The following is a 57,671-nucleotide window of genomic DNA, read 5'->3' on the forward strand; positions in this document are numbered from 1 at the left end:
TTAAATTATGGCCAAAATGCCCTAATTTAGTGATCTATTCAGTTTAGGAAATTAATTTTCTATTTAGAATAGATTTAAATAATACGGCTATTCATCCATATGGAATCATTTAAAAATATCGCTACAGGTTTATATAGTGAAACAACTATCGAAACAGGTTTCTTTATCTTGAAGTTTAATAATGATACTTCTGAAAATCAGCTAATAAGCAGGGAAGTAGATAGTAGCTACATTCAATTTCATTTTTGTGCAAAAGGAGCTTCCGTCTTTCAATTTAATGAGGGTAGTTATAAACTTCCTTTAGGTGAGGAACATTCCTTATTACTTTACAATCCACAGCGTGACTTGCCCATTAATTTAGAAATCACACCTGATAGCTGGGTGATATCGGTATTTATTTCAATTAAGAAATTTCATTCTCTTTTTTCTCGTGAAGCAGATTTTATTACGTTTTTAAGTGATGAGAACAGAGGGCGTAAATATTATAAGGATGGAAACGTCTCACCCTCGATGGCAATTGTATTAAACCAGCTGATGAATTACAACTTGCATCCTTCGGTAAAAGCGCTTTATTTTAAAGGGAAGGCTTATGAATTATTAAGCCTTTATTTTAATCGTCCTTCTGAAGCAGATACAGAGCAATGTCCCTTTCTTGTTGATGAAGATAATGTGGCAAAAATTAAAAAAGCTAAAGATATTATTATTGCGCGTATGGCAGAACCACCATCCTTGTCTGAGTTAGCCGATGAAATTAATTTAAGTTTAAACAAATTAAAAGAAGGGTTTAAGCAGATTTATGGGGATTCTGTATACAGTTTTCTGTTTGATTATAAAATGGAAGTAGCCAGGCAATTACTAGCTTCTGGATCGCACAATGTAAACGAAGTAGGCCTAAAAATAGGGTATAGTACTGCAAGTCACTTTATCGCAGCTTTTAAAAAACAATACGGCACGACGCCTAAAAAATACATCCAATCTTTAAGTTCGAATTCATGAAAAAAATAATAGCTGTAGTTTGTGTACTATTCTTAATGCTGAGTTGCGGTACCACCAAGAAGAGCACTTATCTTCCAAAAAAAAATATTCTCGTCTTTACCAAGACAAATGGGTATAGACATGCTTCAATAGAAACCGGGGTTACTGCCTTAAAAGAAATAGCTTCAGAATATCACTGGGCGGTAAAACACTCTGAAGATTCATTAATCTTTAATTCAGTGAATTTGAAAAAATATGATCTCATCGTATTTTTAAATACTACGGGCGATATTTTAGGAGATGAGGAGCAGGTAGCTTTTCAGAATTATATGGAAACCGGTGGAAAATTCTTTGGTATTCACGCTGCTTCTGATACCGAATATGACTGGCCCTGGTATGGGGAATTTATAGGGGGCTATTTTGTAAGCCATCCTAAAACTCAAAAAGCGCGTATTGATAAAATAGATAATCACAAGACGGTGAAAGCATTTCCTAAATCTTTTGAGCGTATAGATGAGTGGTACAGTTTTAAAAACCTAAATCCAAATGTGCATGTTACACTCACGCTTGACGAGTCTTCCTATGAAGGTGGTAAAAATGGAGTGTATCACCCTCACGCCTGGTTTCATAAAGTAGGTGATGGTGAAATGTATTATACGGGTGGTGGCCATACTGATGAATCGTATACAGAGCCTCTATTTAGGCAACATCTTGAAGATGTAATGAAATGGCTAATTAGTTATTCTAACCAATAGAAAACATCAATACACCACCTAACAACCCTTATAGCTTTTCGGTTTTAAAAAGTGGATAAGTTGTAATTTTGTGAATCAAAAAAAAGAAAATGAAAAAAGGAGTACTTATGGTTAATCTGGGCTCCCCAGATAGTACAGACCCTGAAGATGTAAAAAAATACCTTGGAGAGTTCTTGATGGACGAGCGCGTTATCGACTTTCCATTATGGGCACGTACCCTTCTAGTGAAAGGGATAATATTAAACACCCGCCCTAAAAAATCTGCAGAAGCCTATTCAAAAATCTGGTGGGAAAAAGGATCTCCTCTCATCGTTTTAAGCGAAATGTTACAGGAAAAAGTGTCTGAAAAAGTAGATGTTCCTATAGTTTTAGCTATGCGTTATGGTTCGCCATCTATGATTCAAGGCCTTCAAAAACTCAATGATATGGGAGTTGATGAGGTACTTATTTTTCCTTTGTATCCCCAATTTGCAATGGCTACTACCGAAACTATTTTAGTTCTGGCCGAAGAGATACGTGCTGCACACTTTCCGCATATGCGTTTTTCAGATATTCCGGCATTTTATAACAAGCCAGAATATATAGAAGTGCTGTCGCGTAGTATAGAAGAGAAAATTAAAGATCTCGATTTTGAGAAATTAGTCTTTAGTTACCACGGTGTACCAGAACGTCACATACGCAAGAGCGATGTCACAAAGAGTCATTGTAAAATAGACGGCACATGTTGTAAAACAGCTTCGGCGGCGCATCAATTTTGTTACCGTCATCAATGTTATGAAACAACTCGGCAGGTGGCAGAAAAATTGAATCTTAAAGAAGGAACGTATTTCACATCCTTTCAGTCTCGTTTAGGTTTTGACCCGTGGTTACAGCCTTACACAGACCGAACTATAGAGCGTTTTGGAAAAGAAGGCATTAAGAAAATGGCCATCGTAACTCCGGCCTTTGTAAGTGATTGTCTTGAAACTCTCGAAGAAATCGCGATGGAAGGTGAAGAGATTTTTCACGAGATGGGCGGAAAAGAGTTTACAACTATTCCTTGTTTAAATGATCGGGATGATTGGGCTCACGTAGTAGCTACATGGATAAATGATTGGGCAATTGTCGAATCTTCAAAAGCAATAGCATAATCTTATTCCCTCCATCTGGAGGGAATTTTTATTTAAATACCTGTATTATTGAAAGTTAACAGATCTGAAGCGCTGGGCACAGAGCCTATAAGTAAATTACTTATAAAACAAGCGTTACCCGCATCGATAGGCATACTTGTTATGTCATTAAATATTCTGGTAGATACCATTTTTGTAGGTAACTGGATAGGTAGTATCGCTATTGCGGCAATTAATGTTGTACTGCCTGTGTCTTTTTTTATTGCTGCTTTGGGAATGGCAATAGGAATAGGAGGAGCTTCTATAATCTCAAGAGCATTAGGAGCAAACGATTCTGGTAAAGCGCTCAAAACCTTTGGTAATCAAATTACAATCACCTTGGTACTTACGATAAGTATGGTGGTGTTGGGATTAGCGTTTATTAACGAGTTGATTCCGGCGTTTGGAGGTAAGGGGGCTATTTTTGAACCGGCAAAAGTATATTATCGTATTGTTTTATACGGTGTACCGGTACTTGCCCTATCAATGATGGGTAATAATGTTATCAGAGCAGAGGGGAAACCTAAGTTTGCGATGATAGCAATGATAATACCTTCAGTAGGAAATTTAATTCTTGATTACCTGCTTATCAATATTCTTGATATGGGAATGGAAGGTGCCGCCTGGGCGACAACAGTTTCATACATATGCTGTTTTTTCTATATCATCTGGTATTTTAAGAGTAATAATTCAGAATTAAAAATAGATATAAGCCACCTTGGTATTGACTGGCCTATCTTAAAAGAAATGTCTGCATTGGGTTTTGTTACTTTAGCGAGACAAGCTGTTGTAAGTGTCACTTATCTTCTGATGAATAATATTTTGTTTGATCTAGGAGGAGAATCGTCTGTTACGGTTTATGGAATAATAGGCAGAATGCTCATGTTTGCGTTATTTCCGGTATTGGGAGTTACTCAGGGATTTCTTCCTATTGCAGGTTATAATTTTGGAGCAGGCAATTATTCCCGAGTGCGGGAAAGTATCAAATTAGCTATACTATATGCTTGTGGTGTTGCACTCCTCATTTTTACAGTGATAATGATTTTCCCGGAGGCTATTGTGTCGGTTTTTACTCAAGACGAACTCGTATTAAAAGATACACCTAATGCCATGCGTTGGGTTTTTGCAGCCGTTCCTATTATAGGAATTCAGCTTATAGGATCTGCTTATTATCAAGCAATAGGTAAAGCAACTCCCGCTTTTTTATTAACACTTACGAGACAAGGTTTCTTTTTCATTCCGCTTGTATTAATTATACCAAGTTACTTAGGAGAAATAGGCGTTTGGCTGTCCTTCCCAATAGCAGATGTTCTATCTACCCTTGTTACTGCATTTTTTTTATGGCGTGAAACCCGAACAAAATTATAGCGCAGGTATTAAGTAACGTTACGATTGTGTATTTTAGTTAATTACTAACTCAGTTTATACAATTATGCGAATACAACTACTCAGATTATTCTTCTTAACCCTCATTATTTTCTCATTTTCGACTCAAGCACAGGATGTTGATGAATCTCTTTATGACGCTTTAGAATATCGTCTTATAGGTCCTTTTAGAGGAGGAAGAAGTGCAGCGGTAACGGGTGTTCCAGGTAAACCTAATCTGTTTTATTTTGGTGCGACAGGCGGCGGAGTTTGGCGTACAAAAAATGGAGGGCGTAGTTGGGACAATATTTCTGATGGTTTTTTTGGGGGAAGTATCGGGGCTGTAGAAGTTGCACCTAGCGATCCTAATATTATTTATGTAGGTGGTGGTGAAAATACCCTTCGCGGAAACGTTTCTTCCGGCTATGGTATGTGGAAAACGACAGATGCGGGTAAAACCTGGGAAAAGGCTGGTTTGCCTTTGAGTAGGCATATTTCAAAATTACGTATTCATCCTACTAATCCAGATATTGTTTATGCAGCAGTTTTAGGTGATATTTACAAGCCCACTCAAGAGCGTGGAGTTTATAAAACTACAGACGGCGGAAAATCCTGGGAGCGCATATTGTTTTCAAATGAAGATTCTGGAGCCATAGATTTATCGTTCGATCCGGGCAATCCACGTATTCTCTATGCTTCTACTTGGCATTCACGGCGCACACCTTATGATTTTACCAGTGGAGGTGCGGGATCTGCCCTTTGGAAAAGTACTGATAGCGGTTCTACCTGGAAAGAAATTTCTAAGAACGAAGGCTTTCCCACAGATACTTTAGGAATTATAGGAGTTGCTGTATCACCTGTAAATTCTGAACGGGTTTTTGCAATGGTAGAAAATAAAGAAAAAGGGGGCTTGTACCGCAGTGAAGATGGTGGTGAAAACTGGACTATGATAAATGATGATCGTAATTTGAGACAGCGTGCCTGGTACTATACAAAGGTATATGCAGATACAGAAGACGCCGATGTGGTTTATGTGCTTAACGTAAGCTATCACAAAAGTACAGATGGAGGAAAATCATTTGAAAGTAGCAATGCTCCTCATGGGGATCATCACGACTTATGGATTGCTCCCGAAGATCCTTCACGTATGATTATGGGTGATGATGGTGGTGCGCAAGTAACTTATGACGGTGGAGAGACCTGGAGTACTTATCATAATCAGCCTACTGCACAGTTTTATAGGGTTACTACAGATAATCAATTCCCTTATCATATTTACGCTGCTCAACAAGATAATTCTACCATACGTATTCCGCATAGAACAGATGGAAACATTATAGGAGAAGATGACTGGGATGAAACAGCTGGTGGTGAATCTGCACACATTGCAGTAGATCCTAGAAACCCTGATATTGTATATGGCGGTAGCTACGACGGATTTTTAACACGAGTAAATCATAAAAACAATACTACACGCTCGGTATCTGTATGGCCAGACAACCCGATGGGGCATGGAGCAGAGGATATGAAATACCGCTTTCAGTGGAATTTCCCTATTATGTTCTCTCGTCATAATCCCGAAGTTCTATACACATTTAGCAATCATGTACACAAAACGACAAATGAAGGGCAAAGCTGGGAAGTAATAAGTCCTGATTTAACTACAGATGATAAGTCAAAACAAAAATCTTCAGGAGGTCCTATCACACAGGATAATACTTCGGTAGAATATTACTGTACCATTTTTGCGGCTAATGAGAGTCCGTTAAAAGAAGGATTATTATGGACCGGGAGTGACGATGGTCTGGTACATGTGAGTCGTGATGGCGGTGAGAACTGGCAAAATGTTACACCTAAGGGAATGCCAGAATGGATGATGATTAATAGCATTGAACCCAGTTATTTTAATGAGGGAACCTGCTACATTGCAGGAACAAAATACAAGACTGGAGATTTTGCTCCGTATTTATACAAAACTACAGACTACGGAAAAACCTGGAAAAAGATCACAAATGGTATTCAGTCAGAGCATTTTACACGAGTAGTACGAGAAGATCCTAAAAAAGAAGGTCTTCTCTATGCAGGAACCGAAACCGGAATGTATATATCCTTTGATGCAGGAAATAATTGGAAGCCGTTTCAATTAAATCTGCCGGTTGTTCCTATTACAGATCTTGCATTAAAAGACAATAATCTAATCGTAGCAACTCAAGGTAGAAGCCTTTATATTATTGATGATTTGAGTGTTTTACATCAGTTAAATAGTTCTTCAAAAACAAGTGCTGTAAAATTATTTAAACCTAAAGATACCTATAGAATGGACGGCGGAAGTCGTAAAAATTCTAACGATTCTGGAACAAATCACCCAAGTGGAGTAATGACCTATTTTTATTTGCCAGAGTATGATGCAAAAAAAGATAGTATTTCATTAACCTATTTTGATGCTAAAAACGACACGATCAAATCATATAATAGCAAGGTTAAAAAGGATAAACTGGAGATAAAAGAAGGAGCCAATCAATTTAATTGGGATATGACTTATGAAGGAGCAGAGCGTCTTGATGGAATGATTTTATGGTGGGCAAGTACCGAAGGTCCAAAACAAATTCCGGGAACTTACACGGTAAAATTAAATGTGAATGGTACAGACTACACGCAGTCCTATAGCGTGCTTGCAGATCCACGCAGCGAATCTTCAAAAGAAGATATGGAGGCGCAATTTAATTTTATTACCCGTGTAAATAAAACAGTTGATCACGCACATCAAAGTATTAAGAAAATACGCAATATTAATAGTCAATTAAGCGCTTTTGAAAAACAATATAAAGACAACACAGCGACAAAAGATCTTCGGGAAAAGTCCAGGAAGCTGCGTGAAGATCTTGAAGAGATAGAAAAAGCACTTTATCAAACAAAAAACCGAAGTGGTCAGGATCCGTTAAATTTTCCCATTAAATTAACAAACAAACTGGCGCATTTAAATTCACTAGTAAGTATGGGTGATTTTGCACCTACAGATCAGGATGTGGCTGTTAAAAACATGCTCACGCAACAAATTGAGGCAGAACTTAACAAATTTGATAAGCTCGTGAATGATGAGGTGTCTGCTTTCAATGAATCCTTTAATGCAATGCAATTAAATTATTTATTTGTTCAAGAAGATTAACTCGAAGACCACTTAATTATTTGTGTTAGTCTGATCTGTACAGTTTAACACAAATAATAGTGCTTTACTTATGATTAGATAGTAACACTAATTGAAAACGAATTTAAGAAGTGAAACATAGTTTCTATACTAAAAGCAAAAAAGAGCAGAATCAAATTTTAATTAAAATAGGCATAGGCACGTTTGTAATTGTACTTACTTTGATCCTAGTCTTAGTGTTTTTAGAACTTTACTCATTAAGTTTTTTAATACTGGTTATATCGCTGTCGATGGTAGCGCCATTTTTTGATGTACCATTTCTTAAAAGAAGTGGTAAATTAATTTATTACTCCCCGTTGTTTATTACAGAAAAACCAAAAGGCGGGATTCTTAAAATTCATGGTGGAACCTTATTTGATTACTATTTTGTGATAGAAAAATCAATGAATGGCAAGCAGCGAACAAATTTTATAATACAGCAGTATTTGGAAGGTTTGTTAGCATTAATGGAAACCTATAAAGTTGATAGCACTATTAAATTGGTAGGTACAAGCTATATATTAAACACCAGAACAGCAGAAAAGATGGGGTTCAAAATTGTGAAAACAGACCTTTTTCAAAAATTCATTTTAGCGTACAACTACTTCAATATTCTTATTTCTAATTCCATAGCAAAAGATAAGTTATCGTTTCCAAATATTAATGAAACAAAAACCTTTGAAGCCGAATTTTCAGATTTACTCGCTCACAAAGAATACATTGAAAAACTGAATCACAAATTAGCATATAAGATGAGTAACAAGGGTAAATCACATGCTTAACTCTTCTGGAAGCTATGTAGTCTACTTTACATCCTGGTATTGGAATAACGGTAACTTTAATTCAGATACAAACCTTTTATGCAACGAGTAATTAGATTTATTTTTACCTTATGGAATACTACAATTACTTAAAATCGTTGCATCTAATTTTTATAGTAACTTGGTTTGCCGGACTTTTCTATGTGCCTAGATTATTTATGTATCAGATTGAAGCATCAGAAAAACAAGAACCAGATCGTAGGATTTTAGGTGATCAACTCGCCTTAATGACAAAGCGTCTTTGGAAGATTATTACCTGGCCATCTATGATATTAGCGAGCTTATTTGCTTTTGCAATGCTACACTTAAATCCGGGGATACTCAACGCACCCTGGATGCAAATAAAACTAGGTTTTGTATTCTTACTTTATATATATCATTTTAAAAATCATCAGATTTTTAAGCAACTTCAAAAAGGGGATTTTAAGTATACTACAAAGTTTATGAGGATCTGGAACGAGGGGCCAACACTTATTTTATTTGCCGTAATATTTTTAGTGATTACAAAAAGTGCCACAAATTGGATTTGGGGATTAGCTGGCTTACTTACTCTTGCAATTTTACTTATGCTAGGTATTAAACTGTATAAAAGTATTCGCGCAAAAAACCCGAATGCCTGACGGCTCGATTTTTGATAATTTAAAGCCCATGAAATTCAACAAGCTTTCTTTACGCCTACGTATCTTTTTTGGGATGGTATTACTCATCTTAGGGGCTTCAATTTTAATTGGGATTATTAGTGTTGTACAATACAAAGAGGAAGCAAAAGAGTACCATAGAGATCGATTATTGCGCAAAGAAGATCAAATCAGGGCAGAAATCGACTACGTTCTGGATCAAACTTCTTATGAGATAACGGCAAACAATTTACCTAATATTTTAAGGTGGCAACAAAATATCTACCGTATAGCAGATGTTCATGAATTGCCTATTAATATTTACGACGTACAAGGTCATTTACTTTTAAAATCTAAAGATGGCTTTGTAACAGATACTTTAGAAACTACTCTGGTTCCTAAAATCCTAGACGGTCTGGCAAATTCCCCTACAAAACGCTGGGTAGAACAATTAGAGATTGATGGTGTGAAGTATACGTCGTCTTATACTTACATCAATGACAATAAGTTTAAGCCATTAGCTATTATGAATCTTCCTTATATTCAGGATGATGATTTTATAACTCGTGAATTAGATGAGTTTTTACGACGACTTGCAGAGGGTTACCTGTTTATGTTACTTATTGCAACGGCATTATCCTATTTTCTATCACGTTACATTACACGTAGCTTAAAAACAATAGGTGATAAAATGATCGAGACGCGTCTAGATAAACGCAACCAGCGAATCGAGATTGACGATGCCAGTGAAGAGATTAACAACCTGGTGCAGTCTTATAATGGGATGATAGACGAACTCGAAAACTCTGCTGCACAACTTGCACAAAGCGAACGGGAGGCAGCCTGGCGGGAGATGGCTAAACAAGTGGCTCACGAGATAAAAAACCCGTTGACGCCTATGCGCTTAACCGTACAAAGTTTTCAACGCAGATTTGATCCTGAAGACCCGGATATTAACAAAAAGTTAGATGAGTACAGCAAAACCTTGATTCAGCAGATAGACACGATGAGTTCTATAGCAGAGGCTTTTTCTAACTTCGCTAAAATGCCTGCTCAACAAAATGAAACGTTGAATGTGGTTTTTGTCACTAAACTTGCCCTCGATATTTTTACGGAACCTTATTTGACATTTGGAGCCGAAGAAGAAGAAATTACCGCAAAGTTAGATCGCACTCAATTAATACGAGTGATTACAAACTTGGTTAAAAATGCGATTCAAGCTACTGAAGATACTCCAGACCCTAAAATTCGAGTCGAAGTCAAAAGAGAGAATGGATTGGTCTGTATTTTAGTGTGTGATAACGGGCACGGTATTTCAGAAGATCTTGCGGAAAAAGTATTTGAACCTAAATTCACCACAAAATCAAGTGGAATGGGACTAGGACTGGCGATGGTTAAAAATATCGTGGAAACCTATAACGGAACCATTACCTTTACTTCTAAAGCAGAGCGAGGCACCGTTTTTAGAGTGTCCTTTCCGCAGGCAATTGTCTAAAAAATAAAAAATCAGAATTATGAATTTTGAAAATCTCATTTACGAAGTTGATGATCAATTGGCTATCATAACTATCAATAGACCAAAAAAACTCAACGCACTTAATAAAGAGACCATTCAGGAACTACACGATGCTTTTGCAGAAGCAGACAGCGATCCTAATATTGGAGTAATTATCTTAACCGGAAGCGGAGAAAAAGCATTTGTTGCCGGCGCAGATATTAGCGAGTTTTCAGATTTTGAAGAAGAAGAAGGCGCATTATTAGCTCGTAAAGGACAAAAGATATTATTTGATTTTATAGAAAACCTAAGTACACCGGTGATAGCTGCAATTAATGGCTTTGCACTGGGTGGTGGTCTAGAATTAGCAATGGCTGCTCATATACGTATTGCCAGCGATAATGCAAGAATGGGATTACCAGAAACTTCGTTGGGTCTTATTCCCGGTTATGGAGGTACACAACGTTTGCCACAATTAGTAGGTAAAGGGCGCGCTTTTGAAATGATTATGACTGCCAGTATGATTAATGCAGATCAAGCATTACAATACGGACTTGTGAATCACGTAACGATGCAAGAAGAGTTAATGTCTCACGCAGAAAAATTAGCTGCAAAAATTCTTGACAATTCTGGAGTTGCGATAGCAACGGCAATTAAAGCCGTTAACGCAGGTTTTAAAGCAGGTGTTAACGGTTACGATGTAGAGATTGAAGGTTTTGGTGCTTCATTTGATACCGAAGATTTTAAAGAAGGAACTTCAGCATTTTTAGAAAAAAGAAAGGCAGAATTTCCCGGGAAATAAAAGAAGCAATCTTAAATAGAGAATTAAAAAAGACCGCTTTTTAGCGGTTTTTTCTTTTTATATAAAATCCCTGAAAATCAGCATAAAAATGATTTAATATCTCGTAATTCACTTCTGTAAACAAGTATATTTGTTTGGATATAAGGAGTTGTAGACAATTGAGGAAAACTCAAAATGACGAAAAAAGAAATCAATAATATTCTGAAAACTGAATCTGGAATTATACTCTTGGAAAAGAAATCTGAGCAGTCTTTTTTTGAATCTATTTTTAGTAATATGGTTTCTGTTATTTCTGCGTTATATTTCCTGACAAGAAAAAAAAATGATTCTCTAATTCTGACCGAAAATAGAATAATTCTAATCGTTCGGAACAAAATCTATATTGAACGGATTTTATCGGAATTGAATCTCTGAATTATAACGGAAATAAAACCACGCTCGAAGTGACTGACCAAAATCAAAAATTTTCATTTCCTTTAGATAAATTAAGAGTTACCTATGAAGAATCAAAGCTGATTAAACAAAAACTGACTGAATTTATGAATCGGAAAAACCAAACTGAATAAAAAACTGTTTACAAAAACGTGTATAAAAAATTGCTAAATTAGTGCTTAAACAAAACCGTAACTTTCCATACACAAAACCGTTACTTAATATAAATCACAGTGAACATTAATGATAACAGATAAAATTCCAGACACTTGGCAAGATTTACAAATTGAAGTAGGTAATATACTTGAGAAATGTGGTTTTGAAATCGAAATTGAAAAAACTCTTGATACAGTAAGAGGACAAGCTGAAATTGATGTGTATGCTGAAGAAACAATTAAAGGAAGGAAATACTCTATAATATGCGAATGTAAACACTGGAAATCTAATATTCCACAAAATGTAATTCACGGATTTAGAACGGTTGTAGCTGACTTAGGTTGTAATATTGGATATATTATCACAACAAGTGATTATCAATCTGGTGCAAAAAAAGCATCTAAGCTTACTAATATACAATTGTTGACTTGGAGTGATTTTCAGGCTACATTTTTTGAAAGTTGGTATTTTGAATATTTTTCACCTAAAATAGCTAATGATTTAGATGATTTATTAACATATACTGAAATATTTCTTCCAGAATGGTTTGAGAAAATGAATGACAAGGATAAAGAAGCTTACTTAAAATTAAAAGAGAAATATGATGCTTTTGGATGGGTTGTAATGATATTTACACCTTACACAAGAATTAAAAGTAAAGAAGAAATACCGACCTTACCTTTAACCCGAAAAAAATATGATGATGTAACCCCTTTGAAAATTTTTGAAACAAGAACTTATAAAGAATTTTTAGAAAATTGTATTGAATATGGAAATAAGGCAATATCTGAATTTAGTATTTTTAGAGATAAATATAATCCGATCAAATAAAAACTATGCACAATGTTGGTGCGCTTTACAAAAGCTACCAAACCAATCTTCTTAGCAATATTGATTTAAAATAGGAAATATCCCATATATTTGTAATAAATCCTATTCATGTTAATTCCGGGAGAATACTTAAAAGGCAGAGGGGCGCAGCAGAATGTTGCTAATCGATTTTCGGCACACAGCCACGAGATGCGGGATGATTTTTTAAATCATTGTAATCAGGAAGGTGACGAACCTCAAAACCTCAAAACGCTTTTTATAGATACATTCCCAAAGACGATTGTAAATAAAGTAGAAAGCCCAGACGTGGGAATGGGTTATTCTTTAAATCCGTATCAAGGCTGTGAGCACGGTTGTGTATATTGTTATGCACGTAATTCGCACGAATATTGGGGGTATAGCGCAGGTCTGGATTTTGAAAGTCGCATTCTCGTTAAACGTAATGCGGTACGTTTGCTAGAACAACATTTTGCCAAAAAATCGTGGAAGGCGACTCCTATCGTTTTATCTGGTAACACAGATTGTTATCAACCCGCAGAACGACAACATGAAATTACACGTGATTTATTAAAGACGTTCTTAAAATTTAGACATCCCGTAGGGATAATTACAAAGAATGCTTTGATTCAGCGGGATTTAGATATTATTAAAGAACTAGCTTCTTACAATTTAATTCACGTAAATATGTCTATTACTTCACTCGAGGAAAAAACAAGGCGACTTTTAGAACCACGTACTGCAAGTGTTAAAAAACGTTTAGAAACCGTACAAAAATTAACAGATCTGGGCGTGCCGGTACGTGTGATGACAGCCCCAATTATTCCCGGAATAAACAGTCATGAGATTCTACCTCTTATTAAAGCAGCAGCTGATCACGGCGCAAGTTCAGTAGGGTATACAGTGGTGCGTTTGAATGGGGCTATAGGCGGTATTTTTGAAAAGTGGATACGCTCTGCAATGCCAGATCGGGCAGACAAAGTGCTTAATCAAATAGCGGCATGTCACGGCGGAAACCTCAACGATTCGCAATATGGCAGGAGAATGAAAGGTAGCGGGGAATTTGCTAATCAAATACAATCGCAAATGGAACTTGGCCGAAAAAAATACCTAAACGGAAGAGAAAAACCAGCTCTCAATTGCGAATTATTTGAACAATACAGACCGGGTCAATTAGCTCTCTTTTAATATAGAACTGGCACAATTTCTGCATTTTATATTTTGCTATATAAAAGAAAATGAAAAATAAACTAGTACTATATTTCAGTATTATCGCTGTATTTTTTGTGGTGTCTTGTGACAAAATAACAAAAGCTACAGATTTTATCACGCAACCTACTGCACGTGAAATTTACGCTCGTAATTTTAAGAATGACTCCGTGCCGTATATCAAGTGGAATGCTGCCTTTAAATCTGCTTTGGCAGACAGTTTAAATATCAATTCGCCCTATTTAGAAACGGGTAAATTTAATCCGGAGATTTATCCGGTATATAGTTATGAAGTAAGTTTAGAACAAGGCCGAGTCTATAACTTTATGGTTGAAACAGATTCTTTGAATCCGCTTGTCTTCCTAAATCTTTATGAGAAAACACAAGATAGTTTACACCCTTATCGACTTATTGAAGAGGCTGCACATCAAGAAAAAAAAATCCGTTTTTCTACTAAAAATGAGGGTGTTTTCAAGATTATCGTACAACCCGAATTGGGAGCAAAATCAACATTTGCATTTCGTTTAACCAGCACACCTGCATACCATTTTCCGGTTGCTGGAGCTTCCGCGAATGCGATACAAAGTTTTTGGGGAGCTACCAGAGATGGTGGAAAGCGAAGTCATGAAGGTGTAGATATTTTTGCAGCTCGGGGAACTCCAGTTGTTGCAAGTGTACCCGGTTTTGTGGGCAGAACTGGCAATAGAGGACTGGGCGGTAAACAGGTTTGGTTGCGGGAGCGTATGTTTGGCAACTCGCTTTATTATGCGCATTTAGACAGTATAATTGCACGTAATGGGCAGCGTGTTGAGGTAGGTGATACGTTAGGATTAGTAGGCAATACCGGTAATGCCCGTACCACAGCGCCTCATTTACATTTTGGTATTTATAGTAGTGGTTCAGGAGCCATAAATCCCTATCCATTTATAAAGGAAGAATCACCTATTGATCAAAATAGCAAAGTAGGAGATACTACGCTTACCCATCGTATAAGAAATAATGTTGCTAATCTTCGTAACGCAGCATCGGCAAAGGCAAATAAAATAGGCGAAGTCACCAGAAATGATACTATTCGGGTATTAGGGAAATCAAATGGCTGGTTGCATATTGAGACCTTTAATTCGCAACGAGCTTACTTGCATGAAAGTCTTGTAAAATAATTTTCATACTCGACAAAACAGCTTCTTATTAACAGTTTTTTGGCTATAAAAGCGGATTTCGTAGTTACTTTTAGACTGAAAACTAAAAAGCTCAAACGATGTCGTTATTCGGAAAAGTAAAAAATACAATAGGTCTTCTAAAGTCTGTAGATCTTGACGCACTTGCAAAATTATCTGAGAAAGTAGATTTATCGCAGGTAATGAGTGCGGTAGGAAATTTAGATGATCGCCAGCTTAAAGGCTTGATGAAGATGCTTAGTTCTCAAGCAAAAAAGGGAGAACGTAAGCTACCGCCTGTAGATGGGGATTTTTATAATATGGCACTTAAATTAACTCCCGAAGAACGAGAGTTGCAAATGAAAATGCGCAATTTTATGGAAGAGGAGGTTAAGCCTATAGCAAATGATTTTTGGAACAGAGCAGAATTTCCGCATCACATTATCCCCAAATTTGCAAAGTTAGGTCTCGCTGGTATTGCTTATAAGGGCTATGGCTGCCCGGGACAATCTTTTCTTATGGAAGGAATTCTCGCAATGGAGTTGGCTCGAGTAGATGTGTCGATCTCAACTTTTTTTGGTGTACATAGTGGTCTTGCTATGGGTTCTATCTATTTATGTGGTAGCGAAGAACAGAAACAGGAATGGCTTCCTAAAATGCAGAAATTTGAAAAAATAGGTGCATTTGGTTTAACTGAGCCCGATGTAGGCTCTGGAGTTGCAGGTGGTATGGGAACAACCTGTCGCCGGGAAGGTGATGAGTGGATTATAAACGGCCAAAAAAAGTGGATAGGAAATGCAACTTTTTCAGACATTACCGTTATTTGGGCACGGGATGAAGAAACAGATCGGGTTAAGGGATTTATAGTACGTAAAGAAAATCCTGGATTCCTAGCTGAGAAGATGGAAGATAAAATGGCATTACGCACGGTACAAAATGCATTGATAACTCTTACAAATTGTCGCGTTCCCGAGAGCGACCGTTTACAAAAAGCAGATTCTTTTAAAGACACAGCAAAGGTTCTTCAAATGACGCGTGCTGGTGTAGCGTGGCAGGCGGTGGGTTGCGCGCGTGGAGCTTATGAAGCAGCCTTAACCTATACAAAGAAACGAGAGCAATTCGGCAGACCTATTGCCAGCTTTCAGCTTATTCAAAATCACCTTGTAGAAATGGTGTCTAATCTTACGGCTATGCAAACGATGTGTTTTCGGTTAAGTGAGATGCAAGATGCAGGTCAACTTAAAGATGAACATGCATCTCTGGCAAAAGTATTTTGCTCGATGCGTACGCGGGACGTTGTGAGTAGAGCTCGTGAGGTTATGGGGGGTAATGGAATTTTATTAGAACACGATGTCGCCCGATTTGTTGCAGATGCAGAGGCCATTTATAGTTATGAAGGTACAAAAGAGATCAATTCACTAATTGTAGGAAGGGCTATTACAGGTTTTAGTGCTTTTGTAAGTTAGTAAACCTTTGATATAAAGAATGACGGGTAAAGATTTTTATAGGTGTGAGAATATCACGTTATTTGCATCTGTATTTTTAAAAAACTAAAAATGAAATTAAATAGATTATTTCTTGCTTTGCCGGTAGCATTAACACTGGTTAACTGTGATGACTCAAAAAAGAGTTCGGGAGACTTAGAGCTTAAAACATTTAAGGACTCGATATCGTATATGATAGGTGGTAACACAGGAGCTCAATTTAAACAAGCCCTTGGAGATGATGCAAGCGAGCTTTTTGATCTAGATGTTTATGAGCAGGGAGTACGTAAAGGTTTTACAGACAGTATTGAGTTTTCTCAAGCTGAAATGCAAAGTCTTATGACGCGTTTTCAAGCTGAATTGCAGAAGAAGCAAGATGCTGAGATGGCTACTAAAGCTGCGGAAAATAAAAAGAAAGAAGATGAGTTTTTAGCTGCAAATGCTAAAAAAGAAGGAGTAGTTACTACAGAGAGTGGTTTGCAGTACAAAGTTTTGACTGAAGGTACAGGAGCTGTTCCTACTGCAGAAGATCAAGTAAGTGTTAACTATGAAGGTAAATTAATCGACGGTACTGTATTTGACAGTTCTTATGAGCGTGGGCAGCCTGCAACATTTGGCGTTACTCAGGTGATCGCAGGATGGACTGAAGCTTTACAATTGATGAAAGTAGGTGCCAAGTACCAACTTTACATTCCTGCTTCATTAGCATACGGAGAGCGTGGATCACAACCAAACATTGGTCCTGGTGAACCACTTATCTTTGATGTTGAGTTACTTGAAATAGTAAAAGAATAAAAAAGAAAAGCATAATTTTGAAAGGCACTGTAAATACAGTGCCTTTTTTATTTTTATAATAAACCAATCCTTTTAAAATGCATATTAAAAACCTTCTACTTATAATTCCTTTCACTGCTCTTTTTATTAATTGCTCAAGTTCACGTGATGCAATCCAGCAATCAGAACCTGAAGCAAAATTCACCACATTTAAGGACTCTGTGTCTTATGCGATGGGAGCATCGACTGCAAAACAATTTAAAGGGATGTTTGGAAATGCTCAAGATTCAATTTTTGATATTAATCAATATGAAAACGGACTTAGAGAAGGTTTAAAAGATACTTTAGCTCTGTCTGAAGAGGAGATTAGAGGGATTATGGGACGCTTTCAAGTAGAACTACGAGAACTAAAAGACAGAGAGCGCGAGGCTGCAGAGGTTAAAAATAAAGAAGAAGAGACTAGTTTTCTTGCAGCAAATAAGACTAAAGAGGGTATTACTGAAACCGAAAGTGGATTACAGTATAAAATTTTAAAGAAAGGGAGTGGAGCTGTGCCTGAATCTTCAGATAAGGTAGAAGTACATTACGAAGGCCGCCTACTTGACGGTAAAATTTTTGATAGTTCGTACAAGCGCGGAGAACCTATCGTTTTAGGGGTAAGTCAGGTTATTTCTGGCTGGACCGAAGCTTTAAAATTAATGAATGTGGGTTCTAAGTATCAATTATACATACCTGCAGAATTAGCCTATGGTGAAAACGGAGCTGGAGCAGATATTCCACCTTATGCGATGTTGATATTTGATGTAGAGTTATTAAGTATAAAATAACCCATTCATTCAAAAATTAGCACAGCTGTTTTAAGATAAACCGAAGCTTATGATGATGACCTTAATTGTAATCGCTGTAGTTTCCGGAGCGCTTCTGCTTGGAGCTGTTTGGGGTATTTATGGTTCGTTATCAGAGAAAACAGAAGGCTTTTTGGTCGCATTGGCAGGTGGCGCCTTAATTGTTTCTGCAGTGCTGGAGTTGATTAACCCGGCTATGGAAAAATCTTCTATAGGTATAGCATTGAGCATCGTTTTTGCCGGTGCACTGGTTTTTACAGGTCTTGATTATCTCGTCAAACAAAAATGGGGTTCAAATAGTGGAGGAGGGCTTCTTGCAGCAATTACACTAGATGGTATTCCTGAAAACCTGGCGCTGGGTGTTGCCTTAATTGGTGCAGATCCATTAAGTATTGCAGCACTTTCGGGCTCAATATTTCTCTCAAATTTGCCCGAAGCAGCTGGCGGTGCTAAAGAAATGACTGAAAACGGGGCTTCAAAAAAGAAAGTACTTACCCTTTGGGGAGCTACAGCCTTAATTCTATCTCTGGCTGCTTTTTTAGGAAATTTACTACTCGCTGATGTTTCTGACTCCTTACTGGCATACATACGTTGTTTTGCCGGTGGAGCTGTAGTAGCTTCTCTGTCTATTGAAGTCTTTCCTAAGGCTTATAAAGAAGACAGTTATTGGGCAGGTATTGCAACTGCAATAGGTCTCATTCTGGCTTTTTATCTAAATAGCTTAGGATAGTTTTTGCTTCTGCGAAAGCGTAACTTACACAGTTATTAAAGACATGCTACTTAACTAAAATTTAGAATTATCTTATCGTGTCTTTACTATAAATCTCCTTAATTTTAATGTGATGTGTATTTTTTAAATCTTTGCTATTGTATAAAAGACTTAAAAAAACACAACTTAAGTAACTTCTCGATGGCATATATAGATTATTATAAAGTTTTAGGTATAGATAAAACGGCAACGGAAGCAGAAATCAAGAAAGCTTATCGTAAGCTTGCCCGCAAATACCATCCTGATGTTAACCCCGGGGATACTGAAGCTGAAGAAAAGTTTAAGCAATTAAATGAAGCAAATGAAGTTTTAGGGAACCCTGAAAATAGAAAGAAATACGATAAATATGGTAAAGACTGGCAGCATGCAGATGCCTATGAGAATGCAGAACGTCAACAGAGAGCGTATAGCAATCAGGGAGGTAGATCTCAATATAGCGGAGGATATAGTCAAAATGACTTTTCAGATTTTTTCGGATCGATGTTCGGCGGATCTGGAGGAGCAGGCAATCGCAGTCAATTTAGAGGGCAAGATTTTAATGCGACTTTACAATTAAATCTTGATGAGGTCTATAAAACTGAAAAGCGTACAATTACCATAAACGGGAAAAATATACGGCTTACTATTCCTGCGGGAGTCGAAAATGGCCAGATTATAAAAATCAAGGGTTACGGCGGGGAAGGTATAAATGGAGGCCCTAAAGGTGATTTACTACTTCAATTTTCAATTGCAAATAACTCTGATTTTAAACGAGATAAAGCGAACTTATATAAAACAGTAGATCTTGATCTATATACAGCGATTTTAGGAGGCGAACTTATTGTTGAAACTTTTGATGGTAAGGTAAAATTAAAAGTTGCTGCAGGGACTCAAAGTGGAGCGCAAGTGAAACTTAAAGGAAAAGGATTTCCAGTTTATAAAAAGGAAAATCAATACGGAGATTTGTTTATTACGTACGCCGTGAAAGTACCTACAGATCTATCTGAAAGGGAAAAAGAATTATTTGAAGAACTCTCAAAAATACATTCCTCATGAACTATGCAGAATACATACCGGTACCCAAACTCTGTGAACATTATAAAATACAAGAAACTTTTTTTAAAGAGTTACATGAGCAGGGAGTCTTGCAAATCGTAGTTGTAGAAGAAACCTATTGTTTGCATTATGAAAGCATACCTATTTTTGAGAAAATTGTACGCATATCTGAAGATTTGCATATTAATGTAGAAGGAATTGATGTTATACTCAACTTATTAAATACTGTTGAGAATCTTAAACAAGAATTAATCACCACTCAGAATAGGTTAAGATTGTATGAATAAAAAAACCAGATCTAGATCTGGTTTTTTTTATTTCTATGGAGCTGGGTTAGGCATTTCCCGGTGCACAACATCAATTTCATCAAGTATTTCTTTTGATAATGTTATGCTTGCACTTCCTATATTTTCTTTAAGTTGATCTAAAGATGTAGCACCTATAATATTAGCAGTCATAAATGGTCTGTCTGTAACAAATGCTAAAGCTAGCTCAGTAATAGATAAGCCATATTTTTTTGCTATTTGCATATACTTTTTTGTAGCTGCTACAGCAATCTCATTTGAATATCTATTGTATTTCGGGAATTGATTAACACGAGAATCCTCTGTATCACTACCGTCAATATATTTGCCTGAAAGCGTCCCAAAACCTAAAGGAGAATAAGCTAATAAACCTACTTCTTCACGGTGTAAGAGTTCTGTAAGTCCTACTTCATCTTTTCGGTTGAGTAAATTATAAGGATTTTGAACGGTAATCATTTTAGGTAATCCTTTTCGAGATTCTTCAAGATATCTCGATAAACCATAAGGAGTTTCATTACTTAACCCGATATGTCTTATTAAACCTTCTTTTATAAAACTGTTTAAGCCCTCAAGAATTTCAGCAAAATTATCTTGCCATTTTTCAGTATCATCGTGAGTATATCCCAGTTTTCCGAAATAATTTGTGTTGCGCTCCGGCCAGTGAAGCTGATACAAATCTATATAATCTGTTTGCAGCCTTTTTAAACTTTTTTGAATGGCATCTCTAAATTCTGATTTAGTAAAACCACCAGTGCGAATATGCTGAGACATATCTGCCGGCCCTACAATTTTTGAAGCTATAACCAGATCATCGCGTTTTCCTCTTTTTGCAAGCCAAGACCCTATAATTCGTTCTGTACTTCCATAGGTTTCTGCTTTTGCAGGAACACTGTACAATTCTGCCGTATCAATAAAATTTATTCCTTGATCTATGGCATAATCAAGTTGAGCATGACCCTCTGCCTCGGTATTTTGTTGACCATAAGTCATTGTACCCAAACATATTTTACTGACTTTGATTTCTGTATTGGGAAGGTTTGTGTAGCGCATAAATGGAGTTTCGTGTTTTTTGTAAAAGTAAAAACCGAAAGTTTAAGAGCCGCCTATTGGTACAAAAATTAATTAGTAAATTATGTAATCGGCGTAGCCACTATACTTAAAAAAAAATCGCCCGTCAGAAACGGGCGATTTTTAAAATTTATTAATTAGAACAGTTAAATGTCATTCAGCAATTTAGTTACTTCATCTAGTTGCGGCGTTAATATAACTTCTATTCTTCGGTTTTTTGCTTTTCCTTCGGCACTAGAATTAGATGCCACCGGAGCAAATTCTCCGCGACCTGCAGCAGTGAGATTTTGTGGATTTATTGCAGAATTCTGACTAAGTATCTCAACAATCGCTGTTGCTCTTTTTGTAGATAAATCCCAATTGTTTGATATTACACCATTGCCACCATAAGGTACATTATCTGTATGGCCTTCAATTAGAACTGCGATTTCAGAATTTTCTGCCAGCACAGATCCAAGTTGCTGTACTGCTTTACGACCATTAGATCCTACCGTCCAGCTACCGCTGTCAAAAAGTAATTTATTTTCAAGAGAGATATATACTTTTCCGTTGCGCTGTTCTACAGTTAATCCCTTGCCTTCAAAATCCACTAGTGCTTTTGAAATTGCGTCTTTAAGTGCGCGCATTTTTGCATCTTTAGCGGCAATCATAGATTCTAATTCATCTACACGCTGTGAACGCTCTGCCAGATCACGCTGAAGCTTTTCTAATCGAGCTTGCTCTGTAGCAAGTGCAAGTTGCTTTTCATCAAGTTCGCTCAAAAGCTCTCTGTTTTTCTTAGAATTTTCAGCAAGACTTTTAGAGCTATTTGCTTCCAGAGCATCATATGATTTCTGAAGATTTTCGAGATTGCTTTTTGCAGCAGCATAAGCACTTGAAAGTTGATCGCGTTCTGCTTTAGTGGTTTCAAGTTCTTCACTCAATCGCGCGGATTCTGTTTCAAACTGCTTTTTAAGGCGGTTTGAAGTGGCAAGTTCTCTATCAAGATCTTGATTTTCAGATTTAAGACCGGCATAACGTGCCTCTAGATCTTTGTAAACTTTAGCAGAAACACAGGAGGTAAGTGTAGCAGCGCTAAATAGAATGAAGCAAAACTTTTTAAGCATAATTATTTATTGAATTAGTTGTTTTTTGATTAACGCCGATGCCTTGAAAATATTGGTGTTATTTTATTAAAATTTACAGGCCATTATAATCCAGTTCTAGCAATGCAGGACAGTGGTCGCTGTGTTTTGCTTCTGGTAAAATAACCGCTCGGGAAATTGCATTTTTCAAGGGTTCACTAACCATATTGTAATCAAGTCGCCAGCCTTTATTATTAGCTCTGGCATTAGCGCGATAGCTCCACCAGCTGTACTGTTCTACTTCTGGATTTAAGTGTCTAAAACTGTCTGTAAAACCACTGGTTATAAGTTCGGTCATCCATTCGCGCTCAACAGGTAAAAAGCCGCTCACATTTTTAAGTCGTACAGGATCATGAATATCTATAGCTTCGTGACAAATATTATAATCGCCACCTACCACAAGATTGGGTCTTGTTTTACGCAATTCATCTGCATAAACCTGAAAGTCTGACATATACTTAAATTTATGCTCCAGGCGATCTACATTTGTTCCGCTGGGTAAATACATGCTCATTATGCTGAGATCACCAAAATCGACACGTATGTTACGACCTTCAAAATCCATATAATCAATACCAGTACCGTGTACTACATTATCGGGTTCTTTTTTTGTAAGAATAGCCACCCCGCTATATCCTTTTTTTTGAGCACTAAACCAGTAATCATGATATCCTATTTCCTGAAGAAAATCGACATCTACCTGTTCTTTATGTGCCTTTGTTTCTTGTAGTAAAAGCACGTCTGGGTCGGCCTGCTTTATCCAATCTAAAAGTCCTTTTTTTAATGCTGCGCGAATTCCGTTGACGTTATATGTGATAATTTTCATGCGTTTGTTGTGAGTTTAGGGCGAAGTTAAATATTTCGGTTTGATCTGATTCAATTATAAGATTTGGATCTCTTTTTAATACATATCGGCTAGCAAATAGAATCTGCCAACTTTATTCTTTTTCATGTAGTTTTATACCCGATGCGCAACCTTGCTTGTATATTTCTATTCTCATTGTGCTTAAGCGGTTTTGCTCAGGAACGCGAAACTGGTTTATCAAGAATTAAAAAGCTTGCTGTTAGAGATACTATTCTCATAGATTCGGTAAGTATAAATCCTTATTTATTTAAAGTTTCTACTCCAGACGGTATTGTAATAGATAGCTCTATGTATTCGGTAGACTATGGTGTCTCTAAACTTGTGCTCAAGCAAATTGATAAGCTGCCAGATTCTCTTGTATTTAATTACCGTGTTTACCCACATTTTCTTACTCAACGTTATTTTGAATTTGATCCAGACAAGACTGTAAATAGTTCGGGTAATCTTGAACGTGTTTATGCCTTAAAAGAGGAAAAGTATTTCAAAACGTTTGTGCCTTTTGAAGGCTTGGATGTTTCTGGAAGTTTAGTGCGGGGAATTACGAGTGGTAACAATCAAAATAGTACTCTTAATAGTGAATTAGACCTGCAGATTTCTGGAAAATTAAGTGAGCGTGTGTCTCTAAGGGCGTCGCTTCAGGATGCTAATATTCCGCAGCAAGACGGTGGTTATTCTCAGCGCTTAGATGAGTTTGATCAAATTTTCATTGAGCTTTACAGTGATTACTGGAATATACGGGCGGGTGATATAAATCTTGAAAACACCACTTCCTACTTCGGTAGATTTAATAAAAAAGTGCAAGGTTTATCGCTACGTGGTACCTTAGATCATGACAATTCTGAAACTGATTTATTTGGTGCAGCTGCACTTGTAAGAGGTGTGTTTACGCAGAGTCGCTTTAATGGACAAGAAGGAAACCAAGGGCCTTATAAACTCACAGGTCCTAATGGAGAATTGTATGTACTTATCGTAAGTGGTAGTGAACGCGTTTATGTAAATGGAGTTCTTTTGCAACGTGGCGAAACTGCTGATTATGTGATTGATTACAATGCAGGCGAACTGCGTTTTAATCCCACATTCCCCATTACCAGCGAAATGCGTATTTCGGTAGAGTATCAGTACAGCGAACAAAATTTCACAAGATTGGTTGCTTATGCAGGTGGAGGTCACCAGACCGAAAATAATAAGCTGCACTTAAAAGCACATGTATATTTTGAAAGTGATGCTAAAAATCAGCCCTTATTGCAAAACTTGAATACAGATCAAGTAGATGTTTTACAGCAGGCAGGAGATAATCCCTCATTGATGTTTGCACCTAGCGTTAATCCCGAAACCTACAACGAGAATAAAATATTATACCGCAAAGAGCTACGTGATGGAAAAGAGGTGTATGTTTTTTCAAATAATCCTGAAGACGAATTATATAATGTTCGTTTTAGTCAGGTAGGTCTTAATTTAGGTGACTATCGATTAAGTTCAAATACAGCGATAAGTCGTATTTATGAATATGTAAGTCCTGTGAACGGAGTTGCGCAAGGAGATTACGCTCCAGTAATACGCTTATTTGCTCCTACTCAATTGCAAATGGCTGTTGTAGAAGGTCTTTTTGCTCCCACAGATAAAACTGCAATTGCTTTTGAAGGAGCAGGTAGTAAGAGAGATCTCAATTTATTCTCTGAGCTCGATGATAGTAATAATACTGGATTTGCCGGTAAATTTGATATACGACAGCGCATACTCAAAACAAAATCAAAGTATTTAGATGCCTATGCTACTATAGATTATATACAAGATGATTTTGAAAACATAGAACGTACTTATGCAATTGAATTTAACCGGGATTGGAATTTGCCATTTACTACGCTCGGAGATCAATCCTTAATTACTGGGCGATTACACTATCAAGATTCTACACGTGCGTTTGTAGATTACCGGTTTGAAAATCTCAACTTCGGAAAAAACTATAACGGTGTAAGAAATAGCATTATTTCAAACTTTAAAATTAATAAGCTTCAAACCTTTGTAAATTCAAGTTTTTTAAAAACTAGATCAGATACTTCAGAAACCTCATTTTTAAGACTAAACGCTACCAGTATTTATGGCTTTAAAAAATCTTGGATAGGCGCTAAGATAAGTACAGAAAGCAATATTTTAAAGCAAAAAACATCGGGAATATTAGATTCTTTGAGTCAGCGTTATCAATCGTATGAAGGATTTATAGGACGTGGTGACAGTACGGAGGTTTTTGTAGAAGTAGGTTACAGATTTAGAATTAACGATAGTTTACGTAATACTTATCTAGAGCGTGTAAATAATAGTAATACTTATTATTTAAAATCTCAGTTGGTTAAAAATGAGCATACATCTTTAGGGCTTTTTATAAACTATAGGAAGTTGATTTATGAAGAAAATAATAGGCAAAATGAACAATCGCTAAACTCCAGATTGTTGTTTGATCAACGTATTTTTAATTCTATTTTGCGGTTGAACACCTTATTTGAAACCAGTAGCGGCACCTTACCTCAACAAGAATTTACCTATGTAAAAGTTGATGAAGGACAAGGGGTTTATACATGGATAGATTATAATGGAGATGGCGTTCAACAGCTGCAAGAATTTGAGGTTGCACAATTTAATGATGAGGCAGATTTTATAAAAGTACTCTTACCTAATCAAATTTTTATTAAGACCCATCAAAACAGATTTAGTCAGTTGGTGACATTAGACTTTCAACAGTGGAGCGGAAAATTGGGTTTTAAAAAATTTGCTTCTCATTTTTATAATCAAACTAGTTATTTAATTGATCAAAAAATCTTGAGAGCGGGTGATTCATTTGATTTAAATCTGTTTGATGAGCGTGAAGATGCATTGGGTTTAAATGTAAATTTTAGAAACACGCTATACCTTAATCGCGGAAAGCAAAAATTTACGACCAGTTACACGTATTTAGCAAATACGACACGTAATCTAGTTTCTCTAGGATTACAAACCTCTACTTTACGCAGCCACCAATTTAATTTTTTACACAAAGTGAAGCAGAGTTACCTCATTAATTTAAAGACAGATATTGGTACAAATGCCAGCACTTCTGAAAATTTTGAACAGCGTAATTATGATTTAACCCGTGCAGAAGTAAGTCCGAAAATCTCCTATTTGATCAATGATAATTCTCGAGTAGAGGCATTTTACAGCCTTGCAAGTAAAGAAAATCTGCTTGGTGATTTTGAGTTTTTAAAAAAACAGGATTTCGGGATTTCTTTTTCATACAGCAATTCTGCTAAAATTTCTCTGAGCGCTGAAGCGAAATATATCAAAAACGAATTTGAGGGTAGTGCGTTTTCACCGGTTGCATATCAAATGCTTGAAGGACTACAACCTGGTTCTAACTTTACGTGGACGACTCTGGCACAGAAGCGATTAACAAAATTTCTGGATCTCAACGTAGCCTACTTCGGTAGAAAAAGTGAAACTTCCCGTACAATACATACGGGGACTGTTCAATTAAGAGCTTTTTTTTAGCGCACTACAATCTTTTTCGATTGGCCTCCTTTGCTGTTTCCAATACGTACAATATAGACTCCGCTCGAAGCGTAAGACATATCCAGATTATATTTAAAACTTCCGTATTCATTTTCAATCCAGTTTTCAGCAAGCTTTTGACCTGAAACTGAAAAAACAGTAAGCGCCATTTTATCCTGTATTTCTGTAGTACTAAGTGAAATTTGAAACTGATTTTTTTCACGTTCAATTACAACCAGCTCCCCGTCAGGAAATATATTCTCTTCCACAGACAAACTATTGAAAATACGTACGCTCACATCTGTTATGCGACCATATGCGATATCATCACAAGGATCTATTAAATTGCCGCCAAACTCACTGTCTTTACTGCGTAAACGCATTCTATAGGTGCCTAGATTAACCCCTTCAGGTAATTCAATTGTAAAAGGAGTGTCGCGATTTGAAAGCGCTATAATATCATTAGAAACCAGCTCTGAAGATTCAAATGTGCCATTATCATTAAGGTCTATAAAAATGGCATATGATGTATTTTCAAAACCAGCCTGAAGTAAACCAGTATATGGGTTGCCTTGAATATCAAGATCAAAAACTGTGTCTGTATTGTTGCTATATCCTGAATCTGTACAGGTTGTATTGAAGATAGTCCCTTCTAAATTTATTTGAGTAATACCATCATCTGCCAGGGCGCAATTTGCAACAGGCATACAATACGAACTCGTAATTTGAGAAGAAATACTATTGTTTGAGTTGTCACTATCTGTAGCTAAATCAGTTCCGGTAACAACGGAGTACGTTCGCAATTCTGAAAAATCGATGGGAGTATTAAAAGTATAATTAGCAACCGATTCTGCAGCGATACTGGCACTAAATGTTTCTGTAATACGCGAACCATTGTCCACCTCATAGTAAACAGGAAAATTTGTTTGTGCAGCAGAACCAAAGTTTGTGATTTGTACGGTTAAGTTTTCTTCAGCACTTAATGGTGTTTGCGATTGCGGAGCTAATAAGGCAGTCACACCGAGATCATCCTGCCATAAATTTGTTACGGTTTGCTCTACCGAGTCGTTGCTGGGATCTTCATCTGAACTTAACCCGGTTGATGCGCTCAATGTATAGGTTTGCCCCATAATTGATAAATCTGCTGTTTGTGCAAAAGTGTATGTAGCAGACTCATTAAAAGCAAGTGTTCCCGTAAAAGTTTCTGTAACTGTAGCAACATTAGCAACTGAATATGTAACCGGAAAATTAGATTGGCTTGCTATTCCTGCATTCCTAATTGTAATAGAAATTGATTGAGCAGATGTAAGTGCTCCATCTTCAGGACTATCTATTGATACCACTTGAACATCATTTGTAAAATCTGGTGCCAATTTAAAGACACCTATTATGTCTTTACGTTGGGTATTAAAATATTCAGAAATAAACCAAAAGGTATTACCATCAGCAGGATCTACCGTAAGATGCGTATAATCTGCATAACGCTCAGAAGCACTCACGCCAGTGCTGGCGGCAATTAAGGCTTCTGGGACAGTCATCTCTCCTAATGGATCATTAGCATATCTTCCTGTATAATTTATAGTGACTGGGGTAGAGGCGCTTACCGTGGTGTATCCCATTCCTATAGTTCCTTGTGAATCTAAGGCCATACTCGCTGCAAATGCATTATTACCAGTGGGTGAAATATAGGTACCTTCCTGAAAAACCGACCAGGGTTGCCCATCTCCCGCCTGCCTTAATTCGTACCATCTAATTCCGGCTAGCTCTTGACCAGAGGGAGCTACATTTACCGCAAAATTAAAAACAGCAGAATTGTAAGTATTAAATTTTCTAAACTGAGCTTGATTCATAATAGTTCCTTGCAACGCATCGATATCTGGACCAGATGGTTGTGGAAGATTAGAAAATGAACCTCCGTCAAAAACACTATTAAAATCAGAAACTGTTAGAATATTGGGTTGTGAGATTGTAGAGCTTTGAGGAGTGGTCCAGTTTACATTTAAATCCCATAATTTAAGATGGTCATCAGCAACTCCAGACCACGAGTCATCTTGAAGATAAACCACTGTGGCAGGACCGGTAGTTGGAGCCTGAGGACTACTGATATTGAAAAATTGAGGACTAAAAAAACCATTTGTTTGAAGAGTAGGTAGCGGAAATCCTAAAAAGCCAACATTTGCTAAGCCCTGAAGCATTTTTTCCCGTTCCATAACAAAGATGGCATTGCTTTTATTTCCTGCGGTGTCTGTGTTTATTAGGATGTTAGATGTGATGTAATATCCATCGTGCCATACAGAATATTTAGGATAATCCGGAAACTCCCCAGTTTCAAAACCAGCAGTATAAATATACCAGCCGTCATTTACCGGGTCAGAACCTTTACAAATGGCAATATTTAAACCGTTAACACCACCACTTTGATTGTCTTTTTCAAATTCTGTTATAATAAAGCGATCTGCAGGAGCATCATATAAAACGATAGGATCCCCTTCAGTATTTCCTTCAAATAAAGTTCCTAAAGAAGCCTCATCTACCAATAAATTGCCCTGTTTATCAAAAATTTTAAACCCGGCATTCCACGCTGCGACATAGTGATTGAGACCTACCGCCCCGGTAGGATCTGAGGGTGTAAAACGCGAGGTGTTTGCTTCAAAAACCTGAAGTGGCTCTGATGTATATGATTTTGTTATTTGTTTAGATTTTTCAGTCTTAACAAGCGGATCACCGTCTTTTGGGAATCCTTTTCCCGGTACAACTTGATTCGTAGTACGCCTTTTAGGATTTACCTCTTGAATAACATTAGATTTTACAGGAGTTTGAAAAGTACCTTTTTCAAGCTGACTACTTAAACTAGGAACTTCTTTTACAAAATTAATCGCTCGTACCATCGACGGCCCTTCAATCTGTTGAGCTTTTAAAGAAGCCGAAAAAATTAAAAGAACACCAACTACAGCAATTATTGAATAAGAAGATTTTTTAACCAAAAATCTGTAAACCTGTATCATATCGTATAAAATAGGGTCTTTAAATGTACGAAAGTTAATAGTATACGGATTAAAAAAAGCCCCGTTTTGGGGCTTTTTATAAATGATGAATGATGTTTAAGACTTCATCCAATTTTTAAAATCAATTTTATCGTGAAGAATAGTATTCAATTCTGATATTTTTACTCTCTTCTGCTCCATTGTATCACGATCACGTATGGTTACGCTATCATCTTCCAGCGTGTCGTGATCTACTGTAATACAAAAAGGAGTTCCTGCAGCATCTTGACGACGATATCTACGTCCTACAGCATCTTTCTCATCGTAAGTAACATTGAAATCCCATTTAAGGTCGTCTATAATCTTACGAGCTACTTCTGGCAATCCATCTTTTTTAACTAACGGTAGAATAGCAGCTTTTACAGGAGCTAAGATAGCCGGTAATTTTAAAACTGTACGTGTAGAACCATTTTCTAACTCCTCTTCCTCAAGAGACTGAGAGAATACGGCGAGGAACATACGATCAAGTCCTATTGAAGTTTCAACAACATAAGGAACATAATTTTCATTCAACTCCGGATCAAAAAATTGAAGTTTTTTACCTGAATGCTCTTCGTGAGCTTTAAGGTCAAAATCTGTACGACTATGTATTCCTTCTAACTCTTTGAAACCAAAAGGGAAGTTAAACTCGATATCTGCGGCAGCATTTGCGTAATGAGCAAGTTTTTCATGATCGTGAAAACGGTAATTTTCTTTACCTAATCCTAATGATAAATGCCAGTTAAGACGTGTTTCTTTCCAGTGTTCATACCATTTTAATTCCTCTCCCGGACGTACAAAAAATTGCATTTCCATTTGCTCAAATTCACGCATTCTAAATATAAATTGTCTTGCAACAATCTCATTTCTAAATGCTTTACCGGTTTGTGCAATCCCAAAAGGAATTTTCATCCTTCCGCTTTTTTGAACATTTAAGAAGTTTACAAATATTCCCTGAGCTGTTTCTGGTCTTAGATACAAATCTGTAGCTGTCTCTGCAGAAGCTCCTAGTTTTGTACCAAACATTAGATTGAATTGACGCACATCTGTCCAGTTTTTAGAACCGGTATCAGGATCTGCAATTCCTAATTCTTCAATAAGAGCTTTAACGTCTGCCAGATCTTCTGCCTCAAGAGAGCGAGCCATACGTTTAAGGATGGTGTCTTGCTCTTCCCGATATCTTAAAACTCTAGGATTTGTACTTACAAATTCGGCTTCATCAAAAGACTCTCCAAAACGTTTTTTTGCTTTAGCGATTTCTTTTTCAGCTTTCTGATTTATTTTTTCGGCATAGTCTTCTATAAGAACATCTGCACGGTATCTCTTTTTAGAATCTTTGTTGTCAATAAGAGGATCATTAAAAGCTTCAACGTGACCCGATGCTTTCCACGTGGTAGGATGCATAAAAATAGAGGCGTCAAGGCCTACAATATTTTCATTCATTTGCACCATGCTCTTCCACCAGTAATCTCTAATATTTTTTTTAAGTTCAGCTCCATTTTGACCATAGTCATAAACTGCGCTTAAACCGTCATATATTTCACTACTGCCAAAGATGTAACCGTATTCTTTAGCGTGAGATATTACTTTCTTAAAATGATCTTCCTGTTGTGCCATTTACTTAATTCTCTATTTAAACGTTTTTATCTGCTTCTAATAATTTTGTTTATCGATCTATGCGATATGTTTTCTTATCTGGGCCTACTCCTTTTATTGTCAACGATTTCCATTGTTTAGGTAGTACAGGGTTTTTCTGAACGATTCCTTCTTCGGTAAAATCTAATCCTCCAAAACCAAACAATACTGTCTGTAACATACCACCGGCTCCGGTTGCAAAGTATGAAAAATTTGACGTTGCTACTTCAGATAAAGCACCAAATGGCTTCTGTTGATTAGGCTCATAACTTTCCTTGTAAAGACTGTATGCTTTATCTACATCACCAGCTCGTGCATAGAGTACTGCAAAGATAGATTTTCCCATTGCCGGACCTTTCTTGGATAATTTTGGTTCGTAATACTTTAAGTCTTTTAAGATGTCTTCTTTATCATTTACGATATTCAGTGGGAATGAAAGCAGATTAACATCTGCCTGTTTTATAATCGCCCCAGAGTACGTCTTATTCTCTTTTGTAGTCCCATCTTCAAATTTATGTATCACAATATTGTTTGCAACATTTTCCCAAGCTGGATTAGGCTCTAAATTGAGCTTTGCGGCAGCAAGCCCTGCATATCTCAAGGCAGTAATTGCAGCCCCGTTTGTAAATGCATTATCATCAATATTTGCTGCATACTCATTTGCACCTACCACGTTGTTAATAGAATAACTGCCATCTGCATTTCTTTCAGATCTACTTACCCAAAAATCTGCTACCTCTTTAAGTAATGGATAACCTTTATCTGCAAGCCATTTTTCATTTTGAGTTACGCGGTAATAATTCCAGAATGCAATTGCTATGTCTGCAGTAATATGATGTTCAAAGGGTCCTGTAAGTGCAAATGGAGGAGTGGCTTCTTCACCGGTGTCATCACTTTCCCACGGAAACATTGCACCATCATAACCATAATTTTTTGCTCGTTCCATTGCTGGTGTCAATCGGTCTGATCTATAATTTACTAATGATCTGGCGATATCCTGATTAAAAATGAGTAAAGGAGGGAACATCCATAACTCTGTATCCCAGAAAATATGACCGTTATACGGAGTTTGTAATGATAATCCCATAGGGGCAATACTTAAATCTGAATCACCGCGTCCAAATGCATACAAATGATACAATGCTAATCGCACATCTTGTTGCGATTTTAGATCCCCTTCAATCACAATATCTCCTTCCCACAACGAATCCCATAATTTTTGATGTTGAGCAAGTAATACATCTTTAGTGTTTAGAAGATTGTAAATCACCATACGTTCTGACTCAGATTTAGGGTCATTAAAATCTTGAGTAGTACATTCTGCAGCCGTCCAGGCAAATGCTAACGGTTGGTCTGGAGTTACAGTTTTATTAAAAGTTAGTGTATTGGTGTAATCTGAAGCTACTTTTTCTATTAATTCTGGGCGTTCATTTTCTCTGGAAGAATTTATAGCATGCCATATAAAAGTAGCAGAGGTACTAACGGTATGTTTGCCAAAAGGAGTTTCTGCTACAGATTGTAAAATAGGCATAGTTGTCTCCATATCTTTTAAAACCTCATATTTGTGAGTAGGTTTATTAAATTCCTTTGGAGTTTCAATTTTACCTGTAACCTTTACATCAATTTTCTTTTTTGCATTAATGTTGATATCAATATATCCGGTGTAAGGCACATTTCTTAAAGCATAGATAGTATAGGATATTTCCGCTTTATTTTTGAAGCTAAATGAAGTGGTGAAAGCCGCCTCTTTCATATTCATATTTTGCTTCCAGTTTGAGATATTTTTAGCTGTAATCTGCTCCCCATCAATAAATACATCCAGATTTCCAAAATTCATTCCGTGAACAATCTGGCTTACTTTCAGCTCTGGATCTACATCATAAACGTTGTTAAGAACCACATGTTGGATTTGAAATGGATCTGGTGATGTAAGCATCCCAATACGACCATTTGCGATTGCAATACCGGTATATTCATTATTTTCTGTAGTTGTAATATTCCAAGCCTCATTTTGCGCATTGGTTTTTAATATTGAGCAAAATGCTAAAAAGAAAAAAATGTACTTCATAAGGGTTTATTTTAATGAAATGATTAACCGGTAAAAATAAATAAACCCAAACAATGAAGCGTAGTTTTAAATAATTGTTTTATTCTAATTCAAGTACGTCATTACTCAGTAAGCGATCATTTTCAAATAAATTTACACGGTATATCCCTGGAAGGAATTCGTCGATAGGTGGGTTGATAAGTACACAGGAAACCACTTCTTCATTCTGGTAATCTATTTGTTGATAAGCACTATAGATTAAAATATTTTCACCAAACGACAGCGATATGCGTTCTCCCATTACATTATTACGCGGATCGATAACCTGAATATAAAAATCGTGACTACCGGGTCTACCAAACTCATTTTCGTTTACGGTATAGCAAATTTCAATTTTATCTATACGACTTGCGCGATCGTTAGGCAGTCTTTTACCACTACGACGAAGGATTACACCCGCAGAATTAAATTTACTTACTGTAAGTTGGGAGCCTTTTGCCAGGTCATCTTTCAAAGTATTATTCTGTGATTGTAAAGAGTCTAATTGTACCACACTTTGATCAAACGCCGCTTCTACGGTAGATTTTTGAGAGACAAGTAGTGCGTTTGCAAGTAATAAACTATCGGTTTTTTTACGAAGAACATCCCGTTCATTGCGTAAAATACTAAGCTCTCGTCTATAGTTTTGAATAGTTGTTTGCGATGTGGTAGCATTTTCTAATCGCATCAATAAATTTTGAATGCGTGATCTGGCTTCGCGCAATTCTTTATTCATAAGCTTACTGCTTTCTATTTCAGAATTGTAGGTGGTAAGTAAATCACTCAATTCGTTTTGAAGCATTAATTTCTCTTCTGAAAGAGCAACTTTGTTTGCACTTAACTCCTGATAAAAAGAATAGGTATAAACCCCAAGGCCTACAAGCAGAAAAAAAAGAATACCTATTAGAACCTTTAAAGCATTGTTATTGCGATTAGCACTCATGCAAACGATTTTATATCTTAGTGTGAAGTTATAATTTTTAATCAAAATGAGATAATGTCGCTACTCAAACTCTTTTATCCCGATCAATGTAATGCGTGTGATAATTTGCTAAGTAGCGGTGAAAATCTCATTTGCACTACTTGCAGACACGCATTACCACTTGCTCACTTTCATACTACAACGTACAATCCTATTATAAAATTATTGTACGGTAGAACTTCTCTAGAATTAGCCATAGCTCTTTTTTATTTTGATAAGAAAACCCGGGTACAGCAGTTAATTCATAATTTAAAATATAGAGGGCAAAAGAAATTAAGCGCCTACTTTGGAATTTGGCTCGCAGAACAAATTATTGATATAGAAGCTTATAAGAATATTGATTGTGTAATACCAGTACCCTTACACAAGAAGCGATTAAAATCTAGAGGTTATAATCAGGTAGAAGGATTTGGTAAGGCTATTGCTAACGCTTTAAATAAACCCTATATAGATGATGTTTTATACCGTACCAAAGCAACAAACACACAGGTTTTTCTCAATAGAAGATTTAGAAGTACAGAAGTCATTGAGTCTTTTTCTTTACGTAATGAGGAAGAACTAAAGGGCAAGCATATACTGCTGGTTGATGATTTAATAACAACAGGAGGTACTGTAGAAGGTTGCTTTTTAGCTTTGCAAAAAGCAACAGATATAAAATTAAGTGTCGCAGTTATGGCAATAGCTGTTTAAAAAATATCGTTTAACGTATTAAGCAGATCAAATAGATTTACAGTCTCCTCGCATGAGGTTTCTATAACTTGTCATTAAAAATAATTGTTACTTTGCGCTGTTATGTTTAGAAAAGGTTTACAACTAGTTATCGTGTCACTACTCTTATTAGTAGTTGTCAATTGTGCAAAGAGAGGAACACCTACCGGTGGACCTAAAGATGTTACTCCTCCTGTTTTAGTAAGTGCAGATCCACCTAATTATTCAACAAACTTTGAGGGAGATGAGGTGCGTATTTATTTTGATGAGTATATCAAATTGAAGGACCTCAACAAAAATCTTATTGTATCGCCACCTATGGATCCCAAGGCATCTATAACACCTATGGGAAGTGCTTCTCGTTTTATAGACATAAAACTTGTCGATACCTTATTAGAAAACACTACGTATGTATTTAATTTTGGTGAGAGCGTAACCGATAATAATGAAGGTAATCCTTTTTCTTTTTTTAAATATGTTTTCTCTACGGGAGACTACATAGATTCGTTAAAGGTAGTAGGTGTTATACGTGATGCTTTGTTACAAAAGGCAGATAATTATGTGACTGTTATGCTTTATGAAGCAGATTCTACTTACAGTGATTCTATTATTTATAAAGAAGTTCCCAGATATATTACTAATACCCTGGACAGTTCTAATGTCTTTGAAATCACAAATGTAAAAGCTGGTCGCTACAAACTGGCAGCATTAAAAGACGCAGATAATAACTACACCTTTCAGCCGGCAAAAGATAAAATCGCTTTTTACGATACATTTATCGAAGTTCCATCAGATTCAGTTTACGTATTAAATCTTTTTACTGAAATATTAGATGCTGAGGTGAGCAGACCTAAACAAGCATCAGCTCAACGAATAACTTTTCCGTATAAAGGAAATCCAGACAGTGTAAAAATCGATTTGCTAAGTACTCGCCCCGAGGGTTTTAAAAGTCTTATCACCTACAAAAGAGGTCAAGACTCCTTGCAATACTGGTTTGCACCAAAAATCGAAACAGATTCTCTAGTATTTAAGACGTTAGCAAATAAGAAAGTAGATACTACCTTTTTGCGTTTACGAAACCTGAAAAGAGATACTTTGCAGGTGAGCGCTGTATCAACTAGTCTAGTTCTAGAAGAAGATTTTATGTTGAATAGTACTATTCCTATAGTCGCTGCAGATTCTTCAAAAATTAAAATACAACGTAGCGATTCAACCTATATAACAGATTTTAAAACCCAATTGTTTCCAGAAAAACTTCAGTTAAGTTTGAAGTTCGACACAGAGGAAAAACAATCTTATGAAATTGTAATGCTACCTGATGCATTAACCGATTTCTACGGAAACAAAAGCGATACGCTGATTTTTAGAGCTACTACTAAAGAATACTCAGATTATGGAGAATTTGATATCACCCTAAAAGGTGCTGCCGAAGTACAACATATCGTACAATTAGTAACAGAAAAAGGCGATGTTAAGCGAGAGCAGATAGGAGTGGTGGGACAAAAAGAATTTAAATTTGATCGTATTGAACCGGGAACTTACTTTGCGCGTATAATCGTAGATCTAAATGCAAACGGGAAATTTGACACAGGAAGTTATTTAAAGCAACGACAACCCGAAGAGGTACTATATTATCCCAGTAAATTAGATATACGATCGGGCTGGTATCCTAAAGAGACCTTTATTCTTAACCAGGAGTAACCGAATAGATCTGTTATTTTAATTCAAAAGCATCCTGATCTGCCAGAAAATTAAGATGATTACGTGTTTTACTAAGATGTAACTTTGATAAAGTGGCGAAGATTGTTTTTTCTTCATCTTGAGCAAAAGCTAAAGTGGCTCCTAAGCTATCATAAATACCGCTATAGCCATTGTACTCGTAGTTATTACCATCAAATCCCACCCGATTTAAACCTATGCAATAGCACATATTTTCTATTGCTCGTGCTTTAAGTAAGGTGTCCCAGGCAAAAATGCGCTTCTTCGGCCAGTTTGCTACATAGAGGACTACATCATAATTAGAAGTGTTACGAGAAAATACAGGAAACCTTAGATCATAACAGACTTGCGGGAGTATATTCCACCCTTTAAAGTTTACGATTACTTGTTTATCGCCGCGTTCATAGACATGATGTTCACCAGCCAGAGTAAAGCGATGTCTTTTATTGTAAGTATGAAACGTGCCGTTAGGTTCTACAAAGTAAAATCGATTAAAGAATAGAGCATTTTCAGCCACCATTAAACTCCCGGCTATGGCGCTGTTTGTTGTTGCAGCTTTTGATTGCATCCAGCTAAGCATCTTGCCCTCATCTGCAATATGCTGAGGTTTCATACTGAAACCGGTTGAGAACATTTCAGGAAGCACAATAAGATCAATATCTGATTCGAGGGCATTTATTTTGTCATCAAAATACAATCGGTTTGCCTCAGGATTTTCCCATTTAAGATCGGCTTGAATTGCTGCTATATTAAGTTTTTGCGACATAATTAATGATTATAAATCCAACAGTAAATTTAATGATTAGAATATCTATTGGTAATATTAGTAAGTGAGATAATGCGTCATAAACTTAAAAATACGGAATTAGTATAACCAAAAAACCTCACTTAATTTAATAAGTGAGGTTTGGAATCTTAAATATACTTATATATATCTTAGTCGTTTAGCACGCGTACTTGCGCTGCTACCTTACCTTTTCTTCCTTCTTCTTCGATGTACTCTACTTGGTCACCTTCTTCTAACACTTCACCGTTTAAGCCGGTAGCGTGTACAAAGATGTCTTTTCCTGTCTCATCATCAGTAATGAATCCGTAACCTTTTGATTCATTAAAAAATTTAACTGTACCTTTCATTGTAAAATTGTAAAAAATTAATATTGGTACAAAGCTAAGAGATTATACAACACATAGGTTAACTTAATGTAAATAAATTTCTTAAAATTATTGATTTTCAGGTTTTTTACGAGATTCTTTGCTGTCATTAAACTCTCTCATTCTCCTTATGTTATCTTCATCTAGCATATAATCTTTTACTTTTCGATCTTTCCATCGGTGATATAAAAATAAAGGCATAACTATAAATGAAACTGCAAGAATTGTAAGTCCTAAAAACCGATCCCCGGCAACGAGGTCTTCCGTAAAATAGCGCAAATAAAATCCGTAAGCTAATGTGAGACAACAAATACAAAAAAGGGTGATTATGAGATTACGCATATATTATTCTAAATTTTAGACTTCAAAATTAATACTTGAAATTTCATTATTCGATCATTTTTGATTTTAATAGGTTCTGTTTCAATCCTGATTTTTTTTACAGAAACAATACTCAATACTAACGCCTAGACCTATAGTGCTGTTATTTTTTGAGGGTGGTCTTTTAGTTGTGTTTTCAAAAGAAAGCTTTTCAAACCCAAACCCTAAATCCAGTAGCGTATATGTCAAATAGACTGAAGTTAGAAAACGCTCGTTATTATCAAAATAAAATTCGACCCCTGTAGACAAGTCAAACCAAGAGTTATAGTTCTTAGAATTTATACGCTCCTGAAGTGCTAAGCGGGTGATATCATCTTCTGTTTTGTAATAAGAACTCTCAAATTTTACATCTCCAAAACTATACTCCGGCCAGATAAATAACCAGGCATCTTCGGGTTTTGTAAGACGTATTTTTGCTCCAACAGTAAACACATTGCCTTTATACTTGCTGCTTATAAGTTCTTGATTAGTTTCATTAAAAAAAGACACATCATTGGGATTACCAAATATTCTTTTAAAACCAATCTTTGGAGAAATCCAGTAGGTTGAAAATAAACTTACTCCAAATGCTCCATCTGCAAATATATTATCTTCAAAACCTGTATGTCTAAATGTATTAACCTTTGCAAAGACAGCTGGTTCTAGATTTTGAGAAAAGCTTATAGTAGCATTTAAAAAGAGATATAAAATAAATAGTTTTTGCATATTATTTACGAGAAAAACTCACCAGCATACGACGATATGCAGTTAGAAGTTTAGATTTTGAGATGAAACCGTGGTATTTTCCGTCCTTAATAACAGGTAAATTCCACGCGCCACTTTCCTGAAATTTACGCATTACCACTTTTGCAGGATCAGATTCTAGGTAAATATATTCTGGAGCAGCGTGCATTAAACTTCCTATTCTGGTGGTGTCATACAATGTGGCGTCAAACATAATTTCTCGTATGTCGTCAAGAGTTATTACGCCTACTAATTCATCATCTTCATTAACAACAGGAAAGAGGTTACGCGCAGATTTAGCAACAGCGTTTTTAACCATTTCTCCTAAGGTCATTTCGGGTCTCACCCGTATAAAATTTGATTCTATAACGTCATTTACATTAAGCAGTGTAAGTACAGCTTGATCTTTATCGTGTGTGATGAGTTCGCCTTTAAGCCCCAGCTCCATACCATAAACCGAATGCGGTAAGAAGTATTTATTAATACCGTATGCGATTGCGGCTGTAACCATCAAAGGAATAAAAAGCCCGTAACCGCCGGTGATTTCGGCAATCAAGAAGATAGCAGTTAAGGGCGCGTGTAAAACGCCTGCCATTAAGCCTGTCATACCCACAAGCGTAAAGTTTGTTTCAGAAATATACACCCCATTGAGGCCGAGATTGTTTATGATCTTTGCTAGGCAATTACCCATAACACTACCCATAAACAAAACCGGAGCAAAAATACCACCTATACCGCCGCCGGCGAATGTAATGGCAGATGCGATTACTTTAAAAAACACGAGTCCTGCAAGAAGAGCAATTACTACCCAAACATTATCGAGATAATCATTAAAAAAAGTTTCTCCGAGGGCATTTACAGCTTTACCATCTAATAATTCATTAATCATATCAAAACCTTCACCATACAGAGGAGGAATTAAAAAGAGTAAAATACCGAGAGAGCCTCCGGCAACCAATAGTCTCACTAATGCAGAATCCCATCTTTTATACAGCTTACTTGTTTTAAAATAAGCTTTACTAAAGTAAACAGATACCAATCCTGCTACTACCCCTAGAATCATATAGTACGGGAAATCTCCTATAGTAAATGCATCTTTAAGTTCAAAAGGCAAAATAGTATCTGAACCAAAGAAAAAATAGGAGGTAAGTATAGCAGAAAGTGATGCCAGTAAAAGTGGCATTAAGGATAATAGGGTGAGGTCTAGGCTAAATACTTCTACAGCAAAAATAATTGCTGCTATAGGCGCTTTAAAAATACACGACATAGCTCCTGCAGCCGCACAGCCCAAAAGTAACGTTCGGTTAGCCTGATCCATATGGAAAATTCGGGATAAATACGAGCTTATTGCCGCCCCGGTAACTACCGTAGGACTTTCTAAACCTACCGAACCTCCAAAACCAACTGTAATAGGAGCAGTAAGCAGTGAACCGAATATCTGGTAATTTTTAAGCAAACCCTTACGCTTAGATATAGCTCTTAAGGTCATAGGAACCCCGTGGCTCAACGGATTTCTAATCACATATTTTACGATAAGCACGGTTATAGCAAGACCTATAATAGGAAATAAAAAGTAGAAACCATACCTGTAGTTTTCTACAAGTTTACCCTCTAATAGAAGTTGTATGATGTGTGTGATATTCTTTATTAAAACGGCGCCAAGACCAGCAAGTAATCCTGTAAGTACAGCCAAAAAATAAATGAATGTTGTTTTTGAAATATGCTTGTAACGCCACGCGTGAAAGCGGTGTAATAAAGGTTTTTTACCAGGCATAGCATTTATAATTTTAGCGATTCAAAAGTAAGAGGAACTAATGAAACTTTTATAAAAATCGCCGTTAATTATAAACAGGCAAAAAAAATCCCTGCCGAATGGCAGGGATTTTTTTTTGAACATCAAAAGCTAATTAACAATATTCGTTAAAAGCATCAATAAGATTTTCTGCAATAAGATTTGCTGGACGTCCTTCAATATGGTGACGCTCTAACATGTGTACTAATTCACCATCTTTAAAAACGGCCATAGATGGAGATGAAGGAGGAAAAGGTACCATAAAGCTTCGTGCAAGATCTGTAGCTTCACGATCTACACCTGCAAATACAGTATATAAATTGTCTGGAGTTTTAGCATTTTGAAGTGCCATACGGGCTCCCGGTCTAGCATTAGCTGCCGCGCAACCACATACCGAATTCACTACAACTAGTGTAGTTCCTTCTTTTTTCATAGCTGCCTGTACATCTTCTGTTGTATGTAATTCTGTGAAACCTACAGAAGTAAGGTCTTCACGCATAGGTTTTACTAATTCTGCTGGATACATAAGTTCTTTTTTAATTTAAGGTTACAAAGATACAAAATAATAGTCGGGCACTTTTTCTAAACCCTACATAGCACAACTTGTTTTTTTAAACTTGTGGCGCATCCCTGCGGGTCAGGCTTTCAGCCGTCGCTGAATCATCTACTTCTGGCAGATGAAACGAGCTCCACAAGGCTTCAATCCTTTGCGCATGTCTAAAACAGTAACATTTTGTCATATTTACAGACTCACATCTTGCAAAGGCTTTATTTTTGCAGCGCAAATAAGTATTCCTTATTATGGAATACTCAAGTACTAAAGAAATTTTAATGATTAAATATATAGGAGCTGTAATAGGCTTTGCATACAGGGGAATAATAGGAGCAATAGCAGGTTATCTTATAGGTTCACTTTTAGATAGTCTATTTTTTAAAAATAATAAAACTACAACCAGTAGGAGCAGATCACCATTTAGCTCATCAGAACAATCGGTAACTCCGGGTGATTTTGAACTCAATTTGCTTTCGCTTTGCTCAATAGTTATAAAAGCAGATGGGCAGGTAAGTCAGCGGGAGATGGATTATGTGCGGCAGTATTTTGTACAGGCTTACGGCAAAGAGCGTGCTAATGCAACATTTAGAACATTTAATGAGGTAATTAAAAAACGGGAAATAAGCGCGCAACGTATATGTGCTTACTTAACACCGCGTACGCGCAGAGAAGTACGTCTGCAAATTGTACATTTTCTATTTGGTATAGCGCAGGCAGATGGTTCTGTATCGGTATCAGAAGTAGATCAGATTTCGCTAATAGCAGGATATCTTCAATTGAGCAGAGGTGAGTTTGAAAGCATAAAAGCTATGTTTTTCAAAAATGCAGAAAGCGCTTATAAAATTCTTGAAATTGAAAAGTCTGCTACAGATGCAGAAGTGAAAAAAGCTTACCGGAATATGGCAAAAAAATACCATCCAGATAAATTGCAACATATGGATGAAGCTTATAGACAAGGAGCAGAGGAGAAGTTTACTAAAGTTCAGGAAGCATACGAGACAATTCAAAAAGAACGCGGTATATAATAGTGCTTTTTTTTAGCTTTCTTATTAGCTATCAGTTGCCTAAACATTAACAGAATGTTATGTGTTAATATTCAAGCAATTATACTTTAAAAAATACGTTAAGGTCTAACTTTAAGACTCTAGTATTTTTTAGACTTTAAGAAGCTCCCTATAATGTTTAGAATATTCTTTCTTTTTTTTGCACTTCTCTTTAGTACCGCAAATGCGCAACAAGTAACTGTAAGCAATCCGCGACCGGCCGATGAACTCGTAGATTTGTTATTTGATGATTCGTGTGCTGCTATTTCAAATGTTTCTGTATCTTCAGTACAAGCAGCCGGTTCTTTTACAAATAACGGAGGTGCATTTCCTTTAGCTAACGGTGTTATATTACGTACTGGTGAAGCTAGACTTACCGGCGGTGGATATACCGGAAATCTTTCCGAATTAAATTCAGAATTAAATACAAATTCAGACTCTTATCTTCAAAATTTAAATGATGCTGTTGGAAACGGAGCTCAAATTTTTGAAACCTCTTTTTTAGAATTTGATTTTATTCCGTTATCGAGTAATTTTAGTTTTGATTTTATTTTTGCATCTAATGAATATGGGAAGTGGCAATGTACTTCGCAAGATATTGTAGCTTTTATATTAACCGATCTAGCTACTGGAAACTCTCAAAATCTTGCTGTAACTGCTGCCGGGGAGTCGGTTTCTGTACGTAATATTAGAGATCAGCAATTTAACCCCACGTGCAATTCGGTAAATGCAGATTTGTTTGACTCATACGAAGTTTCAAACGCCCAGAGCACAATTAATATGCGTGGATACACACAAGTACTCAATGCTTCATCTACACTTACTCCAGGGGCCTCTTATAATGTGAGAATCGTTATTGGGGATTCTAATGATACAAATTATGACTCTGCAATTTTTCTTTCTGGGGGGAGTTTTAATACAAGTGTAGATTTAGGTCCAGATTTAACGCTTTGCAATGGTGAACAAGCACGATTAGATACCGGTTTAGATGCCTCGATCTATACGCATCTCTGGTATTTTAACGGGAATTTAATTTCTGGACAAACTGGAAATAGTCTTCCTGTAAATCGTAGTGGTACTTATTCGGTAATCGTTAGAAATAATGGTTGCGAAATTACTGATGAAGTAGTTGTAAGTGACCTGTCTATATTATCGCTGGCAGATCTGGAATCTTGTGCAAATGGCTCGCAGCCTTCAATCTTTGACCTTACTCAAAATGATGCGGCGGTGCTGGGTGTAAATCCTTCACAATTTGAGGTGCTTTATTTTGCTTCTGTTTCAGATTTGAATGCAAATAGATCTATTCCTGCTTCAGAAGTTGTTACTTATTCCAGTACTGGCAATCAAACTATTTATATACGACTAAGAAATAGAAATACGGGTGTAGTCTGTGGAATAGCAGAGGATTTTCAGCTTAATACCTTACCGGAAATACAAATTACGCAACCTGCCCCTTTAAGTTTTTGTGCAGTTCCGGGTAATGATATAACATTTGATTTGACATCGGTAAACAGGCAAATTTTAGGAGGGCAAAATCCTGCACTTTTCTTAATTACCTATTTTGAATCGCAATCAGATGCATCTACTGCAAGTAATGAGGTTTCAAGTCCATATACTATTGCTGCGGGAAGTAGCGGTCAAGCGCTTTGGGCTAGAGTGGCTTACATAGATTATCCAGATTGTTTTAAAGTGGTAAATTTTAATATTGAAATTAATGATTTACCATTGGTAGATCAATTAAGCGATGTAATTACGTGTGATGCGTATGAATTAGAACCTCTTTCTAATGGGAATTATTACACCGGTTCTAATGGTACTGGAATACGCTTGAATGCTGGAGATATAATTACTGAAGATATTGATCTTTTTATTTTTAACGGTCCAGATGAAAATGGTTGTAGAAGTGAGTCTTCATTTACTATTACATTTATTGCAGAATTTGAATTAAACGAATTAGATGCTTGTGGCGAATTTATTATTCCTCCTACTCCGGCAGGAGCCTTTTATACACAACCCGATGGTCCAGATGGTACTGGAAGGCGACTTGGAACTGGTGATCGTTTGACCTCAAGTCAAACCATATACTTCTATTTTAATGATAATGGAATCATTTGTCGCAATGATGCTTTTGATATTATAGTGCATCCGCTTCCTCCAGTCGATACCCCTGCAAATGTGGTGGCGTGCAACTCTTATACATTACCTCCTTTAACTAATGGAGCTTATTTTACAGAACCAGAAGGAGCAGGCACACCTCTTTCTCCTGGTGATGTTATAAATACTACACAAAGCGTTTACATATTTAACGATGATTCTCAATGTACTAATACGTACGAGTGGCGCATTTTTATAGTGACATTATTCTCTAATCAACAAGTGTGCGGGAGTTATGAAGTGCCTACGGTGGAAGCTGGGGAGTTTTACACGCAACCTTTGGGAGGTGGAGCACGTATTCCACAAGGAACAATACTCACTACTTCGCAGCGAATTTATTATTATGTAAGTACAACAGACGGACTCAACTGCACAAATAATTCGTTTTTTGATATAGACATCATTACTATTCCTCAGGTAGATTCTTTGCCCAATCAGTTACTATGTGAAGGAGATTCCTATATTTTGCCCGCACTAATAAATGGGGAATATTTTGAACAACCTGGTAGAGGGGGTCGTCAATATAATGCTGGAGATGCAATAACTACTACACAAACCATTTACATAAATAATCAAGTTCTCATCTGTCAAAGTGAAACTGAATTTACGGTTGAGGTAAGGCCATCGCTGCCGGTAGATAATCTAACTTTTGTATTTTCTTGTGAAGCCTACAGTCTTCCGGAGTTAAATAATGGACGTTATTTTACGCAAACACAAGGGCAAGGAACCGAGTTGTTTGCAGGGGATCAAATAACAACCACGCAAACCATTTTTGTATATAATGCTTATGCTGATTTTCCATCGTGTTATTCAGAAAATAGATTTACAATTAATATTCTTGGTGTTGAGGTACCGTCTTTTGATGATGTTGCAGCTTGTGATTCTTATATTTTACCTCCGTTATCTGCTGGGAATTATTATACTCAAACCGGTGGAGGGGGAACTTTACTCAATGTCGGAGATCAAATTACAGCAACGCAAGAACTATTTATCTATGCACGTAACGGAACCCGCTTCTTTTGTGAAGATGAAAGTAGTTTTACGATAACAATTTCAGAAACACCCGTGTTACCAACACAACCGGATATTGAATCTTGCGGAAGTTATGTGCTTCCAGATTTACCTCAGGATGTCTACTCGCAAGCTTATTATTTGAGACCAAATAAGCAAAATCCAATTGACTCTTCAGATTACGAATTACTTCCAGGATCTTACACGATATATAAATATGCTGAAGCTTTAAATAATGCTACTTGCTTTGCAGAAACTTCATTTGAGGTAACCGTATACCCATTATTAGATCTTGTGGTTGAAGGCGGCACAATTTGTAGAAATGCAACTACGGGAGATGTGGAGCGTGCGGTATTTTTAGATACGGGTCTCGATCCTGCAGCATTTCTGGTAAGCTGGACGCTCAATGGAGAATTAGTAAATCAAGGGGCGGCCTATACAGCAGAAGAAGCAGGTGTATATACAATTACTACTCAAAAATTGACTCCGGATACGGGAGCGGCTTGTAATTACAATGCAACAACAGTTACGGTTTCAGAATCTGCAATTCCTGTTATAGAAGCTACTGTAACCCGTCCTTTTGAAGACACCTCTGGAATACGTGTCGAGATCCTCGAAGGTTTTGGTGAATATGAATATCAATTAGATGATCAGGCATTTCAAAACACCCCAGAATTTATAAATGTATTACCCGGTCCTCACTCCGTAACCGTGCGCGGTAAAAATGGATCCTGCGGCAGTACCACAATACAAGTTCAGGTAATAGATTACCCAAGATATTTTACACCTAATAATGATGGTTATCACGATACGTGGAATATTACCTCATTGTCTGATTATCCCGAGGCTCAAATATTCATATTTGACCGGTTTGGAAAACTTATCAAAAACATTTCTCCTTCAGGAATAGGATGGGATGGTACCTATAGGGGTATAAATATGCCTTCAGATGATTATTGGTTTAGAGTAGAATATACTTTTGATAATACGCCATTCGTTTTTAAATCACATTTTACACTCAAACGCTAGCTTTCAATCAATACTTATTATAATAGATTGAAGTGTTATTTAAACAAATTATGAGAACCAAAGGAGTGATTTAATTGGATAATCTTGGTGGCTCTGCAGGTATAGTTTATTTTTCCGCCTTCGACACCTTCAAATAGAGAGATGAAAAAAGTACTTATTGTATTATTTATTACAGCAACCTGCATATCTGCACAGGCTCAGGAATATAAAGAAACTATAAAAACCACCTTTACCGAATATCTGGATGCACTTGTAAATTCTGATTTTGATAAAGCAATGGATTATATGTTACCAGAATTTTTTGAGATAATTCCCCGAGCAGAATTAATTACGGTGATGGAGAAAACATTCAACAATCCGCAGATGTCTTTTAAAATTAGTAACCCTAAGGTGTTACAGGTTGATGATGCTCAGGTAATTGAAGGGAAATCATATGCATCCTTAATATATTCTAATGATATGCAAATCAAAATTAAGGGTGAAGAAGATGAGACTGAAGAGCGAAAAGCAATGCGCGTAGGCTTAACTCAGGGAGCTTTTATACAATCTTTTGGCAAGGATAATGTAACTTATGATGAAGCAACAGATAGCTTTAAAGTACATGCAGAAAAAAGTGTTTATGCAATTTCTAAAGACGGTAAAAAAGACTGGAAGTTTATTGTTCTTGAACAACGACATCGTGAAATGCTAGAGAAATTATTGCCTGAAGCACTATTGGAGCAGAACTAAATACTTATTATTTTAGGCCAAAAAAAGATTTTATAAATTCTTTTTTAGGTAAACTCCATATTATTTCAATGTCTTCTTTTACAGAACTCGTACCATCTAGAAACTTAAAAATTTTAGAGATATCATTCTTTTGAAACATCTGAGTAAAAAGCGCTGCACCCTGCTCATTGTGACGGTATAGAACATCTAAAAACAGTTTGTCATACCAGCGAAATCGATCTTTAATTTTAAAAGTATTTAAACTAGTATTAGATTTTAGAAAATAGATAAGCGCCGCTGTTTTATTTACTGTATTTGTAAATGTATATCCGGTGCTACCACGGGTCCACCCTCCTGCAGTTCCTATAAGCATTACATTTTGCGAATTATGTTTTTCAAATGGGTAGGCAGTCATTGGGATGCACCCTTTTTCTATTGCGGTTACCTCGTATTGAGAAGCTCCCAGAGACTCCATATAATCTTCAATGGCAGTTTCATATTCAGAATTTGGTAATAAATCCTGAGAAAATAATGTGTACTCTACGAGAGCAGTTTTTGTTGAAGTAGGTAAAACATACATAAATCGTGTATTGCCTTTTTGCTCGATGGAAAAATCCATTAACGTGGCAATTTCGGGATTAAAAACCGGCTCTTGTGTCTTTACTTCCCAGCCTATGAAATGTTGTTGTAATACAGGAAATGATTTTTGATTTTTTAAACGCTCTGGCGGAAGAATGCTGTTAAACACTTTATTAGCAAAATAAACATTTTGATCTGTAACCACTTTAACGCCTATTTCTGTTTCAGTAAGTTCTTTAAAATTTTCAGTTTTAAAACTAACCTGTTCAGAAGCCTGAAGTAATGCAAGAGATTCTTTGTAAAAGTCGATGCCTTCAACTTTATTATAGCTATAATTTTTTAGCGGAATATTTTTATCATAGGATGCGCTTTTGAATTTTACAAGGTTCCATTTTTTAGAAATTATAGAATCCCAAGGGATGGTGTTCTCACTCCAAAAGCACCAGGTTCTATCATTTTTAGTTTTATCTGAATTATCTATGATTAAAATTCGCTTGTCTGAAAAATAAGAATCGCTCACTAGCGATTTAGCAAGCAATAAGCCAGATAAACCTGCTCCTAAAATTAAATAGTCAAATTGAGGTGTTTGTGCTTGCATCTAGATCTATATCTGAAATTTGAAAATTTAATGATACAAAAGCAAGTTAGTCTTCGAGATAATTAAGTAACGATGCAGAAGTATAATATTCAAAAATACGTTTATTTACTTCAAATTTTTCAGTAAAGAGCAGGGTAACGGGCAGTGAGAATGCTTTGCCGGTTCTACTGGCTATCAACAAAGCCAATTCATGAACCCCATTTCGTTTTGTAAGAGCTTGGGTGTTCACAAATCTATTATTGTCAAAATAGATAGTGTCTGTGGTTTCTACATTCATTCGAACAGCATAATAATCTGCGTTGATTTTGTTGATTACTTCTGGCTTAGTAAATACAACGCGATCAATTTTTTTACAATATGCACACCAGTCTGCGTGAAAAAAAATCAGTGTTTTCTTAGGGTCTTTCTCTAGCTTAACGTCTAATTCTTCCCAGCTAATCCAATTTATTGGTGGCGCTTTTGTTTGAGAATGAAGGTTTCCGAAATAAAGGAAAAAGCTAATGGCAAGTAGTTTTAAATAATCCATTATTAGAATTTATAAAGTCTAAAAATCACCAAATCGTATTCCGAAGTATAGCGTACGTGGACGGTTAGGTCCATAGATATAATTTGAGTCGCGTAATGGACCCTGGTCAAAATCTTTTTGATAATTATTAAAAATATTTTGTACGCCACCGCTTAACTCTATATGTAGGTTTTCGGCAAGATCAAAATGATACGTTGCTTTAGTGCTTATATCCATAAAGGACCGAGTTTTATCTAGAGTTAGAAATCCACTGTCGCTAATTACGTGTGGGGTAAGCATACTACCAGTAAAGCTTCCTGTTAAATCCAGGTTTACAGCTTCGCTTACAGTCCAGTTTGTATTAAAAAAACCATACACATTAGGCGACCGCAAAAATTCGTTAGTTGAAACATCTGCTTCCAGTGCATTACGACCATCTGCTTCAAATAAAATTTGATCTTCATTGTAGATTGATTTTTGGTAGGTAATACCTGCTTGAAATAAAAGTGCTTTACTGGGAGATAGGTGAAATTCGATATTTGTACCGGCAACATACGCACCACTTCCGTTACGAGATTCTTCAAGAATTGATCCATTAGGTAATGATGCACCTGTACTAACTAGGGTAAACGGATTTTCTAAGGTTGTATAAAATCCTTCAATAAGCAAACTGGTTTGCACCTTATTAAACACTTTTGTGAAATTTAGAGAACCCGTAAATGCATTTGAAAATTCACTTTCTAAATCGTTAGACAAAATTACAAAGCGTTGTTCACCACCCACCGAACTTATGTGTAAATCTTCATTAAAAGCTTGAGGGGCTCTAAAACCACGAGCATAACCACCTCTAAATTGTAAATTATCGGTAAAATTATAAAGTAGCGTTAAACGCGGACTTATAACGGTTTGTGATACGTTTGCGTTTCTAGTGATATTCTCTATTTGATAGAATCCATCTACGTTAATATGATCTAAGCGCGCTCCTAACAAGGCTGTAAAATTTGCTAATGGCTTCCATTCATATTGACTGTACAAACCATAATTATTTACTTTTTGATCAACGATACGAGTATAACCTGCAATGGCATCTTCAGTTTCATTAAGCTGATATTCTATTCCTGAAGTAAGAACATCCTCATTTTTGAAAGTATGTGTGAATTTTAGTCCGGATACAAATGCAAGATCGGTGGTTTTTCCAAAAGCATTATTAGCTGCGATAGAATCTGCTCGTGTTCTGCCACCACCCAGACCACCATAATAACTGTCTCGATCTGTATGCTGTATTGATGCATAGGTTGTTAAGTTGTTTGTATGATCATCATTAAATAAATCGTAATCTACACCAGCAAATATGGTATTGTGATCAAGCTCTTCGGTAATATCTGTGAACTGCGGAGCAAGATTAAGTTGATCTCCACCACGCCGATATTCTCTAATTGCCGTAAAATCGAGCCCTATCTTACTCGTATTGTTAGGTCTGTAAAAGGCCTTTGCGCCCAGCGAATTATTAGTGAGTTTTGTGATTTCACTAAAACCATCCTCATTAGCGTCAAATGAATCGCGATTACGGTAAATCCCATACAAAGTGACACCACTTGACAAATCCTCACTTACTAGTGAGGTGTTTAGGTTTAAGCTACGGTCTGGTGTTTTACCAGCTATTAGACCAATATTACTGGTTATTTCCCAGCTGCTATTGACCGGTTCTTTTGTAATAATGTTTATTGTTCCTGCAATGGCACTGGAACCAAATAAAGCAGAACCCCCACTACGTACAACTTCTACCCGATCAATAATGCTTACCGGTATTTGTTCTAATCCATAAACGCCATTAAGTGCACTAAAAACTGGCCTGCTATTAAGCAGAACCTGTGTATATTGTCCACCTAATCCATTAAGTCGTACTTGTGTAAATCCGCAATTTTGACAATTTGTCTCGACACGTACCCCCGGCTGATAATTTAGGCCGTCTGCCAGAGAAATTGATTGTGTAGCTTTAAAGAGTTTCGAACTTAGCACATTTACTATTACCGCCGCCTTTTTTTTACTAATTCTATTGCGTGTGGCGCTAACTACAATTTCCTCTAAGCCAAGTAGATCTTCTATAAGAACAAAGTTTAAGGCGGTACTGCTGTAGTTTGCAGGGATAATTTTTTTTCTTAAGGTTTTGAAACCTACAGCTTGTATAATAAGCGTAACTGGCTCGTTAGGTAAATTTATTTTGTAAGCTCCATTGCTATCTGCGGCAGTACCTGTGTTGTGATTTTCTACAGATACAGTAGCAAATGGTAATTCTTGATCATTAGCACTAATATTTCCTGAAACTGTCAACTCATTTTGACCTAAGCAGATGTTAAAAATATTTAGAATAAGTAGAGTAATAATATATTTTGCAGCCATTTAAGTGTGTCTTAAAATAAAATTTAGGCAAACCTAAAAAATATATTTGATTTTTTTGGCGTATTATTGCGGTATAATTAAAAATAACAATGACATTTTCTGAGGAAAACTATTTAAAGTCTATTTATACCTTGCAAAAGGATAGTCCTAAAGGGGTAAGTACTAATGTGTTGTCTCAATACTTAGTAACTAAACCAGCTTCAGCTACAGAAATGATTAAAAAGCTGAATGATAAGGATTTAGTGGTATATCAACCTTATCAAGGAGTGTTATTAAATAAAAATGGCGAAGAGATAGCATTACGTGTGATTCGGAAACACCGCTTGTGGGAAACATTTTTGGCTCAAAAGTTAGATTTTAGTTGGGATGAAATACATGATGTGGCTGAACAACTTGAGCATATTCAATCTGAGAAACTCATACGTGAATTGGATCGTTTCTTAGGATTTCCAAAGCATGATCCTCACGGAGATCCTATTCCTGATGCAGATGGCAATGTCGTTAAAATGGAAAAAAAGAGGGTTTCTCAACTAGTACCCGGTGATGTAGGTACTTGTATAGGTGTTAACGATACCTCCTCATCTTTTCTTCAATTTTTAGATCAACAAAAAATTAAATTGGGTACTGTGTTAGAAATACTCAGCCTACAGGAGTTTGATAAAAGTATGCTTGTACGCATAGACGACAGGGAGCTGTCCTTATCACAAATTGCTACAGAGCATATATATGTACGTATTTAAAAAGAACGTTTTGATAATTCTACTTTAACATGAATGAATTAATTGATTATTTTGAAACTTTAAGCCCTGTTAGAGGAGCTTTTTATGCAACACTTTTTACGTGGGGAGTTACTGCATTAGGTGCATCGTTAGTGTTCTTTTTTAAAGGGATGAACCGTAAAGTGTTTGATGCAATGCTTGGTTTTACGGGAGGAGTAATGGTCGCGGCAAGTTTCTGGAGTTTATTAGCTCCCGGGATTGAAATGAGTCCGGGTGAAGGTTTTGTAAAAGTTATACCTGCTGCGGTAGGCTTTGCACTGGGTGCTGCCTTTCTATTTGGCCTTGACAAAGTGTTACCACATTTACACGTCAATTTTAAAATGGAAGACAAAGAAGGAATAAAAACGCCTTGGCATAAATCGGTTTTGCTCACATTGGCAATTACATTACATAATATCCCAGAAGGTTTAGCTGTAGGTGTTCTATTTGGAGGTGTTGCTGCAGGTTTTGAAGGAGCAAGTATAGGTGGAGCAGTAGCTTTAGCGATAGGGATAGGCTTGCAAAATTTTCCCGAAGGTTTTGCTGTCGCTATGCCATTACGAAGACAAGGCTTTAGTAGATGGAAAAGCTTTAATTATGGCCAACTATCTGCAATAGTTGAGCCAATGGCGGCAGTTTTAGGAGCTTATGCAGTGATGACTTTCAAGCCTATTTTACCGTATGCTTTAGCTTTTGCCGCGGGAGCAATGATTTTTGTAGTAGTAGAAGAAGTTGTCCCAGAATCACAACAAGATAACAATACAGATATTGCTACTTTAGGATTTATAGGCGGTTTTATACTTATGATGACACTGGATGTCGGCCTGGGTTAATAAATTAAAATATGTAATTATAACTTAGAAAGTCCAATATTAAAAAATGCAGCAGTTCTTGATGATGCAACTGGTCCTTTCAAATAATAATTAACTATAAGTACATCATTAGCCTGAAGAAGAAGAACATTATTACCACTGGTTCCCCAATAATCTGAGCTAGGTAGACTTACTGCCCCATTAGTAATTATTACCGCATTAGAATTATTTAATAAAGCTTCAATTTTGTAATTATGATTGCCCGTGGGTAGACCCGTTGTAGAAAAGCCAGCTGAGAGTATATATGTTCCACTTCTTAGAACTTTAATTTCACCTGCCTTATCAGTCAATTCAAAAATTCCATTCGCTTCGCTTATAATATTTTGTTTATTTAACGGAAACGCTGTAGGTAAGTTATCTGTTCTGATTTTAACACCATTGCTTGTCTCTCCTTTATTTAATACAACTGAAGGTGTTTCTGGTTTTACAAATGTTCGCCAACTCGAATTCTTAAATATAAACCAGTTATTTTCTGTTGTATTAAACACTAAAGCTCCATCAAGTGGAGTAGGAATGGCTTCCATTTGAGCGGTAGTCATCCTGGGTTGTACCATACCACCCGTAGTACTTTCGATCTGTAGCGCAGATCCCGGAGCAATATCGGTTGTATTAATGCCAACACCAATGTTGTTTGTGGTATTTTGAGAAAACACAGTTGTAATACTTAGTAATGCAATGGTTAAAAAACTCTGTTTAAACATATCTGTTACAGTTTAATAACCCCAATATTAAAAAACTTAGCTGCAAGCTTATTTCCATTGTTATTAAGCACATACCTTAAATCTAATACATCTCCAGCATTAAGTTTAAATACAAGTACACCACTCGTTCCCCATTCATTTGTACCTGATGGAAAATTTACATTGCCCCTAACTAAGTAGCCTACTAAAGTATTGTTACGATAAACTCCAATAATGTATTTTTTATCCCCAGAAGGCAAATTAGTTACTGAAAAACCGGCGCTAATCATATAGTTACCTCCCTGTAAGATTTTAAATGTTCCGTCAGAAACTATATTAAAATAGAGTTTATCTTGATTTTCAATGTCTCCAGAATTTAGAGGAAACTTAGCATAAGTATTGGTTTGAGTCTGTACAACCGTGTTGGTGGTATCAGTAAAAACTTTGCGTAATACTAGCGAAGGCAAGTCATTTCTATCAAGATCATTCCAGTTGCCCGAAGAAAATAGAAATAGGGATGATATATCTTTATTATAGACAATCGATCCGTCTAGAGGAGAAGAAATAGCTCGCATTTGAGCATCTGTCATTCTGGGAGGAACTAAAGCTCCTACTGTACTATCTATTTGTAATGCACTTCCATCATCAGGATTAGTAGTACCTATAGCAACTTGAGCAGCTACAGTATGATTGAATAGGAGGACTAAACAAACAAAAAGAAAAGAATTTTTCAAGGTATATTTTTAACAAGTATAAAACGCTCGCAAAATAACTGAAAATTTCTGAATTATTAGTGTTAATTATTTAAATTACAGATGCTAATTGCATCCGCAGTTGTCGCTTCCGCAAGATTTACCAGAGTCTTTTCCGCTTAAAAAAGCAGGTTTCCAAATATATTTTGTTACCAGATATCCTACAGCAACTAAAAAAATAAGTAGTACTAAAATGTTCTGTATCATAATATCTTTTTTAAAGATTCCTCTTTTCAGAGGGTTTTTAAATAATTAATTGATAAGCAATCAAAGCTACAACATAAGCAAAACCACTCATAATTACAAGTTGTAACAGAGGCCATTTCCAAGTATTCGTTTCGCGTTTCACTATAGCCAATGTACTCATACACTGCATTGCAAAAGCATAAAAAAGAAGTAGCGATATACCACTGGCTAAGTTAAATAAAGGACCACCTAAAATAGGATTCACCTCACCGGCCATTCGGTTTTTTATGGTTTCTTCTTCATCGCTACCTACGCTATAAATTGTAGCTAATGTTCCCACAAATACCTCACGTGCAGCAAATGAACTTACTATAGCAATTCCTATTTTCCAGTCATAACCTAATGGTCTAACAACTGGCTCAATTGCTTTACCCATATACCCAATATAGCTGTATTCAAGTTTTTCTGAAGCTATTTGCTTATCTAATTCGCTCTCCGGAAAGTCTCCAGCTTGCATGCGTTCAACAGCATTTACCTCTGCATTATTAAAAGCATCTCCAGGGCCATTTGATGCTAAAACCCACAATACAATAGAAATGGCAAGAATGATTTTACCGGCACCTACTATAAATGACTTTGTTTTTTCAATAACATTATAAGCTACATTTTTAAATAAAGGCAGTTTATAATTAGGCATTTCTATAACAAAAAAGGTTCGGCTTTTAATTTTTAATATTCGGTCTAATAGCCATGCAGACAGGATTGCTGTACCAAAACCGATAAGGTAAAGTCCCATGAGCACAAGGCTCTGTAAGTTAAATATGTATAGTACATCTCGGTCTGGAATTACCAAAGCGATGATAATTAAATAAACCGGTAATCGCGCGCTACACGTTGTAAACGGAGTAACTAATATAGTTATTAAACGTTCTTTCCAGTTCTCTATATTACGAGTTGCCATTATTGCCGGAATTGCACAGGCTGTACCTGAAACCAGTGGCACTACACTTTTTCCGCTTAACCCAAAACGCCGCATAATACGATCCATTAAGAATACGACACGACTCATGTATCCACTTTCTTCAAGGATAGATATAAAAAGAAACAGGAATGCAATCTGGGGTATAAAAATCACTATTCCGCCCAGTCCGGGTAAAATACCTTCGGCAATTAAGTTTGTAAAAGCACCTGGAGGCATCGTGTTGCGCACCCATTCGCCCATAGCTGCAAAAGTCTCATCGATTAAATCCATAGGATAGGACGACCAGTCATAGATAGCTTGAAATATGAGCATTAAGATGGCAAAAAAGATAATGTAACCCCAAAATTTATGAGTCAAAACACGATCCAGTCTACTTCTTAAATCCTTAGCAGCAAGGTGATCTATACTTAGTGTTTCTTTAAGAACCCCATTTATAAATTGATACCTTACTATAGTTTCTTTTTGTTGAAGACGCTTTAAATTTGACTTGCTTTCTGTCTGAAAGGTGGTAATACTCTGCATCTCATTACGGTCTAGCTTACCAAAATTTACATCTTGAGTAATTACTAACCATAGTTTATACAAATCTTGTTTAGGAAATGCTTTACGCAGTCGATCAAAATATTCTGGAGCAATTACCGAAGCATTTACACAAGGCTCTATGGAGAGTTCTTTATAGTTAGTAATTAACTCTTTTAGATTTTCGAAGCCGGTGTTTTTGCGAGAGCTTACGAGAGCAATTTTAGTTTGTAAGCGATCTTCAAGTTTTTCTATATCAAGCGTTATAGCTTTACGCTTCATACGATCTGCCATATTAATGACAAGAATCGTAGGTATTTTTAAATCTTTTATTTGCGTAAATAAAAGAAGATTACGTTTTAAATTTTCTACATCAGAAACAACAACAGCTACGTCTGGATAATCTTTATCATTTTTATTGAGTAGTAATTCAATTACAACGTTCTCATCAAGAGAGCTGGCATTAAGACTATAGGTTCCTGGCAAGTCAAGAATGTGTGCCTTAACTCCACGTGGAAGTTTGCAAATTCCTTCTTTTTTTTCGACAGTAATACCCGGATAATTTCCTACTTGCTGTTTAAGACCCGTAAGTTGATTAAAAACAGAGGTTTTACCAGTATTGGGATTGCCTATAAGGGCTACGTTTAACTGTTTACTCATTGAGAGTGCTTTTCTACAAGAATATGACTGGCAGTTTCTTTTCGTATCGCTAAGTGACTACCATTAATGTTTAAATACATAGGATCCTTAAAAGGAGCAATTTGTACTAACTCTACTTCATTGCCTGGAAGGCAGCCCATTTCTAAAAGCTTAAGAGGCACCATGTCTAAGGTGAATTCTTTTATTATAGCTTTTTCGCCACGTTTCAGAAGATCTAATGAAATAATCAAAATTTATTTAGATTGAATTTAAACAAGGCAAAAGTAATAGAAAAGCCACAGACTCGAAAAGATTTAAGGTATAAAGTATGTTTTAAAAGAACCTAATTAATTATAATCACGGCTTTCGATTTTTTTTAGCGTTTCAATATCCTCAAGAAGTTGCTCAATAGCTTCAGAATCTGTACCATCATAAAATCCTCTAATGCGCTTTTCTGAGTCGATAAGCATAAAGTTTTCTGTATGAATCATATCATATTGATCTCCGTTGCCAGAGGTTTTTACCGCTAGATAACTTTTTCGCGCTAGCTCATAAATTTCTTTTTTTGATCCGGTTACCAGATTCCATTTTGCATCATCTACACCTTTTTCAACCGCGTATCTTTTGAGTTGGGCTACAGTATCTGTTGCAGGTATTACTGTGTGAGAAAGTAGTTTAACCCGATCATCATGTTTTAGTTTTTCTTGTATCTGCAACATATGATCTGTCATAATTGGACATATTGTCTGGCAAGTAGTAAAGAAAAAATC

At 36.4% G+C, this 57,671-nt stretch carries 48 protein-coding genes (1 of these 48 cut by a window edge); 26 read left to right on the forward strand and 22 right to left on the reverse strand.

Features of this window, described 5'->3' with window-relative positions; genetic code table 11:
* The first annotated feature begins 99 nt into the window (after nucleotides 1-99).
* The 18 genes from DSM00_RS01005 (at nucleotide 100) to DSM00_RS01090 (ending at nucleotide 20,138) form a co-directional block, all read left to right on the forward strand.
* A complete protein-coding gene (locus tag DSM00_RS01005; protein WP_128756160.1) occupies nucleotides 100-996 on the forward strand; it encodes a helix-turn-helix domain-containing protein in 897 nt (298 codons plus the stop codon).
* A complete protein-coding gene (locus tag DSM00_RS01010; protein WP_128756161.1) occupies nucleotides 993-1,730 on the forward strand; it encodes a ThuA domain-containing protein in 738 nt (245 codons plus the stop codon). Before DSM00_RS01005 ends, DSM00_RS01010 begins: the two co-directional genes overlap by 4 nt.
* Before the next feature lie 89 nt (nucleotides 1,731-1,819).
* Nucleotides 1,820-2,860, forward strand: a complete 1,041-nt coding sequence (gene hemH / locus DSM00_RS01015) for a ferrochelatase (RefSeq protein WP_128756162.1) — start codon at nucleotides 1,820-1,822, stop codon at nucleotides 2,858-2,860.
* 48 nt (nucleotides 2,861-2,908) lie between these two features.
* On the forward strand, nucleotides 2,909-4,246 hold the full coding sequence (locus tag DSM00_RS01020) for an MATE family efflux transporter (RefSeq protein ID WP_206633775.1): 1,338 nt from the start codon (nucleotides 2,909-2,911) through the stop codon (nucleotides 4,244-4,246).
* A gap of 64 nt (nucleotides 4,247-4,310) precedes the next feature.
* Complete coding sequence (locus tag DSM00_RS01025) at nucleotides 4,311-7,409, forward strand: WD40/YVTN/BNR-like repeat-containing protein (protein ID WP_128756164.1); 3,099 nt, start codon at nucleotides 4,311-4,313, stop codon at nucleotides 7,407-7,409.
* A 110-nt stretch (nucleotides 7,410-7,519) separates the two neighbouring features.
* Nucleotides 7,520-8,209, forward strand: coding sequence for a hypothetical protein (locus DSM00_RS01030; protein ID WP_128756165.1), 690 nt, complete (start codon nucleotides 7,520-7,522; stop codon nucleotides 8,207-8,209).
* Between the two features lie 110 nt (nucleotides 8,210-8,319).
* Entirely contained in the window at nucleotides 8,320-8,868 is a 549-nt protein-coding gene (locus DSM00_RS01035; protein ID WP_128756166.1) for a CopD family protein, read from the forward strand.
* Nucleotides 8,869-8,896: 28 nt separating this feature from the next.
* Entirely contained in the window at nucleotides 8,897-10,360 is a 1,464-nt protein-coding gene (locus DSM00_RS01040) for a sensor histidine kinase (RefSeq protein ID WP_128756167.1), read from the forward strand.
* A gap of 19 nt (nucleotides 10,361-10,379) precedes the next feature.
* A complete protein-coding gene (locus tag DSM00_RS01045) occupies nucleotides 10,380-11,162 on the forward strand; it encodes an enoyl-CoA hydratase/isomerase family protein (protein ID WP_128756168.1) in 783 nt (260 codons plus the stop codon).
* 675 nt (nucleotides 11,163-11,837) lie between these two features.
* Nucleotides 11,838-12,581 carry a restriction endonuclease gene (locus DSM00_RS01050; protein ID WP_128756169.1) on the forward strand — a complete coding sequence of 248 codons (744 nt, stop codon included), beginning with the start codon at nucleotides 11,838-11,840 and terminating at the stop codon, nucleotides 12,579-12,581.
* 108 nt (nucleotides 12,582-12,689) lie between these two features.
* Nucleotides 12,690-13,766: a PA0069 family radical SAM protein gene (locus DSM00_RS01055; protein WP_128756170.1), complete on the forward strand. Its 1,077-nt coding sequence runs from the start codon at nucleotides 12,690-12,692 to the stop codon at nucleotides 13,764-13,766.
* Between the two features lie 50 nt (nucleotides 13,767-13,816).
* Nucleotides 13,817-14,947: a peptidoglycan DD-metalloendopeptidase family protein gene (locus tag DSM00_RS01060; protein ID WP_128756171.1), complete on the forward strand. Its 1,131-nt coding sequence runs from the start codon at nucleotides 13,817-13,819 to the stop codon at nucleotides 14,945-14,947.
* Nucleotides 14,948-15,045: 98 nt separating this feature from the next.
* Nucleotides 15,046-16,410, forward strand: coding sequence for an acyl-CoA dehydrogenase family protein (locus DSM00_RS01065; RefSeq protein WP_128756172.1), 1,365 nt, complete (start codon nucleotides 15,046-15,048; stop codon nucleotides 16,408-16,410).
* 90 nt (nucleotides 16,411-16,500) lie between these two features.
* The gene (locus tag DSM00_RS15695) at nucleotides 16,501-17,223 is read left to right on the forward strand and encodes an FKBP-type peptidyl-prolyl cis-trans isomerase (RefSeq protein ID WP_128756173.1); all 723 of its coding nucleotides are present in this window, start codon (nucleotides 16,501-16,503) and stop codon (nucleotides 17,221-17,223) included.
* 77 nt (nucleotides 17,224-17,300) lie between these two features.
* Entirely contained in the window at nucleotides 17,301-18,029 is a 729-nt protein-coding gene (locus DSM00_RS15700; protein ID WP_128756174.1) for an FKBP-type peptidyl-prolyl cis-trans isomerase, read from the forward strand.
* Between the two features lie 49 nt (nucleotides 18,030-18,078).
* Nucleotides 18,079-18,777 carry a ZIP family metal transporter gene (locus DSM00_RS01080; RefSeq protein WP_241652334.1) on the forward strand — a complete coding sequence of 233 codons (699 nt, stop codon included), beginning with the start codon at nucleotides 18,079-18,081 and terminating at the stop codon, nucleotides 18,775-18,777.
* Nucleotides 18,778-18,957: 180 nt separating this feature from the next.
* Nucleotides 18,958-19,851 (forward strand): DnaJ C-terminal domain-containing protein, encoded by an 894-nt coding sequence (locus tag DSM00_RS01085; protein ID WP_128756175.1) that lies wholly within the window; start codon nucleotides 18,958-18,960, stop codon nucleotides 19,849-19,851.
* On the forward strand, nucleotides 19,848-20,138 hold the full coding sequence (locus DSM00_RS01090) for a chaperone modulator CbpM (protein ID WP_128756176.1): 291 nt from the start codon (nucleotides 19,848-19,850) through the stop codon (nucleotides 20,136-20,138). Before DSM00_RS01085 ends, DSM00_RS01090 begins: the two co-directional genes overlap by 4 nt.
* A gap of 33 nt (nucleotides 20,139-20,171) precedes the next feature.
* Here DSM00_RS01090 and DSM00_RS01095 read toward each other — a convergent pair whose 3' ends face one another.
* From DSM00_RS01095 to DSM00_RS01105, 3 genes are all read right to left on the reverse strand, one after another.
* Nucleotides 20,172-21,206 (reverse strand): aldo/keto reductase, encoded by a 1,035-nt coding sequence (locus tag DSM00_RS01095; RefSeq protein WP_128756177.1) that lies wholly within the window; start codon nucleotides 21,204-21,206, stop codon nucleotides 20,172-20,174.
* A gap of 164 nt (nucleotides 21,207-21,370) precedes the next feature.
* Nucleotides 21,371-22,330 (reverse strand): OmpA family protein, encoded by a 960-nt coding sequence (locus tag DSM00_RS01100; RefSeq protein ID WP_128756178.1) that lies wholly within the window; start codon nucleotides 22,328-22,330, stop codon nucleotides 21,371-21,373.
* Nucleotides 22,331-22,403: 73 nt separating this feature from the next.
* Nucleotides 22,404-23,174, reverse strand: coding sequence for an exodeoxyribonuclease III (locus DSM00_RS01105; protein WP_128756179.1), 771 nt, complete (start codon nucleotides 23,172-23,174; stop codon nucleotides 22,404-22,406).
* Nucleotides 23,175-23,315: 141 nt separating this feature from the next.
* On the opposite strand from DSM00_RS01105, the gene DSM00_RS01110 reads away from it, so the two are divergent.
* A complete protein-coding gene (locus DSM00_RS01110) occupies nucleotides 23,316-26,732 on the forward strand; it encodes a hypothetical protein (RefSeq protein ID WP_128756180.1) in 3,417 nt (1,138 codons plus the stop codon).
* On the opposite strand, the gene DSM00_RS01115 is transcribed toward DSM00_RS01110, so the two are convergent.
* The 4 genes from DSM00_RS01115 to DSM00_RS01130 form a co-directional block, all read right to left on the reverse strand.
* Nucleotides 26,729-29,737: a GEVED domain-containing protein gene (locus DSM00_RS01115; RefSeq protein ID WP_128756181.1), complete on the reverse strand. Its 3,009-nt coding sequence runs from the start codon at nucleotides 29,735-29,737 to the stop codon at nucleotides 26,729-26,731. The two genes, DSM00_RS01110 and DSM00_RS01115, sit on opposite strands and share 4 nt — an antisense overlap.
* A gap of 96 nt (nucleotides 29,738-29,833) precedes the next feature.
* The gene (locus DSM00_RS01120) at nucleotides 29,834-31,372 is read right to left on the reverse strand and encodes a glycine--tRNA ligase (protein WP_128756182.1); all 1,539 of its coding nucleotides are present in this window, start codon (nucleotides 31,370-31,372) and stop codon (nucleotides 29,834-29,836) included.
* Between the two features lie 49 nt (nucleotides 31,373-31,421).
* Nucleotides 31,422-33,458: a glycoside hydrolase family 65 protein gene (locus DSM00_RS01125; RefSeq protein ID WP_128756183.1), complete on the reverse strand. Its 2,037-nt coding sequence runs from the start codon at nucleotides 33,456-33,458 to the stop codon at nucleotides 31,422-31,424.
* 79 nt (nucleotides 33,459-33,537) lie between these two features.
* Nucleotides 33,538-34,419 (reverse strand): coiled-coil domain-containing protein, encoded by an 882-nt coding sequence (locus tag DSM00_RS01130; RefSeq protein ID WP_128756184.1) that lies wholly within the window; start codon nucleotides 34,417-34,419, stop codon nucleotides 33,538-33,540.
* Nucleotides 34,420-34,473: 54 nt separating this feature from the next.
* On the opposite strand from DSM00_RS01130, the gene DSM00_RS01135 reads away from it, so the two are divergent.
* Entirely contained in the window at nucleotides 34,474-35,148 is a 675-nt protein-coding gene (locus tag DSM00_RS01135; RefSeq protein WP_164916275.1) for a ComF family protein, read from the forward strand.
* 102 nt (nucleotides 35,149-35,250) lie between these two features.
* Entirely contained in the window at nucleotides 35,251-36,867 is a 1,617-nt protein-coding gene (locus DSM00_RS01140) for an Ig-like domain-containing protein (RefSeq protein ID WP_128756186.1), read from the forward strand.
* A 13-nt stretch (nucleotides 36,868-36,880) separates the two neighbouring features.
* On the opposite strand, the gene DSM00_RS01145 is transcribed toward DSM00_RS01140, so the two are convergent.
* The 6 genes from DSM00_RS01145 to DSM00_RS01170 all read right to left on the reverse strand — a co-directional run bounded on the left by DSM00_RS01145 (nucleotide 36,881) and on the right by DSM00_RS01170 (nucleotide 41,459).
* On the reverse strand, nucleotides 36,881-37,651 hold the full coding sequence (locus tag DSM00_RS01145; protein WP_128756187.1) for an amidohydrolase: 771 nt from the start codon (nucleotides 37,649-37,651) through the stop codon (nucleotides 36,881-36,883).
* A 170-nt stretch (nucleotides 37,652-37,821) separates the two neighbouring features.
* On the reverse strand, nucleotides 37,822-38,019 hold the full coding sequence (locus DSM00_RS01150) for a cold-shock protein (protein WP_028377208.1): 198 nt from the start codon (nucleotides 38,017-38,019) through the stop codon (nucleotides 37,822-37,824).
* Nucleotides 38,020-38,106: 87 nt separating this feature from the next.
* Entirely contained in the window at nucleotides 38,107-38,379 is a 273-nt protein-coding gene (locus DSM00_RS01155) for a hypothetical protein (RefSeq protein ID WP_128756188.1), read from the reverse strand.
* Between the two features lie 81 nt (nucleotides 38,380-38,460).
* Nucleotides 38,461-39,123 (reverse strand): hypothetical protein, encoded by a 663-nt coding sequence (locus DSM00_RS01160; RefSeq protein WP_128756189.1) that lies wholly within the window; start codon nucleotides 39,121-39,123, stop codon nucleotides 38,461-38,463.
* Nucleotide 39,124: 1 nt separating this feature from the next.
* A complete protein-coding gene (locus DSM00_RS01165; RefSeq protein WP_128756190.1) occupies nucleotides 39,125-40,915 on the reverse strand; it encodes a chloride channel protein in 1,791 nt (596 codons plus the stop codon).
* A 133-nt stretch (nucleotides 40,916-41,048) separates the two neighbouring features.
* Nucleotides 41,049-41,459: a BrxA/BrxB family bacilliredoxin gene (locus DSM00_RS01170; RefSeq protein ID WP_128756191.1), complete on the reverse strand. Its 411-nt coding sequence runs from the start codon at nucleotides 41,457-41,459 to the stop codon at nucleotides 41,049-41,051.
* Nucleotides 41,460-41,764: 305 nt separating this feature from the next.
* On the opposite strand from DSM00_RS01170, the gene DSM00_RS01175 reads away from it, so the two are divergent.
* From DSM00_RS01175 to DSM00_RS01185, 3 genes are all read left to right on the forward strand, one after another.
* Nucleotides 41,765-42,511 carry a TerB family tellurite resistance protein gene (locus DSM00_RS01175; protein ID WP_128756192.1) on the forward strand — a complete coding sequence of 249 codons (747 nt, stop codon included), beginning with the start codon at nucleotides 41,765-41,767 and terminating at the stop codon, nucleotides 42,509-42,511.
* Nucleotides 42,512-42,664: 153 nt separating this feature from the next.
* Complete coding sequence (locus DSM00_RS01180) at nucleotides 42,665-46,723, forward strand: T9SS type B sorting domain-containing protein (protein ID WP_128756193.1); 4,059 nt, start codon at nucleotides 42,665-42,667, stop codon at nucleotides 46,721-46,723.
* Between the two features lie 141 nt (nucleotides 46,724-46,864).
* The gene (locus DSM00_RS01185; protein ID WP_128756194.1) at nucleotides 46,865-47,452 is read left to right on the forward strand and encodes a hypothetical protein; all 588 of its coding nucleotides are present in this window, start codon (nucleotides 46,865-46,867) and stop codon (nucleotides 47,450-47,452) included.
* Between the two features lie 7 nt (nucleotides 47,453-47,459).
* On the opposite strand, the gene DSM00_RS01190 is transcribed toward DSM00_RS01185, so the two are convergent.
* Genes DSM00_RS01190 through DSM00_RS01200 form a run of 3 tightly spaced genes read right to left on the reverse strand, consistent with a single transcriptional unit; the run spans nucleotide 47,460 to nucleotide 51,513 of the window.
* Entirely contained in the window at nucleotides 47,460-48,608 is a 1,149-nt protein-coding gene (locus DSM00_RS01190) for a lycopene cyclase family protein (protein WP_128756195.1), read from the reverse strand.
* A gap of 46 nt (nucleotides 48,609-48,654) precedes the next feature.
* Nucleotides 48,655-49,134, reverse strand: a complete 480-nt coding sequence (locus DSM00_RS01195) for a thioredoxin family protein (protein WP_128756196.1) — start codon at nucleotides 49,132-49,134, stop codon at nucleotides 48,655-48,657.
* A gap of 18 nt (nucleotides 49,135-49,152) precedes the next feature.
* Nucleotides 49,153-51,513 (reverse strand): TonB-dependent receptor, encoded by a 2,361-nt coding sequence (locus tag DSM00_RS01200; RefSeq protein ID WP_128756197.1) that lies wholly within the window; start codon nucleotides 51,511-51,513, stop codon nucleotides 49,153-49,155.
* A gap of 89 nt (nucleotides 51,514-51,602) precedes the next feature.
* Between DSM00_RS01200 and DSM00_RS01205 the strand changes: the two genes are divergently transcribed.
* Both DSM00_RS01205 and DSM00_RS01210 read left to right on the forward strand, forming a co-directional pair.
* Nucleotides 51,603-52,253, forward strand: a complete 651-nt coding sequence (locus DSM00_RS01205) for a metal-dependent transcriptional regulator (protein ID WP_128756198.1) — start codon at nucleotides 51,603-51,605, stop codon at nucleotides 52,251-52,253.
* A 29-nt stretch (nucleotides 52,254-52,282) separates the two neighbouring features.
* Entirely contained in the window at nucleotides 52,283-53,104 is an 822-nt protein-coding gene (locus DSM00_RS01210; RefSeq protein ID WP_128756199.1) for a ZIP family metal transporter, read from the forward strand.
* Between the two features lie 17 nt (nucleotides 53,105-53,121).
* Here DSM00_RS01210 and DSM00_RS01215 read toward each other — a convergent pair whose 3' ends face one another.
* From DSM00_RS01215 to DSM00_RS01240, 6 genes are all read right to left on the reverse strand, one after another.
* The gene (locus DSM00_RS01215; protein ID WP_128756200.1) at nucleotides 53,122-53,844 is read right to left on the reverse strand and encodes a hypothetical protein; all 723 of its coding nucleotides are present in this window, start codon (nucleotides 53,842-53,844) and stop codon (nucleotides 53,122-53,124) included.
* 5 nt (nucleotides 53,845-53,849) lie between these two features.
* Entirely contained in the window at nucleotides 53,850-54,557 is a 708-nt protein-coding gene (locus DSM00_RS01220) for a hypothetical protein (protein WP_128756201.1), read from the reverse strand.
* Between the two features lie 84 nt (nucleotides 54,558-54,641).
* Entirely contained in the window at nucleotides 54,642-54,782 is a 141-nt protein-coding gene (locus tag DSM00_RS01225) for a FeoB-associated Cys-rich membrane protein (RefSeq protein ID WP_128756202.1), read from the reverse strand.
* 37 nt (nucleotides 54,783-54,819) lie between these two features.
* Nucleotides 54,820-56,922 (reverse strand): ferrous iron transport protein B, encoded by a 2,103-nt coding sequence (feoB, locus tag DSM00_RS01230; protein ID WP_128756203.1) that lies wholly within the window; start codon nucleotides 56,920-56,922, stop codon nucleotides 54,820-54,822.
* The gene (locus DSM00_RS01235) at nucleotides 56,919-57,086 is read right to left on the reverse strand and encodes a FeoA family protein (protein ID WP_371455861.1); all 168 of its coding nucleotides are present in this window, start codon (nucleotides 57,084-57,086) and stop codon (nucleotides 56,919-56,921) included. Before DSM00_RS01235 ends, feoB begins: the two co-directional genes overlap by 4 nt.
* 162 nt (nucleotides 57,087-57,248) lie before the next feature.
* On the reverse strand, nucleotides 57,249-57,671 hold the 3' portion of the coding sequence (locus DSM00_RS01240) for an SCO family protein (protein ID WP_128756205.1). It continues 258 nt past the right edge of the window; the window shows 423 of its 681 coding nt (coding positions 259-681); its start codon lies beyond the right edge, outside the window; the stop codon is at nucleotides 57,249-57,251.

Source organism: Leeuwenhoekiella aequorea (assembly GCF_004104375.1).
Classification (GTDB): Bacteria; Bacteroidota; Bacteroidia; order Flavobacteriales; family Flavobacteriaceae; genus Leeuwenhoekiella; species Leeuwenhoekiella aequorea.

Bases quoted from the DNA above. Each gene is read 5' to 3' on its own strand.
- DSM00_RS01005 (WP_128756160.1), top strand. From the start codon at position 100: ATGGAATCATTTAAAAATATCGCTACAGGTTTATATAGTGAAACAACT.
- DSM00_RS01010 (WP_128756161.1), top strand. From the start codon at position 993: ATGAAAAAAATAATAGCTGTAGTTTGTGTACTATTCTTAATGCTGAGT.
- hemH (WP_128756162.1), top strand. From the start codon at position 1,820: ATGAAAAAAGGAGTACTTATGGTTAATCTGGGCTCCCCAGATAGTACA.
- DSM00_RS01025 (WP_128756164.1), top strand. From the start codon at position 4,311: ATGCGAATACAACTACTCAGATTATTCTTCTTAACCCTCATTATTTTC.
- DSM00_RS01035 (WP_128756166.1), top strand. From the start codon at position 8,320: ATGGAATACTACAATTACTTAAAATCGTTGCATCTAATTTTTATAGTA.
- DSM00_RS01040 (WP_128756167.1), top strand. From the start codon at position 8,897: ATGAAATTCAACAAGCTTTCTTTACGCCTACGTATCTTTTTTGGGATG.
- DSM00_RS01045 (WP_128756168.1), top strand. From the start codon at position 10,380: ATGAATTTTGAAAATCTCATTTACGAAGTTGATGATCAATTGGCTATC.
- DSM00_RS01050 (WP_128756169.1), top strand. From the start codon at position 11,838: ATGATAACAGATAAAATTCCAGACACTTGGCAAGATTTACAAATTGAA.
- DSM00_RS01055 (WP_128756170.1), top strand. From the start codon at position 12,690: ATGTTAATTCCGGGAGAATACTTAAAAGGCAGAGGGGCGCAGCAGAAT.
- DSM00_RS01060 (WP_128756171.1), top strand. From the start codon at position 13,817: ATGAAAAATAAACTAGTACTATATTTCAGTATTATCGCTGTATTTTTT.
- DSM00_RS01065 (WP_128756172.1), top strand. From the start codon at position 15,046: ATGTCGTTATTCGGAAAAGTAAAAAATACAATAGGTCTTCTAAAGTCT.
- DSM00_RS15695 (WP_128756173.1), top strand. From the start codon at position 16,501: ATGAAATTAAATAGATTATTTCTTGCTTTGCCGGTAGCATTAACACTG.
- DSM00_RS15700 (WP_128756174.1), top strand. From the start codon at position 17,301: ATGCATATTAAAAACCTTCTACTTATAATTCCTTTCACTGCTCTTTTT.
- DSM00_RS01080 (WP_241652334.1), top strand. From the start codon at position 18,079: ATGATGATGACCTTAATTGTAATCGCTGTAGTTTCCGGAGCGCTTCTG.
- DSM00_RS01085 (WP_128756175.1), top strand. From the start codon at position 18,958: ATGGCATATATAGATTATTATAAAGTTTTAGGTATAGATAAAACGGCA.
- DSM00_RS01090 (WP_128756176.1), top strand. From the start codon at position 19,848: ATGAACTATGCAGAATACATACCGGTACCCAAACTCTGTGAACATTAT.
- DSM00_RS01095 (WP_128756177.1), bottom strand. From the start codon at position 21,206: ATGCGCTACACAAACCTTCCCAATACAGAAATCAAAGTCAGTAAAATA.
- DSM00_RS01100 (WP_128756178.1), bottom strand. From the start codon at position 22,330: ATGCTTAAAAAGTTTTGCTTCATTCTATTTAGCGCTGCTACACTTACC.
- DSM00_RS01105 (WP_128756179.1), bottom strand. From the start codon at position 23,174: ATGAAAATTATCACATATAACGTCAACGGAATTCGCGCAGCATTAAAA.
- DSM00_RS01110 (WP_128756180.1), top strand. From the start codon at position 23,316: ATGCGCAACCTTGCTTGTATATTTCTATTCTCATTGTGCTTAAGCGGT.
- DSM00_RS01115 (WP_128756181.1), bottom strand. From the start codon at position 29,737: ATGATACAGGTTTACAGATTTTTGGTTAAAAAATCTTCTTATTCAATA.
- DSM00_RS01120 (WP_128756182.1), bottom strand. From the start codon at position 31,372: ATGGCACAACAGGAAGATCATTTTAAGAAAGTAATATCTCACGCTAAA.
- DSM00_RS01125 (WP_128756183.1), bottom strand. From the start codon at position 33,458: ATGAAGTACATTTTTTTCTTTTTAGCATTTTGCTCAATATTAAAAACC.
- DSM00_RS01130 (WP_128756184.1), bottom strand. From the start codon at position 34,419: ATGAGTGCTAATCGCAATAACAATGCTTTAAAGGTTCTAATAGGTATT.
- DSM00_RS01135 (WP_164916275.1), top strand. From the start codon at position 34,474: ATGTCGCTACTCAAACTCTTTTATCCCGATCAATGTAATGCGTGTGAT.
- DSM00_RS01140 (WP_128756186.1), top strand. From the start codon at position 35,251: ATGTTTAGAAAAGGTTTACAACTAGTTATCGTGTCACTACTCTTATTA.
- DSM00_RS01145 (WP_128756187.1), bottom strand. From the start codon at position 37,651: ATGTCGCAAAAACTTAATATAGCAGCAATTCAAGCCGATCTTAAATGG.
- DSM00_RS01150 (WP_028377208.1), bottom strand. From the start codon at position 38,019: ATGAAAGGTACAGTTAAATTTTTTAATGAATCAAAAGGTTACGGATTC.
- DSM00_RS01155 (WP_128756188.1), bottom strand. From the start codon at position 38,379: ATGCGTAATCTCATAATCACCCTTTTTTGTATTTGTTGTCTCACATTA.
- DSM00_RS01160 (WP_128756189.1), bottom strand. From the start codon at position 39,123: ATGCAAAAACTATTTATTTTATATCTCTTTTTAAATGCTACTATAAGC.
- DSM00_RS01165 (WP_128756190.1), bottom strand. From the start codon at position 40,915: ATGCCTGGTAAAAAACCTTTATTACACCGCTTTCACGCGTGGCGTTAC.
- DSM00_RS01170 (WP_128756191.1), bottom strand. From the start codon at position 41,459: ATGTATCCAGCAGAATTAGTAAAACCTATGCGTGAAGACCTTACTTCT.
- DSM00_RS01175 (WP_128756192.1), top strand. From the start codon at position 41,765: ATGATTAAATATATAGGAGCTGTAATAGGCTTTGCATACAGGGGAATA.
- DSM00_RS01180 (WP_128756193.1), top strand. From the start codon at position 42,665: ATGTTTAGAATATTCTTTCTTTTTTTTGCACTTCTCTTTAGTACCGCA.
- DSM00_RS01185 (WP_128756194.1), top strand. From the start codon at position 46,865: ATGAAAAAAGTACTTATTGTATTATTTATTACAGCAACCTGCATATCT.
- DSM00_RS01190 (WP_128756195.1), bottom strand. From the start codon at position 48,608: ATGCAAGCACAAACACCTCAATTTGACTATTTAATTTTAGGAGCAGGT.
- DSM00_RS01195 (WP_128756196.1), bottom strand. From the start codon at position 49,134: ATGGATTATTTAAAACTACTTGCCATTAGCTTTTTCCTTTATTTCGGA.
- DSM00_RS01200 (WP_128756197.1), bottom strand. From the start codon at position 51,513: ATGGCTGCAAAATATATTATTACTCTACTTATTCTAAATATTTTTAAC.
- DSM00_RS01205 (WP_128756198.1), top strand. From the start codon at position 51,603: ATGACATTTTCTGAGGAAAACTATTTAAAGTCTATTTATACCTTGCAA.
- DSM00_RS01210 (WP_128756199.1), top strand. From the start codon at position 52,283: ATGAATGAATTAATTGATTATTTTGAAACTTTAAGCCCTGTTAGAGGA.
- DSM00_RS01215 (WP_128756200.1), bottom strand. From the start codon at position 53,844: ATGTTTAAACAGAGTTTTTTAACCATTGCATTACTAAGTATTACAACT.
- DSM00_RS01225 (WP_128756202.1), bottom strand. From the start codon at position 54,782: ATGATACAGAACATTTTAGTACTACTTATTTTTTTAGTTGCTGTAGGA.
- feoB (WP_128756203.1), bottom strand. From the start codon at position 56,922: ATGAGTAAACAGTTAAACGTAGCCCTTATAGGCAATCCCAATACTGGT.
- DSM00_RS01235 (WP_371455861.1), bottom strand. From the start codon at position 57,086: ATGGTGCCTCTTAAGCTTTTAGAAATGGGCTGCCTTCCAGGCAATGAA.